This is a genomic window from Photobacterium sanctipauli, assembly GCF_003026495.1.
Lineage (GTDB): Bacteria > Pseudomonadota > Gammaproteobacteria > Enterobacterales > Vibrionaceae > Photobacterium > Photobacterium sanctipauli.
On record NZ_PYMA01000014.1, the window covers coordinates 57,672 to 115,342 of the forward strand.

Consider the following 57,671-nt stretch of genomic DNA (forward strand, 5'->3'; position numbering starts at 1 on the left):
GACTGTCACTCCCCATGCGCCAGCTTCGAGTTGTTGTTCGAAGAAGGCAGGTGTCATGGTGGTTTTACCATGCGGCGATAGTTTTACCTGGTGGTGGTTGGCGAATTGCTGCATCCACTTAAGGTTGTTCTCAAGCGATTGTTGCTTGATCACTGCTGCAGGTAGGCTGATCTCCTCGGTAATTAGGCTGTATTTTCCCTCCGTTTTTTCATCCACCCATACCCCTTTGGTGCCTGCGGGAAATTTTTTGTGATGGATCTCTTGGTATTTACTAACATGCTTTTTATTTGCTTGGGTCATTTATTATTCTCCTAACATAGCCTTCAGGCCTTGTTATTACTGCTTTAGAGCGGTTTGATAATATTACTGGTGTTAGAAAGTATCAAACATTGCTGGTTGTTTTGTGCTGTTTCTCACTGTTTTACCCAAGCCCTGAATTTATTATTTGTCTTGTCGAGAGAAAGGTGAAAGCCGTGACAATCGAAGTTGATATTGTTTCAAGAATTACAGAACGCTTTTCGCAGTTACGCGAGGCAGAAAAGAAAGTCGCCCGACTGGTCATCGATGATCTAGCCGGGGCTTCAGGGGCAAGTATTAGCCAACTTGCTGAAGAAGCGGGTGTGAGTGAAGCCACCATTACCCGATTTGCCAAAGCGGTGGGTTGTAAGAACGTACGCGATTTGAAGTTAAAGCTGGCACAGTCATTGGCGATAGGTCAGCGATTTATACACGAAGCACCAGACCAATCAGGTATTCAAGGTGTCTACGAGTCAATCAAGAACGTTATCAATATCAACCGCAAGATTGTTAACGAGGATGACATCGCGACAGCCGTCGACTTGCTACAAAACGCCCGCCAGATTCTGGCAGTGGGAATGGGAGGCGGCTCGACCATGTTATCCCAAGAGCTTCAGTTCCGTTTGTTTAGGTTGGGTTACCCTGTCACAGCCTATAACGATGGCCTGCTAGCTCGAATGGTTGCCTCAACGGTTGACCCAAACGATGTGATGGTAGTGATTTCTGCCACGGGTTATACCCCTGAGGTTGTGGAGCCTGCTTCGATAGCAAAACAATACGGCGTGAAAGTGATTGCGATTACGCCAAAAGATTCACCACTGGGTGAACTGAGTGATTTAGTTCTGCCTGTAGTGACGAAAGAGACAGATTTTATCTACAAACCATCGGCCTCGCGTTACGCGATGATGGCATTGATAGATGTATTGTCGACAGAGCTTGCCTTGAGCCACAAGCGTCGTACCAGAGACAAGTTACGACGATTAAAACTGGCGCTGGATAGCCACCGAGGTGGTGAAGATAGGCAGCCTCTCGGCGATTAACCGCCACCGAAAGTCATGCATTTCGGGAGCGGTAATGAAGTAGCAGTTAGAGAGAAGGAAGAGTCATGCAGTTCGATACCGTTTTCCGAAATGTACAAGTTGTAGACGGCACAGGTGCCGATCCTTACAACGCAGATGTCGCAATTAGTGGGGATCGTATTGCAGCCATTGGGGATTTAGCGGGTTGCGAAGCATCGCAAATTATTGATGGTGCAGGCAAAGCATTGGCACCAGGCTTTATTGATGTGCACACCCATGACGATACCAATGTGATTCGATTTCCGGAGTGCTTACCGAAGATCAGCCAAGGTGTGACCACCGTTATTGTTGGCAACTGCGGGATCAGCGCTTCACCAGCGGTACTGGCAGGTGATCCGCCGGATCCAATGAACCTGCTTGGTAAGCAGCAAGATTTTAAATACCCGAGCTTTGCTTCTTATGCGCAAGCCGTGACTCAAGCCGAGCCTGCCGTGAATGTGGCAGCTTTGGTGGGCCATACCACCTTGCGTAATAACGAAATGGATGACTTGTTTCGCCCAGCGTCAACAACTGAAGTACAGGCTATGAAGCGCCAGTTGCACGAGGCGATGGAGCAAGGGGCACTGGGATTAAGTTCGGGTTTGGCTTATGCCACTGCCAAACAAGCGCCAACCGAAGAGGTGATGGCGCTGGTGGAAGAGTTGGCTGAGTTCGAAGGGATTTATACCACCCATATGCGCACTGAATTCGAGCAGATTTTGGAAGCAATGGAAGAGGCGTTCAAAACGGGTAAACACGGCAAAGTGCCAGTGGTTATTTCACACCTAAAGTGTGCCGGTGCGGGTAACTGGGGCCGTACCGTAGAAGTACTTGACTTGATGGAAAAGACGGCGCAGCACCAAGATGTGGCTTGCGATTGCTACCCGTACTCTGCCAGCTCTTCAACGCTCGATTTGAAGCAAGTGACGGGTGAGATCGATATTTTCATCACTTGGTCTGAAGCGCATCCTGAGTATGCGGGCAAGATGCTTAAAGATATTGCTGCCGAGATGGCGTTGCCATTGATGGAAGCAGCTAAGCAACTTCAGCCAGCGGGTGCGGTTTACCACTGTATGGATGAGGCCGATGTTGAGCGGGTATTGAAATACCGCTTAACCATGGTGGGTTCAGATGGCTTGCCGAATGACCCGCATCCACACCCAAGATTATGGGGCTCTTTCCCACGCGTTTTGGGTTACTACAGCCGTGAGCGTCAGTTGTTCAGCCTAGGGCAGGCGATTCACAAAATGACGGGTATGTCTGCTAAGCGCTACTGCTTAAAAGACCGCGGAGAGATTAAACAAGGAGCTTACGCTGACATAGTGCTGTTCGACCCGAACACCATTATCGACATCGCAAGCTTTGAAAACCCGATTGCGGCGGCAAAAGGCATCGACGCAGTCATGGTTAACGGTTCTATCAGTTATCAGAAAGGCCAGGTTTCGGAACAACGTTCTGGTCGATTCTTATACCGTCATCAAGCATAGCTTGGTGGCACCCAAATTGATGGCGAATCAACGTGATACGCTGTTATTGAAGTAAAGACTTATTTGATAAGTAACAAGAAGTTGGAGAAAAAATTATGACTATCACACGCTATGGCATCGAAGGCGGTACAGGTACTGGCGGTCAGCACCTTCCATTTGCGCGTGCAACTCAAGCGGGTGGTTTCCTGTATGTTTCAGGCCAGACACCAATGACCGACGGAGAAGTTGTCGAAGGCGGCATTATTGATCAGTCTCGCTTGGCAATTCAGAACTGTGTCGACATCATGGAAGAAGCAGGCTACGGCCTTGAAGACGTAGTACACGTAAAAGTTGTACTGACTGATTCACGCTACTTCCAGTCGTTTAACAAGGTATTTAAAGAGTTCTTCGGCGCCAACCCTCCTGCACGTATCTGCATGGTATGTGATTTGGTTGTAGACGTTAAAGTTGAAGTAGACGTGACTTGCTACCGCGAAGATCGCCGCTAAGACGCTTCATTATCGGTAAGCCTTCTGATGAATAACCGTACCAAAGAGTACTTGAAGGCTTGCTGAAATCGCCTCCAAAAGAAAGCGATAACAAGAAAAAAGGGTTGGCAAAGTACCAACCCTCATAAAGACGTAAAACTGATAACGATCAGTAAGTCCAACCAATGACTGGCTGGCAAAATCATGGGGTAGTGAGTGAGAGTCGCTATCCACAAGCAAATAAAAGCAATGACGGATTATAAGAGGGATGGGATGAACAGTACACTTTTTCTCACCGGATTCGGTGCATATGTGGTTTTTTTAATCTGGTTAGGTTGGTTCGTTTCTCGTAACCAAAAGTCAGGTGAAGATTTCCTACTTGGCGGTCGTGGCCTACCTTTGTTCCTAGTTCTAGGTACAACTGTTGCGACCATGGTAGGTACTGGTTCAAGTATGGGTGCGGTAGGTTTCGGCTATGCAAATGGCTGGGCTGGTGCACTTTACGGTATCGGTGGTGCAATCGGTATATTGTTGTTGGCATACTGGTTTGCCCCAGTACGTAAGCTGAACTTCATGACCATGAGTGAAGAGCTGTCGTACTACGTTGGTGCCAACAAAGTGGTTAAGAATGTTGTTGGTATCTTGATCTTTGTCGCTTCGATTGGTTGGCTTGGTGCGCACATCCTAGGTGGTGGTATGTACCTGGCTTGGATCGCCGACATCGAGCTAAACACAGCGAAACTGATTATTGCAGCAGCATTTACGATTTACGTTGTAATCGGTGGCTACACCGCGGTTGTATGGACAGACACCATTCAAGCAGTGATTCTATTTGCTGGTTTCATCTTGATGGCAGTGCTATCGGTTAACCACATCGGTGGCCTAGATAACCTATATGCTGCAATGGACCCTGCTGCGGTAAGCTTCCTAGGTATTGATAAACTGGGTGTTGTACCTGCGGTATCTTTGGCGATGGTGGTGGGTGTCGGTATCCTAGCAACACCTTCATTCCGTCAGCGTATCTACTCGGGTAAAGACGTGAAAACAATTCGCCGTTCATTCGTGATGTCGGGCGTGCTGTACATGTTCTTCTCAATCATCCCTGCGGTTATCGGTATGTCTGCACATGCGATTAACCCAGAACTGAACAATGCGAACTTTGCTTTCCCATACGTGGCAGCAACAGTACTACCAGTTGGTATCGGTATGATTGTATTGATTGCCGGTCTGTCTGCGACGATGTCGAGTGCGAGTTCGGATGCGATTGCAGGTGTTTCTATCCTACTACGTGACATCTACATCATGTTCACTGGCAAAGTGCCTTCTAAAGATAAGATGGTAACTTACTCGCGTTATGCACTGGTTATCTGTATCGGTCTAGCACTGCTGTTCGCCCTAACGTCAAACGACATCATCGGCTACATCACTAAGATGATTTCGACAGTGATGTCAGGCATGTTCGTGTGCGGTATGTTGGGTCGCTTCTGGGGTCGCTACAACTGGCAGGGTGCGCTAGCAACACTGGCAGGTGCATCAGCAGCGTCTTTCTCTGTCATGCTTAACGCTGACTGGTCAGCATTCTGGGGCAACCCAGTAATCCCATCAGTACTAACAGCGTTGACGGCAGGTGTGGTAGTGAGCCTAATCACACCAGCGAACAAGGTAACGAAAGAAGAAGCGAAAGCGATTCTGGATGCCGAGCGTGCAGCGATGGAGCAAATTGAGCAAGCAACTGTCGACGCTCAACCAGCCACTGCAAAATAATCTTCTAAAACTCGTCAAAATGCAGGCCTTTATGATGATGTAAGGCCTGCATCTTCAATTACGCTTTTAGTACAACATGAACAATTAAAAGGGTGGCAGTGTGAAAATTGCATTTTTCGGTGAATGTATGGTTGAACTGAGCGGTCAGCCACTACAGCGTACTTTTGGTGGTGATACGCTTAATACCGCCTTGTACTTATCTCGATTGGGTGCGTCTCGTAGTATTGCTGTCAGCTACGCAACAGCGTTAGGTGTCGATAAAATCAGCCAAGACATGCTTAGCTCATGGCAGGCAGAGAATATCGATGTGTCTATGGTACGAAAGCTAGAGAACAAACTACCGGGTCTGTACCTTGTAGAAACCGAGCCAAGCGGTGAGCGTCATTTCCATTACTGGCGTAACGACAGCGCGGCTAAATTTTACTTTTCTGTTGATATGACGCCCCTTGAGCGTGCCATTGAACGCCATGAGTTCGATGCGCTTTATATCAGCGGGATCAGCATTGCTATTTTGGCGGAAGACGCCAAGGCAACATTGATTACCTTACTTGAAAAACACAAGGCCAATGGCGGCAAGGTGTTATTCGATAATAACTTCCGACCACAGCTGTGGACAGCGAAGCAAGCCCAATATTGGTATGCACAAGTGCTGCCTTTCGTCGATATTGCACTGATCACCGAAGATGATGACCATCTGGTTTGGGGCGATGATGATATTGTTGAACGTTGCCAGCGTTTGGGTTGTGGTGAAGTCGTGATTAAACGTGGCAGTGAGCCTTGCAAGGTGGTTTGTGGCTTACAGTCTGAGCGGTTAGAAACCTACTATATCGCGGCAAATAAAGTCGAAAAAGTGGTGGATACCTGTGCTGCTGGCGACTCATTTGCAGCAGGCTATTTGGCGGGCCGCTTGAGCGGAAGCTCAGAGACGGCATCAGCAGAACTGGGGCACCAGTTGGCTTCAATAGTTATTCAGTATCCTGGGGCGATTATTCCGTCTCAAGCAATGAATTCGTTAATGTAAAAGGAATAGAAAAAAGATGTCAGCGCAACTTATCGAACAACTGAAAGCCTTTAAAGTTATCCCTGTTATTCAAATCAATAACGTGGAGCAGGCGGTACCTTTGGCTAAAACCTTAGTAGAAAATGGCCTTCCAGTTGCCGAAGTGACATTCCGTACCGAAGCTGCTGCCGAAGCCATTCGTTTAATGCGTGAGGCATACCCTGAGATGTGCATTGGTGCAGGCACTGTGCTTAATGCCGAGCAGGTTGATCGTGCGATTGAAGCTGGCGCTGAATTTATGGTTGCACCGGGTCTTAACCCAAATACGGTTCGTTACTGCCAAGAGAAAAACGTGCCTATGGTACCGGGTGTCAATAACCCAAGCCAGGTTGAGCAGGCGCTAGAACTCGGGCTGACTTTCTTGAAGTTTTTCCCAGCAGAAGCATCTGGTGGTATTAACATGATTAAGTCGCTGTTAGCGCCTTACGGAGACATCAGCTTTATGCCAACGGGCGGTATTGGTAAAGCCAATGTACGTGACTACTTGGCTGTCGATCGCGTGCTATGTTGCGGTGGTACTTGGATGGTATCACCTAAGTTAATTGAAGCGGGCGATTGGGACGAAATTGGTCGCTTGGTACGTGAAGCGGTAGAGTTGGTTAACGACTAATATTAGCGACTGAACGATACCAACCCATCAAAACCTGACTAGATATTTAATGGGGTTAGCCTTAATTGAAAAGCCACTGCATGCGACATGCAGTGGCTTTTTGTTTGCTTCAGAAATCGTAAGGGTGTTACCAAAACGGTTTTGCCAATCCCTACAAAAATCAGCTCAAAAGATGTGTAGCCTTAGTTAAACTGGCATGAATCCACTTTGCCGTCAGCACCAAAGTTAAGGTATAGGTTCTCCCATGTTTGGCTCTGATTATCAAAATAGGCTAGGCATGAGCCATTGTTTATTTCTGTCTTAGCTTTAGAGCCATTACTGATGATGACATCGATGCCTTTCACTGCTGATGCGATTTCTGCTGAGTATTTATCAGCATATTGGCTAAGTAAGACAATTTTATTGATACCCTGGGTATAGAGACGATCGACAGAATGGGCGAGGAGCGCCATGTCTTCAGCTTCAGGCTGGGTGTCGCTATACAGGCTCTGGTTAATAAGGGAAAGATAGGCGATGCGCTCAGCACCCACGGTTTGAATAAATGCATCGGCGCGAGATTTCTCTCGGTTATAAGCGAAAACATGGGCACCATATTGCTTTAAACCGAAATGAATATTGCTGGCGATGATTGCTTGGTGGGCGCCATAGGTAGATGTCGAACTAGACTCTGGGTCACTAAATAATGCGTTGGGGTTCAGCACTAATGCGGTGACATAGGAAAAAGCTGGCGTTAACAGAGGGACTTGCTTGTTTTGATCGGAGTAGAAACCGATGTGTTGAGCATTATAAATCGCCGCATGGTCGTAGGCTTGTTGCATGTTTTCTTGCAACCAATGGTGAACAGACTCTTCGTGGTAGTAGCCATTAACTAACATGCTCTTAGGTGCTTGGGTAATATAGCTAATGGCGATGTTTGTTTCTTTATGTTGCTTCGGGCTACAGGCTGCCAGTAGCAAAATAGAAAAAAAGATAGGGATGATAAGCAGAGTACGGGTCATGTTCAAAAAGAGCAAAGTGTGAGCTGGGTCGCTATTTTCTAGTAATGTAGGACAAATTACAAGCTGCTAGTATAGCTTTGAACACTGCAATTTTACGCTTAGTTTCTTGCAGATAAGAGGTTTAACATCGGTTGATGGGCGGGAAGTGAACGGAAATAGCCTTTTATTCGATATTTTGTACATATATCAGTCAATTAAATATTTTTTTGAGATTTTTTGTTGACTCAATCTCAGCATTCCGTAGAATGCAACGCATACCAACGACGACGAGTTGTTGAGTATTCAGAGGCGCGTTGGCAGAGTGGCTATGCAGCGGATTGCAAATCCGTGGACCTCGGTTCGACTCCGGGACGCGCCTCCATTCTCTCTTAGAGAATATTAAGCGACACTAGCTCAGCTGGTAGAGCGCAACCTTGCCAAGGTTGAGGTCACGAGTTCGAACCTCGTGTGTCGCTCCAAATTAAAGTCTCATGATGTAATGTGGTGGGATATAGATGGTGTTTAACTTTTCAGTTAGCGCATCGCAATGAATTGCGTGCCCTGGTGGTGGAATTGGTAGACACAAGGGATTTAAAATCCCTCGACGTTCGCGTTGTGCCGGTTCAAGTCCGGCCCGGGGCACCATCTTACAAAGTCTGTTATTCTTAAACTAAGAATTCAGCATGCGACACTAGCTCAGCTGGTAGAGCGCAACCTTGCCAAGGTTGAGGTCACGAGTTCGAACCTCGTGTGTCGCTCCAAACAAAAGAATCCCGACATTTGTCGGGATTTTTTTTGCCTAAAATTCACGAGTTCTCACCTACTTAAAATAATACGCAGCGCCAATATAGTAAGTCCCAAGAAACACATCACTTTCTACATCTTTGAAGCGCCTGTTCTCGACGTTAAAGCCGTCACCCTCATAAGCAATTCTTACAGTCAGATCGTCCAGTTGGCTGACGACATACTCAGCGCCGATGCCAAAGCGAATCGCGACACCGCTATCATCTTCCAAGATAGGTTGGGATTGGCTCAGGTTGAGTGCAGAAAGGCCAACTAAGGCAAAAGGCCTTATGCCATTAGAGAAGCGGTGGCCAAGGTTGGCGGTTAATGCAAGCGCTGTCGGCTCGAACTTATAGCGGTCAATACGCTCGATAGTACCGTATGAGGTGTAGCTCGCTTCGAGCTTCCAGCGAGAGGAAAATTGATACCCAGCTAGGATTTTCCAGCTCTTATCATCCGATCGAATATCATCGGTATCTCCGGTCGTCCAGTCATCTTCTTCATAGCTGGTTTTGCCAAAACCAACACCAAAATAGAGGCCTTTATGGTCGTTCTGTGCTGCTTGGGCCGAAGGTGCCATGCTGACCACGGCGACTGAAGATAAAAAAATAACAAATAACTTATTCATTACTACGTTAGTTGTTGGGGTGAGCACTAATTATAGAAGTTGACTGGTATCGCTAAGTCTCTAATACGAGAGTGGTAGATGTGTATTGCGCGTTGGTTGTAGAGATTTGATTACCATTGGAATTCTCTATACATTTGATATGTTTGATATAGATTAATTAATTGTTAATGGCTCATGGGCAGGGATAGCAATGAAATTAAATTGTGATATGGGTGAGAGTTTCGGCCAGTGGAAGATGGGCAATGATGCTGCGGTGATGCCTTGGGTTGATATGGCAAACATTGCTTGTGGTTTTCATGCGTCAGACCCGGATCATATGTCTGAAACCGTTATGCTTGCGAAAGCGCATCAGGTGGATGTTGGCGCACATCCAGGTTATGACGACAAGGAAGGGTTTGGTCGCCGCTCGATACCGCATTCGCACCAAGCCATAGCTAACTTGGTGGCCTACCAAGTGGGGGCACTTAGCGCAATTTCACAGTATCACGGGGTAGAGGTGAGCTATGTAAAACCTCATGGTGCATTGTATAACGACATGATGGCTGACGAAGGTATCTTTACAGCCATTGTTGAATCGGTTTCTAAACTGAACCTAAATCGCAAAACACCGCTAAAGCTCATGATCCTGGCGCGAGTGGATAACACTGCTTATTCGGCATTGGCAAGCAAGTACCAAGTTGAGCTGTTATTTGAAGCGTTTGCTGATCGTGCTTATGACGAGCAGGGGTTGCTTGTTGCTAGAAGCTTGCCTGGTTCGGTTTACCATGACAGCACCCGTATCAGGCAGCAAGTGGCTGAATTTTCAGCTGGCTATGTCACCACAATATCTGGGACTAAATTAAAGCTGCGTGCAGATTCGATTTGTGTTCATGGTGATAATGACGAGTCGATAGCAGTGGTGAAAACCCTGCATGGGGATCTCCATCCATGATCCGGATAGAACCTGTTTCTGAAACCAATGCCATTATTTATCTGGGTGACGAAATTGATTTGGCGTTAACACCTCAAATTGGTGAATTGACCGTATTTCTTACTAGGTTAAACCCAGAAGCGATAGTGGAAGTGATCCCGTCTTATACTTCGGTGCTGGTGCAGTTTCGGCCGCAGTTGATGACCCATGCAGAACTGAAACAGGCTATTGAGGGATTTAAAGCAAGGCTTTCAATGGCGACTAATTCAACCGGTTCGCCAGTACCCAAGGGCAAACTGATTGAGCTACCCGTGTATTACGATTTGGAAACCGGCCCAGACCTCCAGCTTATTGCGGATGCCAAGGGCATCAGTGTTACACAAGTTATTGAGACCCACAGTAAACAAGACTACACCGTTTGTGCGATTGGCTTTGCGCCAGGTTTTGCCTTTCTGGCTTCCGTTGATGAGGCCATTGCCACACCACGCCACTCGACACCTAGAAAACGATTGCCGGCAGGGAGTGTGGGAATTGCCAACAGTCAAACCGCCGTGTACCCGGCAGATTCACCTGGCGGTTGGCAAATCATCGGCAATTGCCCACTTTCGCTGTTTAATCCCGACAGCACACCGATGTCACCTTTTAATGTTGGCGATACCGTTCGATTTCTCCCGATAAGCCGCGAAAAGTTTATTGAGCAAGGAGGGGAAATATGGCCGGATTGGAAGTAGTTCACGGTGGGATGTTAAGCCTTGTGCAGGATCTGGGTCGCTTAGGTGTGGGCGAACATGGTTTGAGCCAAGGTGGCTCTGTCGATCTACATGCCCATTGCTGGGCAAATTATTTGTTGGGGAATGATCCGTTATCTCCCGTTATTGAAGTCACTTTAGGTAAGGCGCAATTTAGGGCAACAGAGAGTTGCCTTGTTGTGATCACCGGCGCAGAGATGTCGGCTACGGTTGATGGTACTCCCGTGTCTAATTGGCAAAGTTTTATGCTCAACAAAGGGCAGGTATTGTCATTTGGTTTTGCCAGAAAAGGGTTGAGGGCGTACCTTGCAGTCGCTGGTGGGTTTGAAGTAGCAGACACCCTTGGCAGTTGTGCAACGGTGCAACGCAACCAGATGGGTGGGTTAAGCAAGGGCAGCCCCTTAGATAAAGGCGATCTTTTACCTATCTCGCCAAGTGAGGCTTCAGGTAACAGTAATCGAACTGCGGGGCAGTCTTTGGCTTACCATTATATTCCAGAGTACGCTGATACCATTACATTACGAGTAATAGAGTCATACCAGCACGCGCTGTTTTCAAAAGATGAAAAAGCAGCCTTCTATCGCAATGTCTATACTGTCAGCCAAGAAACGGATCGAATGGGATGTCGTCTAGAAGGGCAGGCCGTATCAACATTGGCGGGTGGTATTGTATCTGAGGGGATTGCGTTGGGAGCTATTCAGATCCCGCCGAATGGGCAGCCGATTATATTGCTTAATGACAGGCAAACGCTTGGTGGCTACCCGAAACTTGGCTGTGTAGCCCGTGTTGACCTCTTTAAATTAGCGCAGGCCAAGCCGGGTACATCGGTTCAGTTTGTCAACGCTGACTTTGATGAAGTTGCTCAAGAATGGCTGGCCTATACAAGGTTCTTCGGTTTACCTTTGTAGTTTGTCGAGAGAAAAATTATTCATCTAGTTTTAGGAGCACAATGTATATATTTGGTTACGGTAGTTTAATTAACCACCATTCAAGAACACGGACAGGACAAACAAGCGAAGCGTTACCAGTGACTGTTGAAGGTATTGAGCGTCATTGGGGTAAGATTGATAGTCGATACACTATTTCTCCATTGGTTGCCCGGATGGGAGAGGGGGAGTGCAATGGGGTGTTGATGCGAGTCTGTGATGTTGCATTAAAGCAATTTGACCAACGTGAAATGGGCTACCAGCGTATTGAGCTCGCTCCTGAGCAAATAGTCACAAACCATGATTTTGATAAGCGTCAGCCAATATGGGTTTATGTCAGATCTGAACACGAACCACCCTGCGAAGTACAACCTATTATGCAAACCTATGTCGATACAGTTTTAGCCGGCTGTTTGTCTATTTCTGAGTCATTTGCAGAAAAATTTGTCCAAACCACAAAGGGCTGGCATCATCCGTTGGAAAATGACCGTCATCAGCCAAAGTATGGGAATCATGCTGGGGTAGAAGAAAGCCATCTTGATCACATTGATCGTTTGCTGATGAGGGTTAGGCAAACCTGATCTGTATTTTAAGAAAACACCCATGGCTAAACCGAATAAGAAAGGCCCAACGAAAACCGTCGATATATTTTGTGCGGGCTGCAAAGCCCAACTCTATAAGTACCGAAAGGGCGGCAAAGGGGCGCTAGTGAAGTGTTTCAAAGAACGAATTGTCAAAGACTTCACCGTTGAACCTGCTACCTGCCCGCAATGCAATAAGGTATTTGCCCGTGATACCTTGGTACGTGGTGCGCCTGCATATAAGATGATAGGCGGCAAAGTGACAATGAAATAAGCCCAGTAAAGCACTAACAGGATCCAAGCGAACCGGTCGTAGGTGGTTTATGGCGTGATACTGGCTGTTGAATGAATGACTTGTGCTGCTTGAAGCCCGCTCTGTGGACAGCGGATCTTTTGGCTGAACATTACCGCTTTGAGGTTCAGGATTTTACGTTTGTATGTTGCCCTGACTAACTGGTAGTCGATGTCTGGTGAGAACCACAGCACGAGTTTTCTATCGCTCTTGCGGATTTGCTCGACGCGAATCGTGCTTATTTTGCCGAAGTTGCTGTTTATCGTTTCTCGCCCTTTGACTTGAAAGTAATAGTGGTTCACATCATCGGTATCTTGCAGCTTATAGCTGAATGTGGTTTTTCCTTCTATTAATGCCAATCGCATTTGCGTACCCAATGCATCACCATCGAGCAGCGGTAAATCATCGCTACTGAATTTCATGGTTTTGCCGTCACTGGTCACGGACGATTGCTTTGCATCTGCGGTAAAGCTTGCTTCGGTTTTGCCAGCAAGAATACCTGAAACTTCGCGATTAAAGCCCTTCGAAACAAATGAATTATGTACTTCTGACCAGTAAACCTGACTGTATTGCTTAAACTTGGTTTTGGTCATTAACACATCGACATTGCTGTATGAGCGTATTGTCGCCGTTGTGCCTTGCCAGCTTAGGCTCCGACTCAGCTGACCCACTTTAAGGTTATTGAAAAATAAATCATACGCGAATGTTTTCGAGCATTGATGAAAAGCCTGAGGCGGAGGTGCCGCAGAAGCTGGGGGGGAAATAAGGGAGCTGGAAAAGAGTGCAATCGCAAAAATGCTTGGATACACAAGGGAATAAGCCTGCACTCTACCTCCGAAATCTTAGCTTATCGCTTTAATCAAAAATAGCAGTGCAGGCTTTAATGTGCCAATTTCCCTTGGCTCGATAATTGGATAAAGCTTAATTGGATAAAGCTATTTGAGCAGGCGCTTGAGGATTTTGCCTGTCGCGGTCATAGGTAGCTCGGTAACCAGCTGGATATGGCGAGGGTATTTATAATCGGCAAGACGTTCTTTACCCCAGTTCATCAGTGCTTTTTCGCACGCTGTTGCACCTTCCTTCAAAATGATGAATGCCTTTGCTTCCTCACCATAAGTTTTATGGGGAATACCGATGACCGCGACCATATGAACGTCAGGGTGAGTCATGAAGGTCTCTTCGATATCTCGAGGGTAGATATTAAAGCCGCCCCTGATAATGACTTCTTTTAGTCGATCGACCACGTATACGTACCCTTCGTCATCCATTCGAACAATATCGCCAGTATGTAGCCAACCATCGATAACAGTTTTTGCGGTTTCTTCCGGCTTCTTGTAATAGCCTTTCATGACATTATGGCCGCGTACTAATAGCTCGCCTTCTTTACCTCGAGGGACCTCGTTGCCTTTATCATCAACCACTTTCATGGTGACACCAGGAAGGGGTTGCCCGATGCTGCCAGGCTTACGCTTGTATTCCAGATGGTTGAACGCCGCCACAGGAGAAGATTCAGACAGCCCATAGCCCTCGATAACTGGGACGTTGAGCTTGGCTTCAAATTGCTTGAGAATTTCCACTGGCATCGATGAGCCGCCAGAGATAGCGACTTTTAGGGTGCTAGCCACTTCGGCAATTTCATCCCCTCCATGTCTTTCAGCATAAGTCAGCAGACCGATGAACATGGTCGGTACACCGGCGATGTGGGTTACCTTATGCTCTAGCATCAGTTGGATGACTGTTTTAGGGACAAAACGCGGTACCAGTACCAAGGCGCTGCCTGCGAGAATCGATGTGTTCATGATGAGCGACTGACCAAAGGTATGGAACAGCGGCAATATGGCCATGCTGACGTCTGTGCCTTTTTGGTTGGTGAGCGCTTGGCACGCCTGTGCGTTGCATAGCATGTTACTTTGGCTTAGCTCGGCACCTTTGGCTCGGCCTGTTGTACCAGAGGTATAAAGGATCACACATGAGTCTTCGGCGTGACGGTAAATGGCATCGAAATCATCAAGCTCAGATGCCAACCATTGGTTAAAGCTGTGTGCACCCTCTGGTAGCGGAGTACCCGCGCCTGATTCAATGGAAACGAAGTGTTGGCAACTTGGGGTTTGTTGGAAACCCTCAAAGCAGTATTCGCCGCTTGGTAGGGCACTATTGCCCTCAAAGCTGATCAGTGCGACAGCGTCTGAATCGTCAAGGTGGTAAGCAACTTCGGCACCTTTTAGCATGATATTCAGTGGTACAGTTACCGCCCCCACCTTTTGAATCGCATAGTAGCCAATCACAAATGCAGGCGTATTTGGACAAGAAATGGCGACTTTATCATCAGGTTGGATGCCGAGCTGAACAAGGTGATTAGCCACCTTGTTGACCATGGTGTTTAGCGTTTTGTAATTGATTTTTTGTTCGCCAAAGATGAGCGCAGTGTCATTGGCACGGAAGTTGGCGTTGCGTTCTAGGTTCGTCGCTAAATTATACATAGTGTATTGAGATGTTATGAATGACGAGGACCATTTTAATATAAAAAAGGTGGAACTTGCTGATAACTTGCGAATATGTCTCTTTTTTTAAGGCAGGACGAATTTTTTATGACAATAGATATTCAAGGTATTCAATGAGTTATTGCTAGCTTATATGTTACCCCTCTCTGTAATAAGTACGGCTTATTCTTAACTTGCTGATTATATGTGACTAATTTTGAAATCGGCACAGACTAATTCAATGAAACTTTGATGTCGTTTATTTGACGATCTTGATCTAGGCTTCTATTTTTAGTTGGGTTTAACTGACAGAGGTGTGGAAGATGAAGAAAATGAACTCGGCCTATCGCTTGCAAATCATCAAAGAAGTCGCGACTCGTAAACAGTTAATAGCAGATGGTGATCCGATGGCTTGCCACATATCTCAGTTATTAAACTCCAAGCATGAAAAGACGGAAGTGGTTGAAAAGCATTTCAATGGCTGCCATTACGATGATGCCGTTGGCGGTTGGGTGAGTAACCTATGGGATGCGAAAAAATAATAGCAGCAATACCAAATGAGTGACGAGTCACTTAACCAATCGATCACCTATGGCGACAACAGCGTAAAGCGAAGATTGCCATAGGTTTAAGTGCCTTACACACCTTCAATATTCTCCTTTCAAAGAAACATAGCGCCCCGACTGGATAAATGTAATTGACTCAGGTACATTCCCTGCGTCTGTAACTTTTAGGTCGATGCATGAATTACGTAGAGTTAGATAGCTATACCCGTAAGTGGATTTTCACCCACGCTTCTATGCCTGTGGCAGAGGATGACTTAGCTTTGATTAAGCCGTTCACTCAGGCCCGTTCAGCGCAAATTTGGCGTGAGCACATCAGTGCGCAAAGCCCTGACGCTGATCACTTTGAAAAGGGCGATTGGGCGCATAATGATAAGATTTGGTCAGAAGCACATGACTGGCAAGATGCATGGGATAGCGACGAGCCTGAGTTACCTGAAGAACTACTTGCGTTCCTTGACTGGGAAGACAACACAACGGTCTTTTTCTGTTATGAAAAATACAATGTGATTGAAACCAAGTGGAATGTATTCAAGCGCAACTGGAAGAACTTCCTGTTTTTCGATGATGGCCCAATACTGATTGGACGTAAGAAAAAACAAGCGATATGGTTCAGTTCCAAAGGCACATTCAAGTGTGCGCTGCGTAGCGATTAAACCTAACGGTATTGACAGTACAGCCTCTAGAAAGAGGCTGTATTTATACCAACCTCAGCAAAAAAACTGACCAGTTCCTTATTGGGGGGGTATTATATCAGCCGCTATTATTTCCATACATTGAGTTGTACTCAATGACTTGCCCCTTGCCCAAGATTTTCGCTTCGTACATCGCCTTGTCGGCCCGTCGCAAAATATCATCACCGTTTTGCTTTTCATTGGGTAATACATAGTAACAACCAATGCTGGCGCTAATGGAAAGCGCCTTGCTACCAAGTTGTATGGGTTCATCGATTCTATCAAACAGGCGCTGGCAAGTACGGCGGACACCGTCTTCACTTTCAATAGGGCTCAGTAAGATAACGAATTCGTCCCCGGCTAAGCGCGAGACAAGATCGGTTTTGCGTACCGTTCCCTTCAGCTTTTCAGCGATGATCTTGAGTACCTGATCGCCGGCCTCATGGCCGTAGCTATCGTTCACATCTTTAAAGCCGTCGAGGTCAATAAACAGTACGGCAAACACTTGCTGGCTGGTATGTTGCTGAATTAAGTATCGGCGTAGGGATTGGTGCAACTTGGCGCGATTTGGCAAGTTGGTTAGTGGATCATGATTAGCAAGGTGTTCAAGTCGTTGTACTTCTTTCATTGATCGCAGATCGGACGCTATCACCACGGTCTGAGGCTCTTTGCTATGGGAGTCTTGTATTTGATTGACTCGAACAAAGAGAGGCAGAGATTCGTTATTCATGGTGCGGGTATTGATCTCGCCCTGCCATTGGTTTGCGATATTGAGGCTGTACAAAATGGTGGCTTGAAGGCGTTGGTATTCATCGTCGTCGACCAGCTGCCTAAACGGCTTGCCGAGAATATCTGCCTCACTGTAGCCCGTCATGGATTCGAATGCCGTGTTGACCATAGAGATATTGCCATTTTTATCGAATAGCAATATCGCATCTTGGCTGTTTTCGAAAATATTGGCAGCAAGCTTTTGCTGTTTTTCTGCCTGGTAGCGATCGGTAATATCTTCAATCGCAAATAAGGTTTGGTGGCGCTGGTTTAATGGGCGGCTAAATACAAGGTAAACCTTCTCTTCACCTGAGCTGGAACGGGTTTGAATCGTGAGTTGATCAATCACAGCCCCTTTGCATAAGGCTTTTCTAACGATGGGTATCACCGGGTTATCGTGGTCGGAGGCAATAATATCAATGAAATATTTGCCAGATAACTGAGTCAGCGGAATATCGAAGACATGCTGGCAAGCCTGGTTCACCAGGGTGATGTAACCGTGATGGTTCACAACAATCAAGGCGTGTTGAACTGTTTCAATCACATCTTCAGCAAACGCTTTTTCTTCAGCAAGCTCAGCCATGGCTTCTCGTATTTTACTGTCACGCAGGCTGATTTTATCCACCATTTGGTTAAAGCCACTAACGAGGGAGCTGAGCTCATCATTGGTGTATCGACTTTGGGTCAACGGCTTGTGTTCATCCCCTTTAATTAACCGAATAATGGCCTTGTTGAGTTGGGTGATGGGGTTAGTCACCCAAAGTTGCATTCGATTAATAATGTACGCCCCAACACCAAATAACAGCAGCAACAAGAAGAGGCTAATTTTGAGGTGTGTGATGCGCAGTGCCTGCAATTTATGAAGTGAAACCGCAATGTGCATATGAGCAATATTTTCGCCATCGAGCAAGATGGGCACGATGATATACAGCATTTCGGTGCCAAAATGATGGCCATTTTGTACGATTAAGTGCTGTTGCTTGGGTGTAGGGGGAGTAAACTTAATGCTGTCATCGATATAGTGCGCGAAAAGGCTGTGATCAGGTCGTTCGAGTCGCACTCTTGCTATCAATGTGTCTGCCTTAAATGCAGATAAAATATCATGGGCTGCGACGACATCGTTAAATAGCACCGGGGCGGTTAAATTAAGCCCGACACCATTGGCTAATATGTTGGTGCGTGTAACCAGATTGCTTTTTTCTAGATTCAGGTAGCGCTGATAGCTGAACACTTGAAATGCCATAAACACGATAACGATAAAACTGATAATCGGAAGCGACAGCCGCTGATTCAATGTCAGCTTTTCTATCCATTTATTCATGACTTCCCCCACTCATTTTATTACCGAGCTGATGGTCATGGATAATGGCAATACGAAGTAATTGCGAGCTAGCAGAAAGGTTGGCGCGTTGAAGGTGAGTCAGCGACAGGGCCGGTTTGATTTTTTTATTATGAGTTTGCAGCTCAATCATACCTCCTCGCTCAAGAAAGCGTGGACTATCGCTTATTGTTAGCAATTCAGGATACTGAGGTATAGCTTGTAAGATATTGAGTTTTTGTTCAGTAATATACAACACCTCACATTGTTCACTGGCGGCTGTCAGATCATCCATTTTAGTTAGTTTAGTGTTTACTGCAGCACTGGCAAAAAACTTGTCGAGGGTAATGGTGATACTGTCTCGGCCGAGTACGCAGTAACGAATGGGATCGGCGTTAGGCCAGCGAATAAAATTGGCGAGGCGATACACATAAACGGTTTTAATTTTGTGGGCGGAATAGCTTTGAGAGGGGGAACTGGCTTTTGCGGTAACACTCAGTACTAGCAATGCAAACGACATTGCTAGCCAGAGTTGATACCGACACAATATTGTTCTTCCTGTCATGCTTACCAGTTCCATGATGCCCGTAAAAATGCACTTTCTTCTATCTTGGCTTTATAAGGTAAATCTTCATAGGCCGATTTACCGAATGCATCAACAATCAATTCAACTTGTGGCCAACTTGGTTTTTGTTGCCATGCAAGGCGAATATCAAGTGTACTGACTGAAGGCGCTTTATATGCCTCTAGCTGTGAGGATACAGCACTTTTGTGTTTGTACCATAAATCGAGTTGCCAAGCCGGAGTTATATCCCATAAAGTCTGAATAGAAACTAAATGTGCAGGTTGGTTGTTGTATTTTGTTTTATACCCAGTTTCATTGCTTTTGGGGCATTGTTCACTGGTATCGCAAGCGGCCTCTGTATGGATATAGCTGTAACTGGTATTTACCGTGAATGAAGATATTGGTGTCCAGCGGATTGCTGTTTCAAAACCATAGCTGTCTGCTTCTAAATCGTCGGAATAGGTTTCGGATAAAATAAACATCTCATAGGGCAGGGAGGAGCCATCGGCACAATGACCGAAAGTACAGTGCCATTGACTATTGCCTTCCATTCTTAGGTTTTTGTGTTGGCTATAAAATAACGTGCTATCAATATCTAAGTGGTTAGCCAAGGTGTAGCGATGCCCCATGTCGAGGGTGACAACTGTTTCGTTATCTAGGTCTTCATTGGCGGCAGTGTAGATGATAACAGGCCGGGTATTACCGCATTGCTCATCAAGGCAAACCGTCCCTGAAAAATAGGCATCGGTTTTGGTCGCAACAAATGAAGGGGTGACAGTAGCTCGGCCTGCACCAGCCCAAAAGCGATGACTGTCGTTGTGTTTATAGAGTACTCGTACCTGAGGTTGTATTTCTGTTGAGTCATTCAATGAATAATGCTCGACTTTTGTCCCTAGCGTCATGCTCACTTTTTCAGTGAGTTGCGATTCAAGTTGGGCATAGGCATTGAAAATGGTGTCAGTCTCTTTCGGATCGAGGCTATACCGTCCCCATGGTTCGACATGCTGATAGGTTACGTCGGGGTAGGGCTCTGTTTGACGGTGAATGGCCCGAACACCGCCACCCAAAGTGAGCTCAGTGTTATCGTTGAGTAGGCGATGGGTGAGCAAGTCGAGATCAAAGGTATAAAATTCACCTTTGGCAGAAGGTTCGTTGGTGGAGTTGGCATCAAGCCAAGTATGCAGTTCATAGTTGGCATCTTCTTGTTGTTCGTACCAATCGAAACTAATGTAGCCACCGCGAGAGTAGACATTGAGCTCAGTTTCGGTAAACACACTCGCGGGATCATTTTCAAAGTTGGCATAAAACCAGTCATGGCTTGATTTTGTTTGGAATCCGCCGGCTTGAACCGTGATTTGACGATTTCCGCCATCGTAATCGGCTCTCATGCCACCAGAAAGATTGCGCCAAGTGTCATCGTTTTCGAGGTAGTAATCACCTTGGGTGCCTTTGACATAAAAACGGGCGGTAAGATTGTCAGAAAAAGAAGTGCCATAGCGGTAATTGAGGTTTTTATATTGCCGTTCACCGACGGCAACTTCACCGTAGTGACCTAAAGTGTCCAGACTGTTTTTGGTGATGATGTTCACTATACCGTTGGCGGCGTTGCCTCCCCATAGGGTGCCGGCTGTTCCTCGAATCACTTCTATGCGATCAATGTCTTCGAACATGCTGTCGATGGTGTGCCAGAACGTCCCTGACATCAATGGGCTGTAAACACTGCGCCCGTCAACCATAACGAGTAGCTTGTTATACAGCACTTCGTTAAGTCCGCGTAACGACACTTGCCAGTTATACTCGGATATTTTAGTGACTTGCACGCCGGGGGCCAGGGCGAGTGCCTCGGCCACCGACCTAACACCACTACGTTTAATTTGCTCACTACTGATGACATAAACGGCGGCTGGGATGTCATCGATAACTTGGTTCTTTTTGGCGGCAGAGGTCACTTTAATTTCAGCTGAAGCGAGTTCCTCAAGACTCATTGCCAGTAACATATCGAGCTCACTAGCATGAGCTGACAAGGGTATGACGGCAATGGATGAAATTAGTGCGAAAGATACCGGTTTAATCGTTACTGTTTTCTGCTGCAAAAAAGAGAGTGCCATATCGAATATAAACCCATAGTGAACTAATGGGATATATAGTATCAAAGTGGCAATAAAATCATTAATATTCAGCGGGTTATGCTGGTATAAAGGTTTTGGGTTTTATGCTTTGGGGGAATTAAATGGCCCATTAATACATAATCACTAATATGTTAAGTGAATAGTGGGGAGCGAAATTTTGACTCTAATGATTAGATACCCGTATGTTGACGAGAAAAGCATTCACATAGGGTGTTTTTGAGTCGTTAGTGACCCGTATCTGCTGTTTATAGCCTTCGGCAGCGTCAAAAAAATGGATAGCAAAAACTGTGATCATAATCACTACATCTTTATATTTTGAACTAAGATCACTTTCTTGTCGCGAGTAGGGTACCGATATTTTGGGTCGCTTTTGACAGATTATCGGGCGTTGAATGAACCGATTGGGATGAGGCATAGAACGGCTGCCCTAATGGTTGCCCCAATACAACGAATAACCGTGCAGCCACTTGCCCTGTTCGAATTTCAATCGGAAGTGAAGATTTATGCAGTGTCGCCATTTGATGGTGGTGCAACTGGCTGCCGCTGACATAGACACTGCCTGAGCGAATGTAGACAAAGCCCGTCGTTTGATGCTCCTGTGGCACGAAGTGCCAGATCCCATAGGGAGAAATCATGATATCGAGGTAGGTGATAGGAATGCTGTAGTTGGCAGGACTGGTGACACCTTTGTAGCTGCCAATAATCACCTTGGTGGTTGAATCGTCTTCTTCAACGAGAGGCAGTTGGTCGGCGTTAATGTTACAACTTGACGCTGCTGCCATTTCAGTATCACCAGCGGGTAGGGCTGTCCATAAGCTAAATGATTCAACGCGACCATTTTGAGGGGTCATGGTGTCTTTGTGAATGATCCCGTTACCGGATGTCATGATGTGCACATCACCACTGGCAAGGGTGACATGGCTGCCTGCAGAGTCATGATGCTTGAGCGCACCTGTTACCGGGTAGCTAACGGCGTCGATCCCTGAATGGCCGTGATAATCAAGCCCGGTAGACTTCACTACGGCTTTGGCTTCGAAGTGATCCCACAGCACAAACGGGTCCAGCGTTTCAAATTCTTGGTTATCGATAAACGCGGTTAATAGGCCTGATTTTTTTCCGAAGCGGATTTTTTGGACTTGTCTTATTTTTCTCATGATAAGCCACCAATAATCATGATCAGGATATTGCTAGAATTATCTAATAGTTGAATTAAATCTTAGACCTAAGAAGGGAAATTCACCATTGAGAATGATGAGAAAAGGGAATAAAAAAGCAGAAGCCGTTAATCTAATAACGGACTTCTGCCTATTATGCTGTTTACAACAGATTTATGCGGTTAACTTAGAACGAACGGCTGTACTGAAGGCCGATAAGCACTGCGTTAGCGCGTGTTGTAGCATCCGTAATTGAGATTAAATCAGAGCCAGGAATTAGCTGCTCATCAAAGGTGACGTCTTGACCAAGTAGGTAGGTAAAGCCAAAGTCAACGTCCTCGTCTTTATTGATGTTGTAGGTAAAGCCAGCTGATAGCCAATGACGGTTTGAGTCAGGAATTGAAATTGACTTCAATTCGTCAGTTGCTGCGATGTCGTACATGTAACCGGCACGAAGCGTCCAGTCATTGTTGAGGTAGTAAGTACCACCTACAGAGATATGACCTGCGTCTTTCCATTCATATGCTTTGTCGATAGATGGGCCGATTTCACTTTGTAGTGTAATGCTGTCAAATGCACTCCACTGTACCCACTGAAGGCTATAGTGAGCAGCAAACTTATCGCTTAGGCGGTGGTAACCAGAGAATTCAGCCATATCTGGTAGCGGCAGATCGATATCATCAGTCGACTTATCACCTTCGGCTTCAATTGTTGGGCTGTAGCGGTAGCTAAGGCCAAAGCGGTGGTCTTCGTTTACTTCGTAAACCATACCAACGTTCCAGCCTAGGCCAATGCCCGTAGCATCGATATCAACAACCTTGGTATCAACAACATCACCAACTATGTTGGCATTTCGCTCTAGCTTGCCGATACCGTAAATCACATCAAGGCCCGCACCGAAGCTTAGGTTCTCGTTTAAACGGTATGAAACATTAGCCGCTAAGTTCATGCTTTTAATGCTTGTTGTACCGCCGAAAATTGGCGCAACGAAGTCATCTTCAAACTCAGTGGCAGTACCAAAGTTGGAATAGGCAGATAAGCCCCAAGCCCAGGTTTCATTGATTGGCATTACAAGGTGAAGGTTTGGAACAAAAGAGGTGCCGCCAATGCCGTCAGTTTCTTCAATTGGAGTTGAACTTAAGGTACCGCTTGGTAATTCAACATCATTGAAAGTACCAGACTTCAAGCGCACATCTGTCGCGATAACATTGAAGCCCAGTGAAAAATTCGCTTCCTTGAATAGTGCCATTGCCGCTGGGTTACGTGCTGCAACTGAAGCGTTATCAGCGATAGCAGCATCACCAGCAAATGCACGACCAAGACCGGTAGCAGATTGGCTATTTAATTGGAAACCTGCAGCCAGGGTTGGCGCAGACGCAAAAGACAGTGCTGTAACAACAGCACAGGATAACAAACGCTTCTTGAACATAATTTAGGCTTATAGTTATTTAATTAGACGAACTGAGTGTGTCCCCAGAAATTAAAACAAATTCTAGAGAGAGCCTATATTTAAACAAATTAGACCAGTTGGGCTGAAAATAATTTGTGGGTAACGTGTGTTAACAATGTTTAATTTGATGATTGAAAATTCTCGATATCAATAATGAAATAAACATTATTCACATTAATTATTCGTTATCTGTGAAGCTAAAAAGTTATCAAGACCCGATAGTGTGATATTTAGTTAGATCTGTCAATTTTGAACATGATTTGTCCTTTTGCGGCTGCGATATCAAAAAATATCCAGATGAAATAGTGATGGTTTTCGTGGTTGGAATTGACGGGGTGGTTGCTTTTAACATGTTAGCATCAAAGATTGTGTGTAATTAAAACATCAGACCAGCATGGTTGTACGTTTTATTTAGAGTGTATTTCTTTATAATTACGCCAAAGAAAGTATATCTATAAATATACATTTTATTAATTGATGTGATGCGTTTTATTAGCATTAACAAGAAGCTTAAATAAAAGATATTAATAATGAAAAAATATACACGTAGTTTAATCGCAACAGGTATCGCGTTGGCCTTAGTTGCATGTAACGATGACAGTTCAGTAAATGATGGCAAAGAGTTACCTGCTTCTCAGCCAGTGACGATTGAAGTCAATGGTGCCAAGGTTACTGGTCTAACCGAAAGTAATGAAATTACCGCTTTGAGTGGCAATAAAGAAGTGGTAAGAGTCGAAGCATTTAAGGGCATAAAGTTCGCTGACGGCGAGCGTTTCCAGCATAGTAGCCTAGTGAAAGTTGATGGTAGTACTGACATTGACGCGACAGAATTTGGCTATATCTGTCCTCAGTTGGGTGAAACAGGCGAAGCGCAAGCTGAAGACTGTCTGAACCTGAACATCTGGCGTCCAGCTGGTACAGAAGCCAATGCAGAGCTACCTGTTTATGTTTTTATTCACGGCGGCTCGTTTGAAAGCGGTTCTGGTTCTACAGAGCTAAACCGCGGTGACACGATTGTTGCCCAGAGTATCTCAGACTATGAAGCAGGCGATCGTAGTGAGCCATTTATTGCAGTTTCTGTTAACTACCGTTTAGGTCTTCTAGGTAGCTTGTGGGTTGACGGTAAGGAAAACCCTAAAGGTGGTAACTATGGTATTGGTGACCAGAAGCGTGCTCTAGAGTGGATTAATGATTACATTTCCGAGTTTGGTGGTGATGCTGGCAATGTGACCGTATATGGAGAAAGTGCCGGTGCGATGTCGATTGGCATCTTGCAGGAAGATAAAGACGTTGCAGGTCAAGACTATCAGCGTGCAATAATGCAAAGCAACCCATACGGTATTGCGTATAAAAACTATGCATCAGCTCAATCTATTTGGAATGATGTAAAAGTTGCGGTGACTGGTAGTGAAGATACAGCGGATAAAAATGTTCAGGATCTGCTGGCTGATATGTCGCTAGAAGAGGTAAAAGGGCTTCAGCAAAATCTTAAAGGGAATTTACTTTCTTACCTGATCGAATCTAAGCCATCAACATCAGGTTTCTTGCCATTTGCGCCATATATTGAGAAGAAAGCATTTGGTCCAGCTGGACACCATTTAACGAAACAGCCATTAAGCAATACAGACTTCAATGTAGAAACAGTTATTGGTTTTAATACAGATGAATCAAATCTGTTTACTTCTATGTTTGAGCCGTTGTTATATGCAAACATTAAGAATAAAGATGGTGAATTTGTTCTTGGTGGTGATGTTGTTTTACAAGAAGATTTTATTATAGAAGGTGTTATAGAGTTACCAAAGGGAACAAGTGTTCGAGAATTGCTTGAGCATGAAGCTATTGGTGGCATGTACGGTATTCTTGTTAAAGCTTTCTTTGGTGGAATTCCGAAAGTATCAGAGAGCATTCCTGGTAACTGTGATGTCATTAGTTTTGCTGCTGGACTTTGTAAGGGGCAGCAACTATTCAGTAAAGTCAGTGATTACAAGCCAGAACTTGGCTCTGGCTATAGTTTAGAAATGTCTACTGCTAACATCCGTACTGCCCGCATGCTAGCCAACGATATGTTATTCACTTGTCCATCTCGTAAAGTAGTTCAGAATAACGTGGCTACTAGCACGACAATGTACCATTACGAGCACGAATCACAGTTTAACTTCTGGCCGTTTGACGCAATGCCACTGGCTTCACTGAGCTGTCAAAACTTGGACGGGCTAAAAGGTAAAGCATGCCATGCTGCTGAGCTGCCATTTGTATTTGGCAAAGCAATTAACGGTGCGGGTCAGCCTGTCTTGACCAATGCGAAAGATAACCAAGTGATGGCAGCAATGTCGCGCGAATGGTTTAAAGATACATTGTTTACGGATAATGAATGGGAATCAGGCTCAGATAACTACCTGAAGATTGGCGGCGAAGGTAACATCTTTGAATCAGCTGCGAACTTTGGTGCTGATGATTCTGCTATCGGCGCACGCTGTGATGATTTAGAAGCAAAAGGATTACTTGACTTCTAAGTGATATCTAAGGCGGGACAATCACCCCGCCTTTTCTTTACCTACCGCTCACCAACTCACAAAGCTTCATCCCACGCCACATAAACCACCTCGGCAGGTAGCGCCAGTTGTTGGAAAACCTTGAGCCACCGTATTTGGTTACTTTGCAACTTATCACCAGGGCCTTTAACTTCGATCCAGCGAAATTCGTCTTCTTTAAAGAGAATTAAATCAGGAAAACCGCTGCGGTTGTTTTTCGGGTCAAACAGGATACGGCGGAATATTTTATCTAGTGCTGTTGGTGGAAAATGGTTAGTAGCATGTTTGATTACTTCGGGTGTGATGAGTGGCCAATGTACCCAGTCATTTGAGATCCCCTGCTTTTGTTGATAGACCGTGAGCCATTGCTGCCACTTGCCTGTGGCTATTTCTAAAAGCCGATCATCAATGGCGGTTTGTCGTTGTTGATAAAATGCAGAGCTGAACATGTCTTTTGGCGAGCGCTGGAAAGGGTTGAGAAATGCCCCTTGTATCCCATCATTGAAAATAATGTCCCAGAAGGCCAAGCCAAACAGGCCGCAGATTAAGGTATTTTCCAGATAATATGCATGCCAGCCCTGATGTTCATAATGGTTTGCCACGCAATGCTCCACACGGTCACCATTGTTCGGTAGGGTGAGTGAGTAACTAGAAAACACCGGCTTCTTTGCTGGTGCTGATTTAATTGCGAGCTTACGGGCGAGTTTTCTCACCAATACATCGGCAACATCGGCCTCTTCTTCTGACTTTGGTGCTTGCTGCATAGCCAGTGCGAGCTGATAGGCTTGCTCTACTTGCCCTTGCTTATCAAGGATTCGAGTTCGCCGCTCTCTTGCTGGTGGCAATTCACTTTGCTCGAACAAAGTGAGCGCTTCATCTAACTTATCTTGCTGTGTTTGTCCGATACGCTCAATATCACGGGCGATGAGGTTAACCAGCTGCTGGCGCTTCTTCTCGAGTAACGGCCATTGATAAGGGGAGGGTAAATGACAAGCTAGCTCAGCAATAGCCTCCGCATCTTTTTGTTCTTTCGCTTGCCAGTACTGATCTTTCAGTTGCGCGAGAGACAGCCATTGCTCGATATCATCACGCGAGCTAAACAAACGGTGCTGGCGGTCAATGGTGTACGACTCATAGCATTGAACCCCCAAATCGCTCAGCACAAACTCGGTTAAATCTTGGCGGCTATTGCCAAAAAATAACAGTAGGAAGACGTTTAAATGCGCTGAATACTTAACTTCAATAATACTTTCTTTGAAGTCACCGAGGGTAGGGGAAAGCTGTTGTAGTGCTTCGACAATGATGGCTTTCTTTTGTTGTTTATAGCTTGAGAGCGGTTCAAATAAAGCGAGTAACTCTGGCTTGGTAAATAGCGCCGCTATCAACGCTATCTCTATCGATGCATTGGGCTGGGTACTGTGCTGGGAGTCTGGCCGTGCTAAATGCGCCAAGCCGCATTGGTTAAGCTCATTGGCGGCGGAGTTAAGATCCGCAATCTCACGGTAGCTTAATTTACTAAGCCGAAACAGCGGGCCTTTACGTGTCAGTAGGCGTATATAGAGCTTTTGTGCGTCAGAAGACAGGGAGCGGAAGGTAGCCAGCCAATGCTTTTCATCAGCTGACAGCAAGTCTTCGTACTGACTAGATACGGTATTGATTAGCGTGACAAAGTTAGTCTGGTAGTAGTCGTCACTGAGCTCGGTTGGGGATATCATGTTATTTATAATTTGATGCAATATTACTCACAGATGTGCATTTTTCTATGAATTAGCTCCAAAGAAAGTCGCACTGATAGCGAATGGAATTATTTGTTAATACATTCAATGGCTTGCTGTTGTGTTGGCTGTTATTATCGTTTTATCTTTTCTATTTATAAAGGCTTATAGTGTTTATTAGTGTAACGCCAATGGCTCGTTGGCTGGTTGTTTTTCTCTTATGTTTCTTGAGTCCGTTGCTGAGTGCACAAGAGGCAGCTTCACAACAGTTAGATTTAAAGCCGGAAGCTTCACCGCTGTTGGTAGGCGAAAAAGTGCCGGGTGAAAACGGGCGACACCCAGAAGACATCATTGGTGCGGTTTGCGTTATTCGCCATGGTGATAAATTGGTGATGATGTCTGAGGTCATCACGCGAAAATTGTCTTTGCCCGGTGGCTACATTGATACGGGAGATACACCAGAGCAAGCTGCGAGAAGAGAAGCGCTTGAAGAAACCGGCATAGACGTAACAGTGTCAGATCTCATCCAGTATCGAGGCCGAGCGGCAATATACAGTTGTGTTGCTAAAACACCGATTTTGGTTTCTTCATTCCGTGACTATACCGGACACCTTATTGTTGCATCATGGTTTTCTAAACACTTTGCGACTGAAATCGAGCGGGTGTACCTGATTGATCCGCAAGATGTGTCAGCTAAGGCGTATCGGTACGCAGAAGATGCTGAGTTACTGCCATTATGGTTAGAGAAAACCCCTAATAGCGAAGTGCTGGTTTATTCAGACTTGAGTGATCAGGTCAATTTTCTGCATCAACTTGAATTGGTACTGATCAAAGGGTTTCAGCAGGGGGTATCACAATGGCCACAACCACTCCAAAATATGTTCGAAGGCATGATGTTCTTGATGAATTTGCCGGGTGAACCTTGGTTTGTGGCGGTTCTGTTGGTTGCTATCGCTGGGTTTTTCGGGCCAAAAGCCTTGATCGAGTTTCTATTTGTACTGATTCTAGCTTCCTTTACGTCATCCCTGCTGAAATATGGCATTGCTTCGCCGAGGCCTTCAGTCATTATCCCTGAGCTGCAAAAAATTAATGCTTACGGCTTTGGTTTCCCGAGCGGGCATACCTTGTTGGCGACCTTGCTATGGGGGATCTTCTGGCATGTATTGTTGAGAGTGGTGAAAGCACCTTATAAGTGGCTAATCACGTTTGGTATCTGCATCATGATTGCCGGGCAGGCAGTGGCGCGAGTCTGGTATGGGGTGCATTTCATTAGTGACACCATCATGAGTGTAATGCTGGGGCTTGTGATTGTTGCGCTGGTCATTGTTTGGCGCGGTGATGAGTCGAATCAGTATCATCGACTATTGATGACTAAGTGGTTTTGGCTGTTCATCACCATGGTAGTAGGGATAGTGGCAAGCTTCACCCTTGTGCCGTCACATGCGTACTTGTTTGCTGGCATGTTGGGGGTATTCCTCACTTGTGATTACGTTGCTAAACAGCCCGTTAGGGCAAGAAAAGTTCAGTGCCAGCAAGGCTTTTTGCATAGTGTTGTTATCGCTCTTGGCTTTGCGTTGTTGGCGTGGACGGTAAACTTTGTTGCCTCGCTCTCGACGGTGAGTTTATTGGTACTGGCTATCAAGGGAGTCGGTGCCATGATCGTGACGGTATGGCTGGTAGGCAGTACAACCTACTTGCACTGTAAGTATCAGAAATAGCGCAGTAAGTTTTGGATTCAGGGTTAAATGGTGTTTAGGCACTGTTTAACCTTGTTGCGCAACTCTGTGCTTTTTTTCAACTAAGCGGTGAGGTAAAGTGAATAGATAAGCCAAATATAAAAGAGAGGCCAGTAGTCGTAGGATACGACGTGATACTGGACAAGGAGAGCAATGTTACCTGCACTGACACACCAAGACAGTCTTGAACCGTCTGTACTGTCTTATCTTGAAGCGTTGGATAAAGCCGGGTTTACTGGTGATGTCGAACATACTTATGCAAGCCGCCTCGCTGTTGCCACCGATAACAGCATCTATCAACAGCTGCCCCAGGCCGTTGTTTTTCCCCGAAGTAATGATGATTTAGAGCGATTGGGCAAAGTTGCGCAGTCGGATCAATTCAAAGCGATTACCTTCTCCGCAAGGGGAGGGGGCACTGGGACAAATGGTCAGTCTTTGACGCCAGGTATCGTGGTCGATCTTTCGCGCCATATGAACCAGATTATTGAGGTTAACCCAGAAGAAGGTTGGGTTAAGGTGCAAACCGGTGTCGTTAAAGATCAACTCAATGATGCGCTACGACCTCACGGCTTCTTTTTCTCGCCAGACTTGTCGACCAGTAACCGTGCCACCATTGGCGGAATGATCAATACCGATGCCTCAGGCCAAGGCTCTTTGAAATACGGTAAAACCTCTGATCATGTACTGTCGTTAAAAGCGGTATTGGTCGATGGCTCGGTACTTGATACTGAAGTGCTAGCTGCCGAAGACATTCAAGCCATGCCAGAAGGCACTGATTTAGCAACAAAAGCGCTCAAGCTATCAGAGCAAGTATGCCGGGAAAAGCGCCAGCAGATCTTGGATAAGTTCCCGCCGTTGAACCGCTTCTTGACGGGCTACGACTTACAAAATGTCTTTGATGAGTCGCTAACGCAGTTTGATATTGCCCGCCTGCTTTGCGGTGCCGAGGGCTCTCTGGCCTTTATTACCGAAGCTAAGCTCAATATTACTCCCATCCCGAAATCACGGGTGTTGGTGAATATTAAATACGATAGTTTTGATTCAGCCTTGCGCAATGCACCTATGATGGTTGAAGCTCAGGCGTTGTCGGTTGAAACCGTTGATTCGAGAGTATTAAACCTTGCTAAGCAAGACATTGTTTGGAATACCGTCAGTGATCTAATCAAAGACGTACCCGGCAAGACCATGCTTGGCATTAACATGGTGGAATATGCCAGTAATGATCCGGAAGAAAACCAGCAGTTGGTGGCGCGTTTGTGCCAACGTCTGGATGAGATGCTCGACAAGCAGCAGAGCGGCATCATTGGCTATCAGGTTTGTAATGATCTAGCCAGCATCCAAAAAATCTACGGGATGCGAAAGAAAGCCGTGGGTTTATTGGGTGCGGCAAAAGGTAGGAAAAAACCGCTGCCATTTACCGAAGATACCTGTGTGCCGCCTGAAAACCTGGCCGACTTTATTGCCGAGTTCCGACAGTTGCTAGATGACAAGAATTTAAGTTACGGCATGTTTGGTCACGTGGATGCGGGTGTACTCCATGTTCGCCCAGCACTTGATATGTGCGATCCTGAACAGGAACGCTTGATGAAAGAAATTTCGGATCAAGTGGTGGCATTGGTCGCGAAATACGGCGGCTTGATGTGGGGTGAGCACGGTAAGGGGTATCGCTCGGAATACGGCCCAGAGTTCTTTGGCGAAGAGCTATTTACGGAACTAAGACGCATTAAAACAGCCTTCGATCCTGATAACCGGATGAACCCCGGCAAGATTTGTACACCGCTTGAAAGCGATGCCGAGCTGGTAAAAGTGGATGGCGTGAAGCGTGGTTTCTATGATCGCCAGATCCCAGTAAAAGTCAGAGATAGCTTCAAGCAAGCCATGGAGTGCAACGGTAACGGCCTTTGCTTTAACTATGACACGAGCTCGCCAATGTGTCCTTCCATGAAGATCACCGCTGATCGCCGTCACTCTCCGAAGGGGCGTGCAGGGCTGGTGCGTGAATGGCTTCGCTTGTTGGCCGATCAAGGCGTTGATCCGGTAACCATAGAAAAAGATCTGATGGCCCGTTCGCCATCGGTGAAGCAGATCATCGATAGGTGGCGCAACACCTTCGGATCAAAGCGTAACGAGTACGACTTCTCCCATGAAGTTATGGAAGCGATGAATGGCTGTTTGGCATGTAAGGCGTGTGCTAGCCAGTGTCCAATTAAGGTTGATGTCCCAAGTTTCCGTTCGCGCTTCATGAATCTTTATTACAGCCGTTACCAGCGTCCGGCGAAAGACTACATGGTGGCCTATGTTGAAAACTACCTGCCACTAATGGCGAAAGCGCCAGCCATGATGAATGCGATTATGCGACCGAAATGGTCAAAGGCATTAACCGAAAAGTCGCTGGGGTATGTTGATATGCCGCCGTTGTCGGTACCGACATTGCTGGAGGGGCTTGATGGGCACCATGCTACTCGCTTCGATCTTCAATGGTTACAGGCATTATCAGAGCAAGAACGTGAACGCTATGTGTTAATTGTCCAAGATCCGTTCACCAGTTTCTATGATGCTGAAGTGGTCAAAGATTTTGTCGAGTTGTGCGAGAAATTGGGTAAGAAACCGATGCTGGTGCCATTTAAGCCCAATGGCAAGGCACAGCATGTGAAAGGCTTCTTGCGCAAGTTCGCCAAAACAGCCGCCAATACCGCCGAGTTCCTCAACCAGCTGGCTGAGCTGAATATCCCAATGGTGGGTGTCGATCCTGCGTTGGTGCTTTGTTACCGCGATGAATATAACGAAGTACTGGCTGATAAGCGTGGTGACTTCCAGGTACTGACTGCACATGAGTGGTTGCTACCACTACTGCCATCATTACCGGATTACCCGAATCGTGAAGGAGATAATTGGTATTTGTTTGCACACTGCACCGAAAAGACCAAGATGCCAAATGCCGAAAAAGAGTGGGGTGAGATTTTCAGCCACTTTGGCACAACGTTGATGTCAATCGCGGTGGGTTGCTGTGGTATGGCAGGTACATTTGGCCATGAGAAGGATAAACTTGAGACTTCTCGCGGGGTTTATAACTTGAGTTGGCAACCAAACCTAGAGCAGCTCGATCCTGAGCGCTGTATGGCAACGGGATATTCTTGCCGCAGTCAGGTGAAGCGTTTTGAACATATCAAAATGAAGCACCCTGTTCAGGTATTGCTTCAGGTCGTGAAAGCGGCATAACCAGCCAAACGCACGCAATTGTAGAAGCTTTTACAACAGCACTTATTAAGCGGGAGAGGCAAGTTAGCCTCTCCCGTTTTTTATGCGATTTTATGTGCGGTTTTGGTTTATTAGATGGATAACTTGATAGCTAATCGTCATCGGGGCTTAGCCAGCGATAAACTATGCCAGCAACGAAAGCACCGAGTAGCGGCGCTAACCAGAATAACCAGAGTTGAGCCAATGCCCAATCACCCACAAGTACAGCTGGGCCTGTACTTCGAGCAGGATTCACAGATGTGTTGGTAACGGGAATACTGATCAAGTGGATCAATACCAGCGCAAGACCAATGGCTAGCCCTGCCATTGAAGGGGTGGCCAATTTATGAGTTGCCCCCAGGATCACAATTAGGAACATAAAGGTCATCACGAATTCGGTAATAAAGCCCGACACCATGGTGTAGCCTCCGGGTGAATGTTCCCCGTAGCCGTTCGAGGCTAACCCGCCTGCCAAATCAAAACCGGCTTGCCCGCTGGCGATAATATACAGAACATAAGCGCCCGCGATGCCGCCAAGGACCTGAGAAAGAATATAGGGTAATACTTCACTAATAGGAAAACGGCCACCCGACCATAATCCGATAGTGACGGCGGGATTGAGGTGGCAACCAGAAATATGGCCAACGGCATAAGCCATGGTGACCACGGTCAGACCAAACGCCAGTGATACGCCTAATAGCCCGATGCCAACATCAGGAAAAGCAGCGGCTAAAACGGCGCTACCACAACCTCCGAGTACCAGCCAAAATGTACCGATAAACTCTGCGACCAGTTTCTTCATCATAATCATGAGTTCCTTGCTTCACCCAAAGAAATACTCCGCAAAACAAAGCGGTGCTAGGGACTAAAGCTACAGTATAGGTACTCTACTTATGTGGTAGCTGGCTCATTCGTGAAACAGCATGCATCCTTACAGGCTAAAAAAGGGCAAATGACCAAATAGTCATAGGTTGGCTGATCGTGCCTGATAGGTTTTAGGTTGTACTGTGTTTTTGTAGGTAACGCTCAAGTTGCTCAGAAAGCCAATAAGTTAATGCGCCCTGTTGGCTGTTTCGGCTATGGATAACCCCATAAGGTTGCCAGCGCATGGCTTGGTAGTGGTTTAGTACCTTAACACTGCCGCTACGAAGCGAAGGGTTGATAAGCACGGACGGAACAACCGACCAGCCATTCCCGTCTAATACCGCATCGCGTAAGTGTTCATAAAAAGGCAGGGCGATATAGTTACTTGATGCTGGTGATAAGGCTTTAACACCCGTTTCATCGTCATAAACAGAAAGGGCAAATTCCGTGTAGCGTTCTAAATCTGAGCTTACAACCTTACTCAATTGCGATAAAGGGTGATTGGCATGGGCGACGGACATCATGCGAATTTGACCAAGCTTTAGATAATGGTTTTTTGACAGGCTATCAGCCTGAGGAAGCAAGCAAAAAGCCACATCGACTTTGCTATCTTCAACCATCTCATCAAGCTCCGGCGGGGGCGCAACATAAACAGACACACTGGTGTTGGGAAACTCCAAGCTCATTTTATGTACCAGCTTGCGCCAGAATGCTTCGGGTAGGGCATCATCGCGGGCAATCCTCAATACCGATTCAAAGCCACCAAGGTGCTGTTGGCATTTGGCACTGATGTCGCCAGCAATCATCAGAATGCGTTCGCAATCATTCTTGATAGCCTCGCCAATGGGGGTGAGTTCTACGTGATTACCCGAGCGCTTGAACAGCTCGACACCCAACCCGTCTTCGAGTGCGCTAATGCTTGAACTCACTGTTGTGCGGCTTTTACCGAGCTTTCTCGCTGCTTCCGAGATCGAATGCGAAATACTGGCTTCAAGGAACATTTCAATTTGGCTGATTTTCATTCTACTGGGCCTGCAAAGTAGGAGTTGTCTAACCGAATAATACGTACTGTTAATATTCCCAATGACTTTAGCGACGAAAATTACGTCGCTGAGTGATTATCATCATCCGAAATATCGCCGTAGAATGCAACTTATAGAGTTAATGAAAGAGGGCGCAGACGAAAAATCTGTCGGTTTAAAATGAAAATGCATACAGATGTATCCTTAGAGCGAAAATTATTACAGTTCTCAACAGTTGCGGCCTTGTTCTTTGCCCTGCTGGGCATAGGGCTGGGCTTATGGATGGGCTCTTTGGTGATTGTGTTTGACGGTGCATACTCTTTTGTGAGTTTGTCTCTTACCGTTATCTCCTTACTGGCTGCATCCTACATTCATTCACCGAAAAGAAAGGATAGTAAACAGGCAGCTGCGATCATTGAGCCATCGGTGATTGCCTTTAAAGGCTTGGTGATCACCATGATGTGTATGGTGTCATTTTATTCTGCGGTGACTGCCATTATGAATGGTGGCCGAGATGTTGATGCCGGTTTGGCACTGATGTTCGGTGTGGTCAATGTTGTTGGTTGTTTAGCCACATTTCTTGTATTGAAGAAATACGGTAAGCAGTCAGGTTCAGCCTTGGTGGATGCAGAATCAAAGCAATGGATGATGGATACCGTGATCAGCGGGGCGGTAATGGCTGGTTTTATTGTTGCGTCAATTCTGGTGTTTATTGGACAAGCACAATACGCCGCTTTTGCGGACCCATTAATGGTTGTGGTGGCGTCGATTTATTTTGTCATCGTACCGGTGAAGATGATGGCGGGGGCGATTAAAGATCTTAAAGTGGAAATGGCTTATCGCCAGCGTACCTAGATGTAATTAGGGTCAACAGACCCTAGCTTGGCTTTGCGGATAAGTGAAGCCGGACGTTGAATAACCAAAAGGGATAAGCTTATTGCTTATCCCTTTTTATACGTTTGGAATAGGTTCGAACTAGCGGCGTGGTTGCCCTAGCAAAAGAGTGTTTTCAATTTCGCGGAAAAAGTGTGCGGTGTTGATCAGCGACGCAGCCGTGAGCCCCGGCACACCATAAATTTCCACATCTTTACCGTATTTGGTTTGAACCTTATCAACCAACAGGTCAAAGTCACCATCGCCAGATAATAGAATCACTCTATCGACTTCAGGCGCATGCTCTATCACATCCAGGGTAATACCGACATCCCAATCACCTTTTGCTGAGCCATCACTACGTTGGATAAACGGCTTTAGTTTTACTTCAAAGCCAATACCACGGAGGATATTTTGAAATTGGCGCTGCTTTTCGTCGCCACGATGAATGGCGTAGGCATAAGCGGCAACGACCTCTCTTCCCTGGGTCGCTTCAGCCCAAAATGCATTGTAATCAAAGTTACAGCCATAGGTGTCTTTAACGGTGTAGTAGATGTTCTGAACATCGACGAAAATAGCGACTTTTTCCACAGTAAACCTGAATTGGTGAGTGACATCAGTATTATACACATATATACCCAAGTGACTTCAAGGTATTAAGTTTTAGAGGGGGATACGCTAAAAATGAACCTTGAAGTAGCTTGGGTATATATTCCTCATTTTTAGTTTTCTATAAGCACTATGCATAGATGTTAATATTTTGAAACATCAAAGTGGTGGTTTCAGTTTGTTTCTTGTGAAATCAACACGATATATGCTAGCTCTGTGCTTGTTGTGAGGAGAAAAAAATGTGAAAGTAGGGCAACAAAAACAACAATGACAAGATTTTGGCTATGAAAAGCAAACTGATTTTAATTCCTTTCCTATTGGTATCTGCAGGGGTGACTGCGAAGACTTGTCCGGTTAACGTACCGAATGAAATTCATGTTGGTGAAAAGCAAGTCTCTGTTTATCAGGATGGGGCAGCGAAGCTTTTGATTGATGAGCAATACCAGTTATTTATTAATGGTGACAAAGTTGAGCTTTCTGCCATCCAGCAGCAAGCGATAGAAGCTTACAGTAACAATGTTCAACACTATCTTCCCCAAATGGCTGATATAGCTGATGATGGCGCGGAAGTCGCGAATGGTATTCTGAAGGAAATCAGTGCGAGTTTTGACTCATCGGCGTCTTTCGACAACATAGAGGCCTTGATTCAGGAGTACAGTGACAAAGCGCGAGATAAGTTTTATCAAGGCGACGAATTTGTTCTACCCGCAAATGTTTTCGATACGGCCGAAACCGACTGGAAACAAGAGTTCGATGATGCTCTACAACATATCAGTGTTGAGTCTGTTGCCAGCTTATTTGCTGCATTGACGGAAGAGATGAAAAACGGGGAAATTAACTTTTCCGAACTGCAAACCAAATTTGCAGAATTGAAGGTGAAACTTCAAGAATACATTAGCGAACACTCAGGCGATGTTGCTATTAAAGCCAATGATCTTTGTGACTCTATCAAAGGGTTAGCTGAAGATGAGAAAGAGCTACAAACTATCGTACCAGAGCTAGCACCATACCCAATGTTTGAAATCTAACGTTATTCTTAGCAATGCGTTATTGGAGCTTAGAGTTTAACACCCTGCTTGGGTGTTAACTTTGCTTTAGTGAATGGATGACAAAAGTCAGCAGGGACATAGCGTGTATTTAGAAGAGCATTACTATTCTATTTCTATCGTCACTAAGTTTATCCAAGATATTGGTGTTGTAATTATTGAAAAAACACATTGTGAGCCAGTGACAGGCAGCCAATGCTGGATATATAAAGGGCGACTTTATTTCTATAACCAATCTCAGAAAGAAATAAGAGCGGGTGAGTTGTTGTTTATGGCAGGGATTATTGCAACGACGCCTGCCGCTGATCGCTTTAAGCTTCATTGCCGTATTGTTGATGAAGAGTATCAAAATATGATGGTGCTGGCATGGTGCTGGGCCGCCATTCATAACCTCGGCTTAAACATAGACACCTTGCTTTATTCGTTTTCCGATGAGTCTTATTACCAGTCATTCGAACGTTGGACGGAATGCCGATTTCTTGGCGTACCGCTTTTACAGAATGCGGGAATGACCCTTGAGCCGACGCGCCAAAACACGGGAGATGCCGCCGTTTTTCCCAATATGCGTTGTTGGCTAAGGCGCTAAGAGGTAAGTGCCCGATGTCTCGGTTTCATTTCGTTACCAATTGGTTGACCTTGGTAACGCTCTGATGCCGGAAGCTATGTTATTGTAAACCAGTAACTTGAGTATCTTTATTCAGTATGGTTGGGGCAACTATGTTAAAACTAGGCGTTATCATCGTGCTGTTATTACTTGGCGGACTAGCGACCAAATACCTCGATGAAAACTCGCAAAAGAAAGTACTGATAGGGTTTGGGGGTTTAATCTTAGCTGCCGTTGTGTTTTTTATGGCTACTGAGCTTATCCGTTAAATGTGGCAGTACAGTTAGCTAAACGCTATTGGGTGCGGATTCTGCACGAGTACCTTGAACGATTGACAACAATTAAAAAAGGCCGAGAGCGGCCTTTTTTAGTTGCTATTGATTCAAATTAGTCCAATTGAATTTGCCATCTTTCGAGCGGCGTTTCTGGGCTGATCCCTCTTCCCCAGCGATTTATCGGTTCAATCCTGAGTACATTTGCACCTTTAGGCAATAATGCGAGCAACTGTCGATTCGCCGTACGGGTCGTTAAAAACCATACGTCAGGCTCTTCTTTTACGACTTCCTTAATCGCTTGTTGGTCATTTTCATTCCAATCAAGATTGGGCTTGAATTGGCGATCTAGTACAAATAGGTCATTAGCAACCGCAAAATCTTCAAGCGCTTCATCAAGTAAGATAACAGCATCGACACCGGCATTAATGAGTGATGCTTGCTGGTTTGTTGCAAGTGCCATCATTTGATTGCGCAGTGCACCGTAGTTGTTATGAATTTGCTTTTCGTGCTGTGGCCATAGGCGTTTCAGATCCGTGGTGACAATTTCAGCCATTAGCAAAAGATTGGCATTGCTGAGCCAAACATAAGGTGAAATACCCTGCTTAAGCTGTAATGTTGCAACACTTTGCCCATTGGGCAGTAATGCTTGGCCGGCATCGATATTGATTATTTTGATATTATGTTCACGAGCGTGGAGGAACAGTGGGTCTGCAGGCCATACAGAGCCCAGTGTAACCACCGCAGTCGCTTCTGTGGTACAAGCTTCTACCTCGTCTGCCCCTTGATTTGAAAACCACCCAGGTAGGCGTTCAATACCGTAGCGGGTGGGGGCGAGGTTTTTGACAACCAGCCCGGTGTCTAAGGTGAGTTGCTGAGCCAGCATAAATGTCGCTGGTAGCGTCGTGAGAATATCGGCCTTGCGTTCGTTAGCTGAGACTAACGACGGAATGAATAAAAGCAGTATGAGCAGTTGGCGCATAGTAAATGTTCCTGATAAAGGCGTGGGTGACACAGAGTTAGGCTTTTATGCGAATACGGTATAATGTCGCGAGCAAAAAGAAGCTGGCACACAATAAAATAATTGCTGCACCAGAAGGGACAGCCCAACCCATTTCCATTGGAATTAAGGTTCCCAACACACAAGAGACTGTAGAAATGCCTGCTGCACGGCGAACAAACGTGCCCATGTCGTGGCTGATCATTCTGGCAGTGGCACCTGGAATTAATAGCAGCGCACCAACGAGAACGGCGCCGATGATCTTCACCGCAGCAATCGTGATCAGGGTGATCATAATGACAAAAAGGTAGTCATAAAGTGTGGTGCGGTAGCCTCGAACCCTTGCCAAATCGGGACTGATGCAAGTGAGTAGCATTCTGTTAAATGTCGGCAAAAAGAAAATCAAAATTAAAATGGTGGATAGGCCCAACAAATAGATATCAGCATCTTTGACGGTGAGTATTGAGCCAAACAACACGTTTTCAAGTAGGTGTACATTGATTTGGCGCGCAACATACATCAATAAGGCTGCACCGCCCGCTAAAGCAACCGCAAGGAAAACCCCAACCAAGGTGTCGTAAGGCACTTGGGTCCGGTTCCGGACATAATGGAGAAGTAGGGCGAAAACCATGGCAAAGCAGAATAAGCTGACAACTGGGTTGTCTGTCGGCTCCCCTAACAGGATACCAATGGCTATGCCCGTCATTGCAGCGTGACCTACCGCCTCGGAAAAGAAGGCAAGTCGTTTAGCAATAACCAGCGTACCCAAGCCACCAAGCAAGGGACCAATGAGTAACGAAGCCAAAAGGGCGTTAACAACAAACCCGTATGCAAAGCTTTCTGATAAGAAGCCAGCTTGCGAAGCATCATAAGCTAGATGGCGTAGCCATTCCATTAGGCCACCTCCTGTTTCGGGGATTGGGTGTAGTGCTGGAATAACGTCGCAAGGTTAGATGCTTCAAGCAGTTCTGATGCCGGGCCTGATTGTAAGATCCGACGATTGACAACATGTACTAAAGGGGTTGGCAAACGCTGGACCGCAGATGCATCATGGTGAACAGCAAGTAATGTTCTCTGTTCTGATAGTAACTCTTGAACCAAAGCATCTAAGTATTTGACACCTTGTTCATCCATACCTGTTGTTGGTTCATCAAGGACAATAAACTCAGGGTCATCAAGTAGTGCTTGCGCAAATAACACCCTTTGTTGCTCGCCTCCCGAAAGTTGTCCCATCCTACGGTTGGCTCTTTCGGCCATACCAAGCCTTGCCAGTTGGTCCATTGCGCGTTTTTTATGGCGGCTGTTTTGACGCCAAAAAAGTGGATGTCGGGTTTGGTTCAGCAAAATAAAGTCTGTCACCGTTAACGGCAAACTAGACTCGAAAGTGGCTTTTTGTGGGACGTAGCCAATTTTGGCAGCACCATTATGCCAATTAATTAAGATCTCCCCCTCGAAAGGGGTCAAACCGAGAATAGAACGAAGCAGTGATGTTTTTCCGCCACCGTTTGGCCCCATAAGGACATGGCAGCGACCGGCTTCGAACTCATGACTTATTGGCTCGAGAACCTGATTGGCTCCGTAGCTCAGACTGACATCCGATAAAGTGATTTTTGGACCCATTAGCTAAGCTCCGAAGAGAAGCGGATTGCTTCGATTAAGGTTTCAAGGTTTTGCTGAGTTTCTATTTCCACTTTATCGGCGTCGAATGGACCATGGGTCATGTGTGAGAATCGAAATAAACGCACACCGGTTTCTTTTTCGATGGTTTCAACAAAGCGGTTTGGCATATCCAACTCGTAGAACAAAATACTGATACCTGAGTCACGGATATTGGTGATGGTTTCTTGCAGTTGGCTAGCGCTTGGTTCAACCCCATGGGCCGGCTCGATAACGGCATCAACACCAATACCGAACTCTTGCAGAAGGTAGTTATAGGCATTGTGGGTGGTGGCGACTTGCATTCCTCGAGTGTCAAGCCCTGCGATGGCTTGCATGGTTTGGTGTTTTAGCTGGCGAAACTTAGTGGCATAGGTACGTGCGTTTCTGCGGTACTCTCGCGCATTTTCTGGGTCTAGCTTGCCCAGCTCTTCCGCAATGGTATAGACCTTCTGAATGGTGGTTGTAATGCCAATAAAGGTATGAGGGTTGACAGCATCAGAGCCAACGCTTGCCCCCATAGCCGGTAGCAGCGGAACAGAATGGTTGGCGTTGATAACGTTGAGATCAGCCCGATTCGCAGCCCTGATTACCTCGACTGCAAAATCGTCGTGACCGATACCGTTAATCACGATCGCATCCATTTTCGCTAGCCTCAGCATATCTTGCGGCTGAGCTTGGTAGTTATGGGCATTGAAACCGGCATCAACTAAAGGAAGCACTTCAGCTTTGTCGCCGACTACCGCTTTAACATAGCTATAGTAGGGGTGAAGCGTTGTCCCGATCACCATTTTTGCATGGCTTGAAAAAGGAAGAGCAAGTGCCAGTATCAAAAACCAGCATTGTTTAATCTTAGACATTTTCATTTTCGCTCTGATTTAGTGGAGGTGAACTTGGCGTGGGCTTTTAACGAACACCACTTGTTGCCAACCTTGCTGTGGAAGATCATCATCGGCTGTGGTTTGGGCTAGGGTATGAAGCCAAATCTGTGCTTCATTTTCAGCGCGGCTATCCAGTAATACGGCAGCAAACTGCTGGCTGGAAAGCGGGCTGGTACCAAGATAGAAGCCATTGTCCAACGAGCGCCATGCAAGCTCGCCTTTACTTTGCCAGTTGAGGTCTTTCACGAAGGGGGCTAAAAACAGCGATTCTAATTCCGGCACGTCAGGCCAAAATTCACCGTCTGTTTCTTCATATAGATCAATTACTTCCTCGTGAGCTAACTTAAGCTGAGATAGCAGCATTTGTTTTTCAGGGTTAAGTTGATCGACACGTATTTGATAATCGCTAAGTTCAACATGATTAACGGGCCGCTGGTTGAATGGCAGGGCAATAACCCCGCCAATCAACAACAGTGCAATCCCAAGAAGTAGATAGCGCCCTTCTTGAGAGCCATTATCTGATCTAACTTTTTGAGTGAATGCCATTATTTTTCCTTGATCTCAACCACATCAACTTCAGCTGGTGCTTCATGGCCAGGATCGAAGATTAGATAGAACTCGTCTTCCGGCGTTTCAAAGCGAACTTGAGACTTTGCATCGGTGCGAGCACGAGCCAACAAGTTATCGTCATAATCAAATAGCTCAATGTCGTAATTTGAAGCATCGGTACCGTCACTCCAGCCAGCTTGGCAAACCACTGCTGCTTTTTCGTCGGCAAACCAGCACTCCAGCATGCCGTAATGGGCTTGAGCAAATGGTGACAGCAAGCTTAGCCCCAAGATCGCGTATTTCATATTTAGCCCCTTAGTTAAGCTGTACTTCGAACGTGACAGATAGCATGGTGCCATCCATATCCGCCATTGGGTCGTTATCAATAGGTTGGCGGGTGTAGGTTTGCAGTACATAGCGCCCAGCTTGATCTGGGGTAAATGTCACTTTACCGTCGCTACCAGATACCACTGTGATTTCTTCTTGGGCTGCGCGATAGAAGGTGCCATCTCGGGTAATCGTCGCTTCTACAGCTTCAACGGGTTGACCATTGAAAAGAAATTGGAAGGTGGTTTCTTCTTGCTCGATGATATCGGCTGGGTGCGTGATCGGCAGCAATTCTAAGCCTTGACCTTTAGGCTCAAGGGCTGTTGTGGATGGCGCCATTACAGTGACATAGCTTTCGGATTTACGCACCATGCGGGTAGTTGTCACGTCACGAGCTTGTTCTGGCACTTGTAACTCACGCTCAGCTTTGCTTGCACGAATTCGGCGTTCAGTGTCTCGGTTGCCGATCTTGTATGTTGTCATATAAGACGGCTCAAACTGGTTCACAATCTTATGGGTGCCAGGCTCAACAAAAAAGAAATCGAAAACAGAACGACGTTTGCCGCGCATGACATGATCCGGGCGTTGCTCTGAACCGTCAGGCATGATTACGCGTGCATTGTGGGCACTTGCTGGTTTATCAGCAATAAAGGTGCCGTGAGAGGCTGTTACATCGACAGTTACCCAGTCGCCTTCCTGTTTAGAAACAGAGAAATGCGAAGGTAATAGCCAGAGTGGGTGAGCAGCTGCGATGGCGGGGGCAAGGATAGCTGCAGCCAGCAGGCTACGTTTAATCAATTTCATTACGTTATTTCCTTAGTGTTTAATTAACTTGGTAATTTAGTTCTATTGCACCGATTTCAGCTTTTGGCTCTGTGGTTATTTGAAAGCCTTCTTCACCAAGCACAATGGCTTTTCGTACTAAGTCTCGCCCACCGTGCTCACGAACAACCTCCGTGAAAAGGGTGTAATTTCCTTGTTGTACCCGCTCACCGTTATCATCGAGGCCGTCCCAATTAATTCGGTATTGACCCGAACCTCGAGTTGCCGATGAAATCCCATCGATGTTCTCTGAGTTATATCGGCCAAACTTACGCCACCAACTGCGGATATCTTTTAGCCATTCAGTATGATTGCCCGTCCATAACACGATATTGCGGACAACTTGCCTGTCACTATCTTCTAGCCAAATCGCGACGTAAGGTCTGGCGTACATGGGAACATCCAGTTCGGGCAATTCGAGCTTAATTTGCATATTTGCCTGCTCTGGCAATGGGTTGGCAGATACTGGAAAAATCGCTGTAGCAGCAGCCAGTATGAGTGGTATAAAAACTTTCATGGTTTGATCCGTCTTTTAAATAAAACTTAGGTAATAGCAAGAAATTGTGATTGCAGTGCCAGCGCCCATCCATTTAATTGCTGTAGCAAAAGTCTTCTTTTTGGGAAGCAATAAAATGGCACCAGTGAGAATAAATAACACCATGACGATGGAAACCACATCGATGAATATATGCCAGATAGCGCCAGTATTTCGTCCTTTATGAAGGTCGTTTAACCAAGCAATTGTTCCGTGGTTAGTTATTCTAATTTCAGCCTCAGATATGTTCATGTCAATGAAAACACTAGCATCATAGCCAGGTCCCTTAAAGTCGACTTCAACTTCACCTTCAACTAATTCACCATCTTCAATAACTGTGTAAATATTTAATGGTGATGGAATTCCTTTGAGGTTTCCTTCAGTTTTTAGGAAGTTAACAAGATTATCTTTCTTGGGTTGAAAAGTTTGGTTTTCTGCTCCTAATAGCGTTTTAGGGATATCAATAATGAACTCATCAATATTTGGCTTACCAACAAATAATTCAGGCCGGTTGAGGGTTAATCCTGTAATAGCAAAAAACACCATGGCAATCAGTAGCACCATGGAGCTATAAATATGAAGGCGGCGAGACCATGTCTGTACCGACTTCTGGCGTAAGACCTTGAACATAATGGGATTGTTTTTTACGGAATGACATAGATATAACGCTAAATTTATCAGAACTATTAAAATAATAAACATTAATGATATTAATTCTCATTGCGTCAGTTGTTTTTTTTGATCTAGATAAAGTAATAAGAATTCTTACAAATATTCATTATGTTATTCATCGCGCTTTAATGTATTCGCGTGACGCGCGCGTAAGCAGGGTGATTTTTTACTTGTACTTTATGTTTCTTGCTTTAACTAATTTAAATAAGTTTTCTGTTTTTGTTGTTAGTAATTTAGTGCTGTTTTAATTATGCGCTTTCCTATTCTTGATAGTAAATTTTCTCATTGAAATACAAGTAATTCGTGCTTATTTTTATCGTGACTTCAATTTTTAATTTGTGGTTTTTATATTTTTAAAGAGTACCTGTAGCTGTAATTAATTACTTTTAAATTTATGTATTTTTAAAAAAAGTGTGAATGGAAACAAATTGAAACGCTGTGAATTTATATTTTACATCTGATTTATATTAGTTACATAACTCAACTGGGAGTCTCAATGATAACTATTATCATTTAGTTTCTTGGTTTTTTCGCTAAGACGTTCATTAGAAGAATTCAATTTATACACAATTAGGAACTTAAATGGATCTTAGAAAATCAGCAGTCTGTAGTGCGGTTGTGCTTGCACTTACATCGACGCATGCATTGGCAGATGATAATGCAATAAGCGATGTTGACGAGACAATGGTTGTTCACGCGCAAAGCTTTGATGACTATAAAGTTGATAGCTCATCAAGTGCGATGCGTATGGACATGAATATGTTGGAAACACCGCAGTCAGTGACGGTTATTCCTGAAATTATCCTTGATGAGCAACTCGCCACCACGCTTGGTGAAGCGTTGCGTAATGATGCGAGTATCAGCCAAGGAACTAAAAAATGGAATCGTGAAGTATTCAGCTTACGTGGCTTTGAGCTTGAGTCTGGAAACGGATACCTCATTGATGGGCACCCTCAGTTTGCACACTATATGTTGCCAATCGAGACTGTTGAGCAAGTTGAAGTATTGAAAGGCCCATCTAGCCTGCTATACGGACAGTCTGGCCCTGGTGGTTTGGTTAACATGGTGACTAAAAAGCCAACAGCCGAGAGCCGTGTGAACCTTGGTACTGACATTGATGATGAAGGTAGTACGCGTTACCACATCGATGCTTCTGGCGCCTTGAATGAGTCTGGCTCTGTACGTGGTCGTACGGTAATGGTTAAGCAAGATACTGAAGAACGACGTCAGTATGCCAATGGTGAAAACCGCGAGCGCGATCGCTTCCTTGGCTATGGGGTAATCGAAGCGGATTTGTCTGATTGGGGCTTGCTATCGGTTCATTATCAGCGTACCCAAGATAAAGCCAATATTGATTCTGGTGCTTGGCTAGATGAAAGCGGTAATGATCTGCTGGGTCGAGATAACATTTGGGACATGCCATGGACATTTACTGAAAATGATGTCGAAAACATGGGTGCGAACCTGTCTGTGTACGTGAATGAAGACTGGACAGTCAGGGCTGGTTATAACCATCAGCAAATGCGTCGCCACCGTCGTGATTCATCTGCATCACCAACTGACAGCACGCTGGTTGATGGTTCATACCAAATTTCACCATTCGATCGTTATGATGACTGGCAGTACCATTCTTACTTTGTTGATACCGTAGGTTATTTCAATGCCTTGGGTATGGAGCACCAAACTCTGATTGGTATGAGCGGTATCCACCAGACTTACCGTCAAAAAATTGAAAGAACAGGTCGAGGCGATGAGATTACTGTCACACCTGGAGACCCACTACCGGGCTTCCCTGATCTTGATTACAACCGTTTTGATGCCACTAAGAGTGGTGACGACTTCTATGGTTTCTACATTCAAGATCTGATGACAATCAATGATTACTGGCAGGTGTTGGTTGGTGGCCGCTTTGATATGTACCGCCAAGATACAACTGACTCAAGCGGTAACAACATTGATAACGATAGCAACTCATTTGTACCTAAGGTTGGTGTGATTTATCACCCTGCTCACAATGGTTCGATTTACGTCAACTACTCTGAAGGCTTCAACCCTAACTCGGTTAAGAAAGAAGGGCAAAATACTGGCCAAGATACGTTTGTTCTTGATCCGGAAGAAAGCCGAATTTACGAGCTAGGTACCAAGTGGGAGCTGATGGACAATAGTCTTCTGGTGACTGGTGCAATTTTTGATATTGAAAAAGAGAATGTTGCATACTCATACAGTGACTCTTCAAATGATACTATTTGGGGAACAGTAGGCGCTCAGCGTCATCGTGGTGCTGAAGCTGCAGTACAAGGCCAAGTGTCTGATCAGCTATTCATGATGGCGACGGCAATGTACCTTGATGCTGAGTATAGAAAGCATAGTAGCGGTAACAACAACTACACAGGTAACCGCCCTGCGAACGTGCCAGAGTGGTCTGGCTCTGCATGGGCTCGTTATGCGATGACGCCAGAGTTGGCATTTAACCTAGGTATGTTCTATCAAGGTGACCGCTATGCTGATCACGCCAATACACTAACTCTAGATGCTTACACCCGTGTTGATGTTGGCGCTTCTTATAAGCTGAAGAGTGGTGATATTACTTGGGACTTCCGTGCAAATGTTGAGAACCTGTTTGACGAAGATTACTTCGTTGGTTCAGGCGGTTCATACAGCAACGGTATTATCAGAGATGTTCACTATGGCGACGAGCGCAAGTTCAAATTCTCGGTCAATGCTTCTTTCTAATCAAGCAAGGTGAATAATAGATCCCCATGTTCTGGCGGGCATATTATGTTCGTAAGGGGATAAAACAGTAAAGGTGCCATAGGGCACCTTTACTTTTATTCATCACAAGCTTAATGATTAACGCGCTCTCGCGCGGGTCGGCTTACCGCCTTGGCGTTGGCCTTGTGAACCGTTGCGGTTCGGGCGCGATCCGTTAGGTGACTTGCGTTGTCCTTGCCCTTGCCCTTGTCCTTGCCCTTGCCCTTGTCCTTGTTCACCACGGCGTAGCGATGGCTTACCGGCACCATTCTTATTCGAACCGCCATTTTTACCAGCACCAGGCTTACTGCCAGAAACCGGTTTTCTGCCGTTCGAGTTGCCATTTCCGTTGTGAGACTTACCGCCTCGTTTACCGTCTTTACGGATATCCGGCTGGTTAGGGTGCTTGGTGGCGAATCGTTTTGAACCGTGACGGCCTGAGCCTCGGCGTTGTGCCGGTGTCATTTCTGCTTCGCTGCCTTCTTCAGGTACCAGGCAGTTCGGGCGATCACCAATTAAGTACTTTTTACCCATGCTAACCAATGCTTCACGGATCAACGGCCAGTTGGCTGGATCATGGTAGCGAAGTAAGGCTTTGTGCAATCGGCGCTGGCGTTCACCTTTGGCAACGAACAGATCTTCACGCTTCTTGTACTTAACACGCTTAAGCGGGTTGGTTTCCGAGTGATACATCGCCGTTGCATTACACATAGGTGATGGGTAGAAGTTTTGTACCTGATCACATTGGAAATCGTTTTTCTTAAGCCAAAGCGCCAAGTTCAACATGTCTTCATCAGTCGAGCCTGGGTGAGCAGAAATGAAGTAAGGGATCAGGTATTGCTTCTTACCTGCTTCTTTACTGTATTTTTCAAATAGCTCTTTAAAGCGGTCGTAAGTACCCATGCCCGGCTTCATCATCAGATCAAGCGTGCCTTTCTCTGTGTGTTCCGGGGCGATTTTCAGGTAGCCGCCAACATGGTGCGTCACAAGCTCGCGGATATACTCCGGTGATTCAATCGCCAGATCGTAACGAACACCCGAGGCAATCATGATCTTCTTAATACCATCGACTTTACGTGCCTTGCGGTAGAGATCGATAGTGTGTTTATGATCGGTATCCAGCTTCTTACAGATTTCAGGGAAGATACACGATGGACGGCGACAGTTTTTCTCGGCACGCGGATCGGAACAACCTAAACGGTACATGTTTGCCGTCGGGCCACCCAGATCAGAAATAGTGCCGGTGAAGCCCGGTACCTTATCGCGAATATCTTCTAGCTCGCTGAGAATCGACTCGTGAGAGCGGTTCTGAATAATACGACCTTCGTGTTCGGTGATAGAACAGAATGAACAACCACCAAAACAACCACGCATGATATTCACACTGGTTTTGATCATATCGTAAGCTGGGATCTTCGCTTTACCATAGGCAGGGTGAGGTACACGTGCGTAGGGTAGACCAAATACAAAGTCCATTTCTTCGGTGCTTAGCGGGATTGGCGGACGGTTAATCCACAATTCACGATCACCATGGCGCTGGATAAGTGCGCGCGCAGAGTAGGGGTTAGTCTCAAGGTGCATGACGCGGCTGGCATGCGCATACAAGATACGGTCATTACGCAGTTTTTCAAACGAAGGCAAGCGGATAGCCGTTGTTGCAGCATCATGGCGAGATGGCTGGATTTGTACCGGCTTAGCCGCAGGTTCTTCTTGCTTCGCAGCTTTATTAGTTTCGCAATTTTCTTCAGTCGCATAAGGATTTGGCATTACCATAGCTTTGCCAGGTTTTTCGATGCGGCTGGAGTCGATTTCTTTATAGCCTTCAGGTAGCTCTTTTCTGATCACCGCCGTACCCGCGATGTTGGTCAGGTTCGCGATGTCCTCACCTTCAGACAAGCGATGCGCCACTTCCACCAGAGCACGCTCAGCATTACCAAAGAGTAGGATGTCGCCTTTGGCATCCAACAGCACTGAACGACGAACTTTGTCTGACCAGTAATCATAGTGAGCAAGGCGACGCAGGCTGGCCTCGATACCACCTAATACAATCGGGGTTTCTTTATAGGCTTCACGACAGCGCTGTGAATAAACAAGTACCGCGCGGTCAGGGCGCTTACCGCCTTCGTTATTTGGGGTGTAGGCATCGTCATGGCGAAGCTTGCGGTCAGCCGTATAACGGTTGATCATCGAGTCCATGTTGCCGGCAGTAATACCAAAGAATAGGTTTGGTTTGCCCAACGACATAAAGGCGTCTTTATTGTTCCACTCAGGCTGGGCAATGATGCCAACACGGAAGCCCTGTGACTCAAGTAGGCGGCCAATTACAGCCATACCGAAACTTGGATGGTCAACATACGCATCACCGGTAACGATAATAATGTCGCAGCTATCCCAGCCAAGAGCATCCATCTCTGCTCGTGTTGTCGGCAGAAACGGTGCGGTACCGTAACACTCTGCCCAGTACTTTGGATACTCGTTAATTTTGTTTGAAATCATTTGCTTACAGTTTACTTCTCAAAAATAGGGCATAAATGGGACAAATACGAATGCCCCGATTTTTTGATAATGTATGTACTGCCCAATACCGAAAGATAATAGCACTGTTGCCTATAGCCAGCACGCAAGAAAAGTATAGGGCGTAAAAAGGGGGGCATTTTACCATGTTCTCGGGGTATTACACCTTTTTTGCAATATTGATTACATTAGAGATGAAGAAAGCTGGTTTAGGCGAATAGCCACTCATTTATTGTGGAATGAGAAAGAAGATAGAATGAGAAATCTCACATGCTCTATGTGATGGCATGTTCTTATACCATAAGATTGCATCCATTCTTAAGAGACAGCTTTGATTCTAACTTGAGATAACCACTGTATTAAGAAGCATACATCCAATGAGATATTTAATAATTTCGTTAGAAAGTGACATGCGTAAGTAATCAGTTTAATTAGAATGGTATTAAATTATTTGTGGTGTTTATTTGCCTGGTAAAATATAAAATTGTAATGCAAAGTGTATTTTTATACCAAATTAATACTTAGGTGGTACAATGACTTAGAGTAATAAAATGATCTTTGTGGATGTATTTAAATATAAGCAATTGAATTAAACGGTAAGATGAATGACCATTCTCAATAATGGGATACATATTTATTCTGTATTTTTTGCATGTTCATTTAATTATGCCTATAAATATATCCGTGACTAATGGATTAGACATATGGATACAGGAGTAACCTTATAATTGATAATTAGGATACTATTCCGATGAATATAAAGTTAGTTGGCCTATGCGCTGCCTTAGCACTGGCAGTGGCTTCATCAGGTGCCCACGCGTATAGCAGTAAATCCTATTACAAACACGATTATAAACCTTACTACAAACACGATTACAAACCTAAGTACGAACACCGTAAGAAAAAGTCCAGAAGCTGTAAGTCTTATAGCTACTCAAGTAAAAAATACTATGGCTATAAAGGCAAGAAGCATAGCTATTACAAGAGTAAGAAGAGCTGCGATTACTATTATGGCTAGTTGATGAATCTAGGGTAGCGGGAGCGATATGGCTTCCGCTACCTAATTTATGGCATAACAAAAAAGATAATAGAAAAAGGTAGTCTATTGGGGGAGCGATAAAGTCAATGCATTCAATTTTTTATCGACGTATTTTAATGGTATTTAGCTTAACACTTCTTACTGCATGCAATGACACCGATTATGGCGTGCAATCCACTCAATCTTCTGCTCTAGCACAATATGAAGACCCGAATATTAGCAGTGGGTTTGATCATCTAGTTGTCGCTTCCGGTACGTTGAAACCCGTGGGAGAGGTGGAAGTCGGTTCTGAAGTATCAGGCAGGATCACCGAGTTACTGGTTGATTTTAATGACGTTGTTCATAAGAACCAAATTATTGCCCGTATTGACCCTAAGTTTTTTGAAGCTCAAATCCGCCAAGCCGAAGCGGCGTTGTTAAATGCAAAAGCCATTGTTGAAATGAAAAAGGCATCTTATCGTCAGGCGACCCGTTCATTGAAGCGTATAAAAACGCTCAATAAACGAAACGCAGCTTCTGCAAATAAATTAGAAGAGGCAGAAACGGAAGTATGGGTGACGAGTGCAGAACTCGACCAAGCAAAAGCGGTGGTAATAAGCCACGAGGCTGAATTAGAAGAGGCAAGGGTAACGTTATCGCGCACAGAAATATTCGCTCCCATCGATGGTGTGGTTATTTCTCGAGAAGTCATGAGCGGGCAAACTGTTGCTGCTAGCCTTGAAGCGCCAAAGCTTTTTAAGATTGCCCATACTTTAGAAGAAATGGAAATACACGCAAGAATTGATGAAGCAGACATTGGCCAAATCCGAATTGGTCAAGAAGCGATATTTACCGTTCCTGCCTATGGGGAACGTCAATTTGTCGCTAGCGTGGAGCAGATCCGGGTCGCGCCGATAATTGTCGATAACGTTGTAACGTATACCGTTGTTTTATTAGCTGAAAACAGTGGGGAATCATTATTACCGGGCATGACTGCCGTGGTTGAAATTGAGACTGATGAGAAAATTACAGATGAGACGGTAGGGAGTGAAAATGAAAGTTACACTTCACTCATTGAGGAGAAAATAACACCGGAAGTGAATGAGCAAAGTGGAATTTAAGGCTTCATCACGATGAGTTATTGGCTGTATTTTACCAACGCGTTGAGGATTATTTATCGTCACCGCCTGCGTAGCTTTTTGACAATTTTGGGCATCATGATTGGTGTTACCGCAGTGGTGACTGTAATTGGCGTAGGGGCCGGTAGCCAGCATCAGATACTTGAGCGGGTTGAAAGCTTGGGAGCTGATTTGTTGTTTATAGAGCCTGATGCTATGGAAAATGGCGGGGTTCAACTTGAAGGGCGGTCTTCCACGCTCACCGTTAAAGATATCACCGCTATTCGTAATTTAGTGCCCAATATACAGGCTGTCTCACCCTCGGTTTATGCTGAAGCTCGGGTATTGTTTGGGTCAAAAAACTGGATCAGCCGAATTCAAGGCACTACCCGCGATTACCTATCATTAAGAAAGTGGGATTTGGCACAAGGCCGGATGTTTACCGAGCAGGAAGAAGTACGTGCAAAGAAAGTGGCTGTACTGGGCCATAGTGTTGTTAAGGCGTTATTTGGCAAGCAGACGCCTATTGGTCAAACAATCCGCATTGGTAAAACACCATTTAAAGTGATTGGTGTTTTAAAGCGAAAGGGGCAGGCACCAGGTGGTATGGATCAAGACGATAGAGTACTCGTGCCGCTTTCCACTGCAAAACTTCGTATTATCGGTTTGAGCAAGACACGCCCTGGCAGTATTCACTACGCCCATTTGCGGATAGATGATAAAACCAAAATAAATGAAAGTATTTATCAGATCCAAGATGTACTCCGACGCCAACACCAATTGCCTGACCATCAACCCGATGACTTTATTATCAACGATTTAACCGAGATCCAAGAAAGCATGACAGAAGCGACACGGTCGTTAACCTTCTGGTTAGCATCTGTTGCGGCGATATCATTGGTAGTGGGTGGGATCAGTATTATGAACGTGATGCTGGTGGCGGTTCGAGAAAGAACGGAAGAGATAGGCTTGCGCCGGGCAGTAGGGGCAACGCATAAAGATATTCGCAATCAGTTCATCATTGAAGCCACCTGCTTGACCACGATAGGCGGGCTATCTGGTTTGATTTTAGGATCTTTGCTCGTCATCACTGTTGCAAATATACGGGGTTTTCCTGTGATGATCACACCGAGTGCCCTCATTCTCGCTTTAGGCTCGGCGGCTGTGGTGGGCATTATTTCTGGGTTGTATCCGGCTTTATTGGCGTCAAGGCTTGACCCTATTCGGGCTCTAAAACGGGAGTAGCGATACGTATGGGTGAAATAGCCAGTGCTTTAGTGCAGTTAGATACTGTCAGTAAAATCTATGAGATGGGACGTTCAGATGTGGTTGCACTCGATGGTGTGTCCCTAAAAATTAATACTGGGGAGTATATTGCTATTACGGGTACATCAGGTTCTGGTAAGTCGACGTTATTGCAGATTATCGGGTGCTTGGATACGCCCAATATAGGGAGTTATTTTCTAAACGGGACTCGCGTGGATGAGTTGTCAGATACCGCACTTTCCTGCGTTCGCAACCAGCAAATTGGGTTTGTTTTCCAAGCATTTCACCTGATGCCGCAGCTAAATGTGTGTGAGAATATTGAGCTGCCTTTGCTGTATCGTAAATTGTCGGGTCAGCAACGTGATTTAAAAGTGAAAGAAGCGTTGGCCAAAGTAGGATTAAGTAAGCGGGCGCTCCATAAACCCCATGAACTGTCAGGTGGCGAACGTCAAAGAGTGGCGATTGCTAGGGCGCTGGTTGGATCGCCGTCATTACTCTTGGCTGATGAGCCAACGGGTAACCTTGACCATAAAACCGGTGACGAAATTATGAAGACCATAGAATCCCTCAACAAAGAGGGGGTTACTGTAGTAATGGTCACGCATGATTTGGAAAAGGCGAAGCGAGCGGGCCGCCTGATCGAAATGAAAGATGGAAAAATGCGTTAGGGTGATAACCCGTTACCTGCTCAACAGTCTGCTAAACCAAACTTAAGAGAAGCCTTCTGCCTTCTCAAGCAAGAAATCTATCAGTACCCGAACGCGTTTCGCTTTCTGGCTATTTTTATGGAAGTAGACATAGAGCCCAGAATAGGGGAACCAGTAATCTTCCAATACAGGGATCAGTTTGTTGTGACTAAAATGGCTAGCAACCATAGGTTCAACAATTCGCCCGATCCCCAGTCCTTTTAGCGCGGCATCTACCATGAGGTCTGTATCATTCACCACCAAGGACAACGGCATATCAACTGGCAGGGTCGTACCGTTATCATCAAGGTTCAAAGGCGCCAGTTGATTTGATGAAATAAATCGGTACTGCACCAACTTATGCTGTTTAAGATCTTCAGGCTTTGTCGGTAGGCCAAACTGCTCGATATATGCAGGTGAGGCAAATAGCGCTTCCTTCATCGGTTGAGTTAACTGGCGAGCGATCATGCCTTCTTCTACTTTGTCGCCGAATCGAATCCCTATATCAAACCCTGCGGCAATGATATCTATGGTGGCATCAGAAACAGACACCTCAAGTTGGATGTTGGGGTAGCGTTGACAAAATTCTGCATAAATTGGCTTGAGCAAAAACTGGTAGATAAACCGAGGGACGGTAATCCTTACTTTGCCCGAAGGGTTTTTACTTAAGTCGCTGACGCTTTCTAAGGCAATGTTTAACTCTGAAATGGAGAAGCGTGTTCGTTCAAAGAGTAGTTGACCGGCCTCGGTCAGCTCCATACGGCGAGTCGTTCGGCTAAAAAGCGGTAGCCCCAACTGCTCTTCAAGGTTTTTCAGCGCCTGGCTGACAGACGGCGGCGCAATTTCAAGCTTGCGTGCAGCTTTGGTGATACTGCCTTCATTAACAATCGTATGGAACATCGTAAGTTGATTATAGGTGGCGCCATTCATTGCTTTACCTTTCGCTTAGCCGTTATCTTATATTTAATTATTAGTTTCTACCTAATAATCATTTAAGTAAAGTGCGTCTAAAAATTATCAATCTTACAACGTATGATTTGCACATCGGTTAAGGCAAGTATTGAAGAGGAACCACCATGAGCAAAGTTGTTATTATTTCAGGTCACCCAAACTTAGAAGAGTCTTTCACCAACACAGTGATCCTAAATGAGATGGAAGCTGGCCTTGAAGATGTGGCTATTCGTCGCCTTGACACGCTTTACCCTAACTATCAAATTGACATTGAAGCTGAGCAGCAAGCCTTACTGGAAGCGGATGTGATCGTGCTGCAATTCCCGTTTTACTGGTACTCGGTACCTGCATTGATGAAAAAGTGGATTGACGATGTATTTAGCTATAACTTTGCCTTTGGCTCTAAAGGCGACAAGCTTAAAGGCAAAGATTTCATCTTATCGTTTACCATTGGCGGGCCTGAAGAATCTTATGATCCGCTAGGTTATAACCACTTTTCAATTGAAGAGCTAATGCGCCCGTTACAGCAAACCGCGTACTTGGCAGGCATGAACTACCATAAGCCGGTTTACACCCATCGCATGGTGTATATCCCTAATGTTTATAACGAGTTGGATGAAGTACAAGGTCGTGCCAAAGATCATGCAGACCGCTTAACCGCACAGATTGAATCAATAACCCATTCAGCTCAGGGGCGTATTAATAAGTTTGTCGCTGAGTGGTTTGCCAAGTTTGACGTCTTGCCTGAAGAGTCGGATTATTTTACCCAGTACCTGGCAAAGGATATTCGCTTGGCGATGCCGGAAGGGGAGTTTCATGGTCATGAGGGCTTCCGGGATTGGTATTCGATGGCCCGTGGCGTGTTTAAGCCAGCTTGCGAGCACCTAGTAGAACAAGTGGAAGTCAAGTCTTCTTCAACTGATACATACCAGGTTGAACTTCGCATTAGGCTAAAAGCGGAAACCTATGCCGAGTCAGCGCTAAAAGGCGAACCTGTAGATATGTTGGTTAATGAAACTTGGCAGGTATCTTTTGATGAGCAAGGTAAAGTGGTTATCCACGACTACAGCGTAGTACCTGTGCTTGGCTAAGGCACAGCACTGATTATTAAATGAAAGAGCTTGTTGGCGAGAGGCCAGCAAGCTCTTTTAGTTCATTCTGCGCTCACGAGGATCAACTAGATTTGGTAGTTGAATTCAATGCGGTGGTCACCATCTTTAAAGTCGGTGTATTCTGTCCAGTTGGCAAAATAACGTACATTAAATCGCGGATTGAATTGGTATGAAGCGGCAAATTCATGGGCAAGAATATTGGCATTGTTCTCACCGTAGGCGTTGTTTTTGTAGCTATCTGAACCCGAGAGCGTCGTCATCCACATCGGGTTGTAGTTAAGCCAAATCTTGTCGTTAATCGTGAACTTACCATAGGTACCGATCACTGCGAATGTGCCAGGCATTGAATAACCACTGATTGTCTCTCCATCATCCCCTGTCACATTATTTCCGAAGGCTGCACCGACGCCACCAAGCGGGAAGAGTTGTATTGGACCAAAGGCTGGTAGGGCTTGAATGAAACTGTATGAGATGCTGCCTGCTTCAGTGTTGAAGTCATAGTTCACATCAATTTGGTTACCACGGCCGTTGGTTAAATCTACCCCGAAGTTGCGAAAACGAATGCTATCAATACTGTCATTGGCCTCGTCGCGCCAGCCCAAGGTGTCACCCATCGCGCCTTTCAGTTCTAATACATTCATTCCTGCGGTGGTTGGGTTGCCTGTATCGTAGGTTTGTCCCAACTTAATGTTCAGGCCTTTGTCGGTATAACCAGCACCTACTTGGGTAAATACCGCCAGTGGATCAGACATATCTTGTATGTCGTCATCGGCAAACGCATTGAAGCTAACTGCAGAAAATACGGCTACAGTGAGAAGTGTTTTTTTCATGGTTTCTTTCTTCTGGATTCGACATTGAATTCGAGAGGAATTTACCATTGGTGAAATTCATGCGTTGCACTGGCAGTGCATGTTGACGCTATGGTTTGTAATATTGTGTTTTTTTCAATGAGGTATGAGAAATATCATAATGTTTGATTGATTGATTGAATACATAAAAATGGTTTATGTATGACATAAATAAGGGTGACTAGAAGCTTATATTCCCTTTATTTAAAATAGCGATGTTTTAAAAATATAAATTAACATGTAAAAACAGCTATATATCGGAGGCCATAATGGATCCTTTTCTCTGCTTGAAGCATACTTATCAAGTAGATGATGGGTTAGCCAAACTCATCCTTGAGAAAGGTAAAGTGAAGAGCGTAAAAAAAGGAAGCTTTCTTTATTATCAGGATGAATGGTCGGATTTTATTGCTATGCCAATCAGCGGGATTTTTGGCATTTTTCCAACTAGCAATAATAGCCACTTTACTTTTTATAACTTGATTACACCCGGTATTATTGTTAACGAAGTTCAGTATTTACTTGAAGGTGGCAGCCATACCGATGTTAAAGCGATTACCGATTCAATGGTGATCATACTGCCATTTTTCGTGGTCAAGCAACTCATAGAATTAGCGCCTGATTTTCTTTTGATGTTGAGTAAGTCATTGGCTAAGAAGCAACGATTTTCACATACCTTGTTTCACCTTCGTGCAGAAAAAGATGCCTATCTCAAAGTAACAGGTGCGTTGAAAGCAATAAGTGATGTAACAGAGGATGGTCATATCCC

53 protein-coding genes and 4 tRNA genes (2 of these 57 cut by a window edge) are annotated in these 57,671 nt (G+C 45.5%); 31 read left to right on the forward strand and 26 right to left on the reverse strand.

The features are described from left to right. On the reverse strand, positions 1 to 300 hold the 5' end (the start) of the coding sequence (locus tag C9I98_RS18955; RefSeq protein WP_036817042.1) for an amino acid deaminase. 975 nt of this gene lie to the left of the window's left edge; only the first 300 of its 1,275 coding nucleotides appear in the window; it begins with the start codon at positions 298 to 300; the stop codon falls past the left edge of the window. A gap of 173 nt (positions 301 to 473) precedes the next feature. Between C9I98_RS18955 and C9I98_RS18960 the strand changes: the two genes are divergently transcribed. The 6 genes from C9I98_RS18960 to C9I98_RS18985 all read left to right on the forward strand — a co-directional run bounded on the left by C9I98_RS18960 (position 474) and on the right by C9I98_RS18985 (position 6,743). Then, positions 474 to 1,337 carry a MurR/RpiR family transcriptional regulator gene (locus tag C9I98_RS18960; protein WP_036817044.1) on the forward strand — a complete coding sequence of 288 codons (864 nt, stop codon included), beginning with the start codon at positions 474 to 476 and terminating at the stop codon, positions 1,335 to 1,337. A gap of 65 nt (positions 1,338 to 1,402) precedes the next feature. Continuing rightward, positions 1,403 to 2,842 (forward strand): N-acyl-D-amino-acid deacylase family protein, encoded by a 1,440-nt coding sequence (locus C9I98_RS18965; RefSeq protein ID WP_036817046.1) that lies wholly within the window; start codon positions 1,403 to 1,405, stop codon positions 2,840 to 2,842. Between the two features lie 95 nt (positions 2,843 to 2,937). Then, a complete protein-coding gene (locus C9I98_RS18970; RefSeq protein ID WP_036817048.1) occupies positions 2,938 to 3,330 on the forward strand; it encodes a RidA family protein in 393 nt (130 codons plus the stop codon). A gap of 252 nt (positions 3,331 to 3,582) precedes the next feature. Beyond that, on the forward strand, positions 3,583 to 5,073 hold the full coding sequence (locus C9I98_RS18975) for a sodium:solute symporter family protein (RefSeq protein ID WP_036817051.1): 1,491 nt from the start codon (positions 3,583 to 3,585) through the stop codon (positions 5,071 to 5,073). Positions 5,074 to 5,200: 127 nt separating this feature from the next. Further along, the gene (locus C9I98_RS18980) at positions 5,201 to 6,094 is read left to right on the forward strand and encodes a sugar kinase (protein ID WP_173424661.1); all 894 of its coding nucleotides are present in this window, start codon (positions 5,201 to 5,203) and stop codon (positions 6,092 to 6,094) included. 16 nt (positions 6,095 to 6,110) lie between these two features. After that, positions 6,111 to 6,743, forward strand: coding sequence for a bifunctional 4-hydroxy-2-oxoglutarate aldolase/2-dehydro-3-deoxy-phosphogluconate aldolase (locus C9I98_RS18985; protein ID WP_036817055.1), 633 nt, complete (start codon positions 6,111 to 6,113; stop codon positions 6,741 to 6,743). A 182-nt stretch (positions 6,744 to 6,925) separates the two neighbouring features. On the opposite strand, the gene C9I98_RS18990 is transcribed toward C9I98_RS18985, so the two are convergent. Beyond that, positions 6,926 to 7,741, reverse strand: coding sequence for a bifunctional UDP-sugar hydrolase/5'-nucleotidase (locus C9I98_RS18990; RefSeq protein WP_036817057.1), 816 nt, complete (start codon positions 7,739 to 7,741; stop codon positions 6,926 to 6,928). Positions 7,742 to 8,028: 287 nt separating this feature from the next. Between C9I98_RS18990 and C9I98_RS18995 the strand changes: the two genes are divergently transcribed. The 4 genes from C9I98_RS18995 to C9I98_RS19010 all read left to right on the forward strand — a co-directional run bounded on the left by C9I98_RS18995 (position 8,029) and on the right by C9I98_RS19010 (position 8,481). Next, positions 8,029 to 8,102 (forward strand) — tRNA-Cys (locus tag C9I98_RS18995). A 21-nt stretch (positions 8,103 to 8,123) separates the two neighbouring features. After that, positions 8,124 to 8,199 (forward strand) — tRNA-Gly (locus C9I98_RS19000). Positions 8,200 to 8,278: 79 nt separating this feature from the next. After that, positions 8,279 to 8,365 (forward strand) — tRNA-Leu (locus C9I98_RS19005). 40 nt (positions 8,366 to 8,405) lie between these two features. After that, positions 8,406 to 8,481: transfer RNA gene (locus C9I98_RS19010), tRNA-Gly, on the forward strand. Between the two features lie 59 nt (positions 8,482 to 8,540). On the opposite strand, the gene C9I98_RS19015 is transcribed toward C9I98_RS19010, so the two are convergent. After that, positions 8,541 to 9,131 (reverse strand): porin family protein, encoded by a 591-nt coding sequence (locus C9I98_RS19015; protein ID WP_051902581.1) that lies wholly within the window; start codon positions 9,129 to 9,131, stop codon positions 8,541 to 8,543. 190 nt (positions 9,132 to 9,321) lie between these two features. Between C9I98_RS19015 and C9I98_RS19020 the strand changes: the two genes are divergently transcribed. From C9I98_RS19020 to C9I98_RS19040, 5 genes are read left to right on the forward strand one after another with little or no spacing between them, the layout of a single operon-like run. Beyond that, entirely contained in the window at positions 9,322 to 10,062 is a 741-nt protein-coding gene (locus C9I98_RS19020; protein WP_036826349.1) for a 5-oxoprolinase subunit PxpA, read from the forward strand. Beyond that, positions 10,059 to 10,772 carry a 5-oxoprolinase subunit PxpB gene (gene pxpB / locus C9I98_RS19025; RefSeq protein WP_036826346.1) on the forward strand — a complete coding sequence of 238 codons (714 nt, stop codon included), beginning with the start codon at positions 10,059 to 10,061 and terminating at the stop codon, positions 10,770 to 10,772. Before C9I98_RS19020 ends, pxpB begins: the two co-directional genes overlap by 4 nt. Then, the gene (locus tag C9I98_RS19030; protein ID WP_036826343.1) at positions 10,754 to 11,698 is read left to right on the forward strand and encodes a 5-oxoprolinase subunit C family protein; all 945 of its coding nucleotides are present in this window, start codon (positions 10,754 to 10,756) and stop codon (positions 11,696 to 11,698) included. The genes pxpB and C9I98_RS19030 overlap by 19 nt, the downstream gene beginning before the upstream one ends. 41 nt (positions 11,699 to 11,739) lie before the next feature. Next, the gene (locus C9I98_RS19035) at positions 11,740 to 12,297 is read left to right on the forward strand and encodes a gamma-glutamylcyclotransferase family protein (protein WP_036826340.1); all 558 of its coding nucleotides are present in this window, start codon (positions 11,740 to 11,742) and stop codon (positions 12,295 to 12,297) included. A 22-nt stretch (positions 12,298 to 12,319) separates the two neighbouring features. Further along, positions 12,320 to 12,571: a hypothetical protein gene (locus C9I98_RS19040; protein ID WP_036826337.1), complete on the forward strand. Its 252-nt coding sequence runs from the start codon at positions 12,320 to 12,322 to the stop codon at positions 12,569 to 12,571. Between the two features lie 47 nt (positions 12,572 to 12,618). On the opposite strand, the gene C9I98_RS19045 is transcribed toward C9I98_RS19040, so the two are convergent. Continuing rightward, positions 12,619 to 13,416, reverse strand: a complete 798-nt coding sequence (locus C9I98_RS19045; protein WP_342749928.1) for a DUF3108 domain-containing protein — start codon at positions 13,414 to 13,416, stop codon at positions 12,619 to 12,621. Positions 13,417 to 13,524: 108 nt separating this feature from the next. Then, the gene (locus C9I98_RS19050) at positions 13,525 to 15,069 is read right to left on the reverse strand and encodes a long-chain-fatty-acid--CoA ligase (RefSeq protein ID WP_107272348.1); all 1,545 of its coding nucleotides are present in this window, start codon (positions 15,067 to 15,069) and stop codon (positions 13,525 to 13,527) included. Positions 15,070 to 15,392: 323 nt separating this feature from the next. On the opposite strand from C9I98_RS19050, the gene C9I98_RS19055 reads away from it, so the two are divergent. Both C9I98_RS19055 and C9I98_RS19060 read left to right on the forward strand, forming a co-directional pair. Further along, positions 15,393 to 15,611 (forward strand): hypothetical protein, encoded by a 219-nt coding sequence (locus C9I98_RS19055; RefSeq protein WP_036816110.1) that lies wholly within the window; start codon positions 15,393 to 15,395, stop codon positions 15,609 to 15,611. A gap of 200 nt (positions 15,612 to 15,811) precedes the next feature. Further along, positions 15,812 to 16,288, forward strand: coding sequence for a DUF2947 domain-containing protein (locus tag C9I98_RS19060; protein WP_036816112.1), 477 nt, complete (start codon positions 15,812 to 15,814; stop codon positions 16,286 to 16,288). A 97-nt stretch (positions 16,289 to 16,385) separates the two neighbouring features. On the opposite strand, the gene C9I98_RS19065 is transcribed toward C9I98_RS19060, so the two are convergent. From C9I98_RS19065 to C9I98_RS19085, 5 genes are all read right to left on the reverse strand, one after another. Then, positions 16,386 to 18,395: a sensor domain-containing diguanylate cyclase gene (locus tag C9I98_RS19065; protein WP_036816115.1), complete on the reverse strand. Its 2,010-nt coding sequence runs from the start codon at positions 18,393 to 18,395 to the stop codon at positions 16,386 to 16,388. Continuing rightward, positions 18,388 to 18,972: a YfiR family protein gene (locus tag C9I98_RS19070; RefSeq protein WP_081878805.1), complete on the reverse strand. Its 585-nt coding sequence runs from the start codon at positions 18,970 to 18,972 to the stop codon at positions 18,388 to 18,390. Before C9I98_RS19070 ends, C9I98_RS19065 begins: the two co-directional genes overlap by 8 nt. Next, on the reverse strand, positions 18,960 to 21,065 hold the full coding sequence (locus C9I98_RS19075) for a TonB-dependent receptor plug domain-containing protein (RefSeq protein WP_081878806.1): 2,106 nt from the start codon (positions 21,063 to 21,065) through the stop codon (positions 18,960 to 18,962). Before C9I98_RS19075 ends, C9I98_RS19070 begins: the two co-directional genes overlap by 13 nt. Before the next feature lie 347 nt (positions 21,066 to 21,412). Further along, a complete protein-coding gene (locus tag C9I98_RS19080) occupies positions 21,413 to 22,240 on the reverse strand; it encodes a pirin family protein (protein ID WP_051901783.1) in 828 nt (275 codons plus the stop codon). Between the two features lie 187 nt (positions 22,241 to 22,427). Then, positions 22,428 to 23,669: an outer membrane protein transport protein gene (locus C9I98_RS19085; protein ID WP_036816119.1), complete on the reverse strand. Its 1,242-nt coding sequence runs from the start codon at positions 23,667 to 23,669 to the stop codon at positions 22,428 to 22,430. 551 nt (positions 23,670 to 24,220) lie between these two features. Between C9I98_RS19085 and C9I98_RS19090 the strand changes: the two genes are divergently transcribed. Continuing rightward, positions 24,221 to 26,203, forward strand: a complete 1,983-nt coding sequence (locus tag C9I98_RS19090) for a carboxylesterase family protein (protein ID WP_107272349.1) — start codon at positions 24,221 to 24,223, stop codon at positions 26,201 to 26,203. 56 nt (positions 26,204 to 26,259) lie between these two features. Here C9I98_RS19090 and C9I98_RS19095 read toward each other — a convergent pair whose 3' ends face one another. Further along, on the reverse strand, positions 26,260 to 27,936 hold the full coding sequence (locus C9I98_RS19095) for a VRR-NUC domain-containing protein (protein WP_107272350.1): 1,677 nt from the start codon (positions 27,934 to 27,936) through the stop codon (positions 26,260 to 26,262). Between the two features lie 191 nt (positions 27,937 to 28,127). On the opposite strand from C9I98_RS19095, the gene C9I98_RS19100 reads away from it, so the two are divergent. Together C9I98_RS19100 and ydiJ are read left to right on the forward strand one after the other, a co-directional pair. Beyond that, entirely contained in the window at positions 28,128 to 29,654 is a 1,527-nt protein-coding gene (locus C9I98_RS19100; protein ID WP_051902126.1) for a bifunctional NUDIX hydrolase/phosphatase PAP2 family protein, read from the forward strand. Between the two features lie 171 nt (positions 29,655 to 29,825). Next, positions 29,826 to 32,891: a D-2-hydroxyglutarate dehydrogenase YdiJ gene (gene ydiJ / locus C9I98_RS19105; protein WP_036821134.1), complete on the forward strand. Its 3,066-nt coding sequence runs from the start codon at positions 29,826 to 29,828 to the stop codon at positions 32,889 to 32,891. A 130-nt stretch (positions 32,892 to 33,021) separates the two neighbouring features. Here ydiJ and aqpZ read toward each other — a convergent pair whose 3' ends face one another. Then, complete coding sequence (aqpZ, locus tag C9I98_RS19110; RefSeq protein WP_211318338.1) at positions 33,022 to 33,711, reverse strand: aquaporin Z; 690 nt, start codon at positions 33,709 to 33,711, stop codon at positions 33,022 to 33,024. A 193-nt stretch (positions 33,712 to 33,904) separates the two neighbouring features. Further along, a complete protein-coding gene (locus C9I98_RS19115; RefSeq protein WP_107272351.1) occupies positions 33,905 to 34,795 on the reverse strand; it encodes a LysR family transcriptional regulator in 891 nt (296 codons plus the stop codon). A gap of 186 nt (positions 34,796 to 34,981) precedes the next feature. Here C9I98_RS19115 and C9I98_RS19120 point away from each other — a divergent pair, with 186 nt between their 5' ends. Next, a complete protein-coding gene (locus C9I98_RS19120) occupies positions 34,982 to 35,650 on the forward strand; it encodes a cation efflux transmembrane domain-containing protein (RefSeq protein ID WP_107272369.1) in 669 nt (222 codons plus the stop codon). A 120-nt stretch (positions 35,651 to 35,770) separates the two neighbouring features. On the opposite strand, the gene C9I98_RS19125 is transcribed toward C9I98_RS19120, so the two are convergent. Then, entirely contained in the window at positions 35,771 to 36,259 is a 489-nt protein-coding gene (locus C9I98_RS19125; RefSeq protein ID WP_036831186.1) for a LabA-like NYN domain-containing protein, read from the reverse strand. A gap of 302 nt (positions 36,260 to 36,561) precedes the next feature. Between C9I98_RS19125 and C9I98_RS19130 the strand changes: the two genes are divergently transcribed. The 3 genes from C9I98_RS19130 to C9I98_RS26665 all read left to right on the forward strand — a co-directional run bounded on the left by C9I98_RS19130 (position 36,562) and on the right by C9I98_RS26665 (position 38,196). Continuing rightward, positions 36,562 to 37,305, forward strand: a complete 744-nt coding sequence (locus tag C9I98_RS19130) for a DUF2884 family protein (RefSeq protein ID WP_036831184.1) — start codon at positions 36,562 to 36,564, stop codon at positions 37,303 to 37,305. Positions 37,306 to 37,378: 73 nt separating this feature from the next. Continuing rightward, positions 37,379 to 37,909 (forward strand): hypothetical protein, encoded by a 531-nt coding sequence (locus C9I98_RS19135; protein ID WP_036831182.1) that lies wholly within the window; start codon positions 37,379 to 37,381, stop codon positions 37,907 to 37,909. A gap of 131 nt (positions 37,910 to 38,040) precedes the next feature. Then, the gene (locus C9I98_RS26665) at positions 38,041 to 38,196 is read left to right on the forward strand and encodes a hypothetical protein (protein ID WP_036831179.1); all 156 of its coding nucleotides are present in this window, start codon (positions 38,041 to 38,043) and stop codon (positions 38,194 to 38,196) included. Positions 38,197 to 38,314: 118 nt separating this feature from the next. Here C9I98_RS26665 and C9I98_RS19140 read toward each other — a convergent pair whose 3' ends face one another. The 9 genes from C9I98_RS19140 to C9I98_RS19180 all read right to left on the reverse strand — a co-directional run bounded on the left by C9I98_RS19140 (position 38,315) and on the right by C9I98_RS19180 (position 44,599). Then, the gene (locus C9I98_RS19140) at positions 38,315 to 39,181 is read right to left on the reverse strand and encodes a TroA family protein (RefSeq protein WP_051902658.1); all 867 of its coding nucleotides are present in this window, start codon (positions 39,179 to 39,181) and stop codon (positions 38,315 to 38,317) included. Positions 39,182 to 39,218: 37 nt separating this feature from the next. Then, positions 39,219 to 40,094 carry a metal ABC transporter permease gene (locus C9I98_RS19145; protein WP_036831170.1) on the reverse strand — a complete coding sequence of 292 codons (876 nt, stop codon included), beginning with the start codon at positions 40,092 to 40,094 and terminating at the stop codon, positions 39,219 to 39,221. Next, on the reverse strand, positions 40,094 to 40,819 hold the full coding sequence (locus C9I98_RS19150) for a metal ABC transporter ATP-binding protein (RefSeq protein ID WP_107272353.1): 726 nt from the start codon (positions 40,817 to 40,819) through the stop codon (positions 40,094 to 40,096). Before C9I98_RS19150 ends, C9I98_RS19145 begins: the two co-directional genes overlap by 1 nt. Then, entirely contained in the window at positions 40,819 to 41,646 is an 828-nt protein-coding gene (locus C9I98_RS19155) for a metal ABC transporter solute-binding protein, Zn/Mn family (RefSeq protein WP_420848110.1), read from the reverse strand. Before C9I98_RS19155 ends, C9I98_RS19150 begins: the two co-directional genes overlap by 1 nt. Positions 41,647 to 41,733: 87 nt before the next feature. After that, on the reverse strand, positions 41,734 to 42,282 hold the full coding sequence (locus tag C9I98_RS19160) for a DUF6162 family protein (protein ID WP_107272354.1): 549 nt from the start codon (positions 42,280 to 42,282) through the stop codon (positions 41,734 to 41,736). Further along, positions 42,282 to 42,590, reverse strand: coding sequence for a hypothetical protein (locus tag C9I98_RS19165; RefSeq protein WP_036823471.1), 309 nt, complete (start codon positions 42,588 to 42,590; stop codon positions 42,282 to 42,284). The genes C9I98_RS19160 and C9I98_RS19165 overlap by 1 nt, the downstream gene beginning before the upstream one ends. A gap of 10 nt (positions 42,591 to 42,600) precedes the next feature. Continuing rightward, the gene (locus C9I98_RS19170; protein WP_036823473.1) at positions 42,601 to 43,416 is read right to left on the reverse strand and encodes a DUF4198 domain-containing protein; all 816 of its coding nucleotides are present in this window, start codon (positions 43,414 to 43,416) and stop codon (positions 42,601 to 42,603) included. A 19-nt stretch (positions 43,417 to 43,435) separates the two neighbouring features. Next, on the reverse strand, positions 43,436 to 43,951 hold the full coding sequence (locus C9I98_RS19175) for a DUF2271 domain-containing protein (protein ID WP_036823475.1): 516 nt from the start codon (positions 43,949 to 43,951) through the stop codon (positions 43,436 to 43,438). 15 nt (positions 43,952 to 43,966) lie between these two features. Beyond that, positions 43,967 to 44,599 carry a PepSY-associated TM helix domain-containing protein gene (locus C9I98_RS19180; protein WP_036823478.1) on the reverse strand — a complete coding sequence of 211 codons (633 nt, stop codon included), beginning with the start codon at positions 44,597 to 44,599 and terminating at the stop codon, positions 43,967 to 43,969. A gap of 624 nt (positions 44,600 to 45,223) precedes the next feature. Here C9I98_RS19180 and C9I98_RS19185 point away from each other — a divergent pair. Further along, complete coding sequence (locus C9I98_RS19185; RefSeq protein WP_036826124.1) at positions 45,224 to 47,374, forward strand: TonB-dependent siderophore receptor; 2,151 nt, start codon at positions 45,224 to 45,226, stop codon at positions 47,372 to 47,374. Positions 47,375 to 47,491: 117 nt separating this feature from the next. On the opposite strand, the gene C9I98_RS19190 is transcribed toward C9I98_RS19185, so the two are convergent. Next, positions 47,492 to 49,888: a YgiQ family radical SAM protein gene (locus C9I98_RS19190; protein WP_036826121.1), complete on the reverse strand. Its 2,397-nt coding sequence runs from the start codon at positions 49,886 to 49,888 to the stop codon at positions 47,492 to 47,494. Between the two features lie 769 nt (positions 49,889 to 50,657). On the opposite strand from C9I98_RS19190, the gene C9I98_RS26575 reads away from it, so the two are divergent. From C9I98_RS26575 to C9I98_RS19210, 4 genes are all read left to right on the forward strand, one after another. Then, positions 50,658 to 50,924 carry a hypothetical protein gene (locus C9I98_RS26575; protein ID WP_107272355.1) on the forward strand — a complete coding sequence of 89 codons (267 nt, stop codon included), beginning with the start codon at positions 50,658 to 50,660 and terminating at the stop codon, positions 50,922 to 50,924. A gap of 107 nt (positions 50,925 to 51,031) precedes the next feature. Beyond that, entirely contained in the window at positions 51,032 to 52,045 is a 1,014-nt protein-coding gene (locus C9I98_RS19200; RefSeq protein ID WP_051902189.1) for an efflux RND transporter periplasmic adaptor subunit, read from the forward strand. A 12-nt stretch (positions 52,046 to 52,057) separates the two neighbouring features. Continuing rightward, positions 52,058 to 53,287, forward strand: coding sequence for an ABC transporter permease (locus C9I98_RS19205; RefSeq protein WP_036822452.1), 1,230 nt, complete (start codon positions 52,058 to 52,060; stop codon positions 53,285 to 53,287). Between the two features lie 8 nt (positions 53,288 to 53,295). Beyond that, entirely contained in the window at positions 53,296 to 53,976 is a 681-nt protein-coding gene (locus C9I98_RS19210; protein ID WP_036822455.1) for an ABC transporter ATP-binding protein, read from the forward strand. Positions 53,977 to 54,018: 42 nt separating this feature from the next. Here C9I98_RS19210 and C9I98_RS19215 read toward each other — a convergent pair whose 3' ends face one another. Next, a complete protein-coding gene (locus C9I98_RS19215; protein ID WP_107272356.1) occupies positions 54,019 to 54,924 on the reverse strand; it encodes a LysR family transcriptional regulator in 906 nt (301 codons plus the stop codon). A gap of 146 nt (positions 54,925 to 55,070) precedes the next feature. Here C9I98_RS19215 and C9I98_RS19220 point away from each other — a divergent pair, with 146 nt between their 5' ends. Next, complete coding sequence (locus tag C9I98_RS19220; protein WP_036825630.1) at positions 55,071 to 56,036, forward strand: NAD(P)H-dependent oxidoreductase; 966 nt, start codon at positions 55,071 to 55,073, stop codon at positions 56,034 to 56,036. Positions 56,037 to 56,122: 86 nt separating this feature from the next. Here the strand turns inward: C9I98_RS19220 and C9I98_RS19225 are convergent, their stop codons facing one another. Continuing rightward, positions 56,123 to 56,887 carry a hypothetical protein gene (locus C9I98_RS19225; protein ID WP_036825627.1) on the reverse strand — a complete coding sequence of 255 codons (765 nt, stop codon included), beginning with the start codon at positions 56,885 to 56,887 and terminating at the stop codon, positions 56,123 to 56,125. A gap of 287 nt (positions 56,888 to 57,174) precedes the next feature. On the opposite strand from C9I98_RS19225, the gene C9I98_RS19230 reads away from it, so the two are divergent. Beyond that, positions 57,175 to 57,671 carry the 5' portion of a Crp/Fnr family transcriptional regulator gene (locus tag C9I98_RS19230; RefSeq protein ID WP_036828670.1) on the forward strand. Its footprint extends 136 nt past the window's final position, so the window shows 497 of its 633 coding nt (coding positions 1–497); it begins with the start codon at positions 57,175 to 57,177; its stop codon lies off the right edge, out of view.

Bases quoted from the DNA above. Each gene is read 5' to 3' on its own strand.
- C9I98_RS19180 (WP_036823478.1), bottom strand. From the start codon at position 44,599: ATGTTCAAGGTCTTACGCCAGAAGTCGGTACAGACATGGTCTCGCCGC.
- C9I98_RS19080 (WP_051901783.1), bottom strand. From the start codon at position 22,240: ATGAGAAAAATAAGACAAGTCCAAAAAATCCGCTTCGGAAAAAAATCA.
- C9I98_RS19210 (WP_036822455.1), top strand. From the start codon at position 53,296: ATGGGTGAAATAGCCAGTGCTTTAGTGCAGTTAGATACTGTCAGTAAA.
- C9I98_RS18975 (WP_036817051.1), top strand. From the start codon at position 3,583: ATGAACAGTACACTTTTTCTCACCGGATTCGGTGCATATGTGGTTTTT.
- C9I98_RS19175 (WP_036823475.1), bottom strand. From the start codon at position 43,951: ATGAAAGTTTTTATACCACTCATACTGGCTGCTGCTACAGCGATTTTT.
- C9I98_RS19030 (WP_036826343.1), top strand. From the start codon at position 10,754: ATGGCCGGATTGGAAGTAGTTCACGGTGGGATGTTAAGCCTTGTGCAG.
- C9I98_RS19095 (WP_107272350.1), bottom strand. From the start codon at position 27,936: ATGATATCCCCAACCGAGCTCAGTGACGACTACTACCAGACTAACTTT.
- C9I98_RS19150 (WP_107272353.1), bottom strand. From the start codon at position 40,819: ATGGGTCCAAAAATCACTTTATCGGATGTCAGTCTGAGCTACGGAGCC.
- C9I98_RS19190 (WP_036826121.1), bottom strand. From the start codon at position 49,888: ATGATTTCAAACAAAATTAACGAGTATCCAAAGTACTGGGCAGAGTGT.
- C9I98_RS19225 (WP_036825627.1), bottom strand. From the start codon at position 56,887: ATGAAAAAAACACTTCTCACTGTAGCCGTATTTTCTGCAGTTAGCTTC.
- C9I98_RS19170 (WP_036823473.1), bottom strand. From the start codon at position 43,416: ATGAAATTGATTAAACGTAGCCTGCTGGCTGCAGCTATCCTTGCCCCC.
- C9I98_RS19200 (WP_051902189.1), top strand. From the start codon at position 51,032: ATGCATTCAATTTTTTATCGACGTATTTTAATGGTATTTAGCTTAACA.
- C9I98_RS19160 (WP_107272354.1), bottom strand. From the start codon at position 42,282: ATGGCATTCACTCAAAAAGTTAGATCAGATAATGGCTCTCAAGAAGGG.
- C9I98_RS18990 (WP_036817057.1), bottom strand. From the start codon at position 7,741: ATGACCCGTACTCTGCTTATCATCCCTATCTTTTTTTCTATTTTGCTA.
- C9I98_RS19100 (WP_051902126.1), top strand. From the start codon at position 28,128: ATGGCTCGTTGGCTGGTTGTTTTTCTCTTATGTTTCTTGAGTCCGTTG.
- C9I98_RS18970 (WP_036817048.1), top strand. From the start codon at position 2,938: ATGACTATCACACGCTATGGCATCGAAGGCGGTACAGGTACTGGCGGT.
- C9I98_RS19035 (WP_036826340.1), top strand. From the start codon at position 11,740: ATGTATATATTTGGTTACGGTAGTTTAATTAACCACCATTCAAGAACA.
- C9I98_RS19120 (WP_107272369.1), top strand. From the start codon at position 34,982: ATGCATACAGATGTATCCTTAGAGCGAAAATTATTACAGTTCTCAACA.
- C9I98_RS19215 (WP_107272356.1), bottom strand. From the start codon at position 54,924: ATGAATGGCGCCACCTATAATCAACTTACGATGTTCCATACGATTGTT.
- C9I98_RS18985 (WP_036817055.1), top strand. From the start codon at position 6,111: ATGTCAGCGCAACTTATCGAACAACTGAAAGCCTTTAAAGTTATCCCT.
- C9I98_RS18980 (WP_173424661.1), top strand. From the start codon at position 5,201: ATGGTTGAACTGAGCGGTCAGCCACTACAGCGTACTTTTGGTGGTGAT.
- C9I98_RS19075 (WP_081878806.1), bottom strand. From the start codon at position 21,065: ATGGCACTCTCTTTTTTGCAGCAGAAAACAGTAACGATTAAACCGGTA.
- pxpB (WP_036826346.1), top strand. From the start codon at position 10,059: ATGATCCGGATAGAACCTGTTTCTGAAACCAATGCCATTATTTATCTG.
- C9I98_RS26665 (WP_036831179.1), top strand. From the start codon at position 38,041: ATGTTAAAACTAGGCGTTATCATCGTGCTGTTATTACTTGGCGGACTA.
- C9I98_RS18965 (WP_036817046.1), top strand. From the start codon at position 1,403: ATGCAGTTCGATACCGTTTTCCGAAATGTACAAGTTGTAGACGGCACA.
- C9I98_RS19040 (WP_036826337.1), top strand. From the start codon at position 12,320: ATGGCTAAACCGAATAAGAAAGGCCCAACGAAAACCGTCGATATATTT.
- ydiJ (WP_036821134.1), top strand. From the start codon at position 29,826: ATGTTACCTGCACTGACACACCAAGACAGTCTTGAACCGTCTGTACTG.
- C9I98_RS19165 (WP_036823471.1), bottom strand. From the start codon at position 42,590: ATGAAATACGCGATCTTGGGGCTAAGCTTGCTGTCACCATTTGCTCAA.
- C9I98_RS19070 (WP_081878805.1), bottom strand. From the start codon at position 18,972: ATGGAACTGGTAAGCATGACAGGAAGAACAATATTGTGTCGGTATCAA.
- C9I98_RS19065 (WP_036816115.1), bottom strand. From the start codon at position 18,395: ATGAATAAATGGATAGAAAAGCTGACATTGAATCAGCGGCTGTCGCTT.
- C9I98_RS19145 (WP_036831170.1), bottom strand. From the start codon at position 40,094: ATGGAATGGCTACGCCATCTAGCTTATGATGCTTCGCAAGCTGGCTTC.
- C9I98_RS19055 (WP_036816110.1), top strand. From the start codon at position 15,393: ATGAAGAAAATGAACTCGGCCTATCGCTTGCAAATCATCAAAGAAGTC.
- C9I98_RS19090 (WP_107272349.1), top strand. From the start codon at position 24,221: ATGAAAAAATATACACGTAGTTTAATCGCAACAGGTATCGCGTTGGCC.
- C9I98_RS19130 (WP_036831184.1), top strand. From the start codon at position 36,562: ATGAAAAGCAAACTGATTTTAATTCCTTTCCTATTGGTATCTGCAGGG.
- C9I98_RS19155 (WP_420848110.1), bottom strand. From the start codon at position 41,646: ATGGTGATCGGGACAACGCTTCACCCCTACTATAGCTATGTTAAAGCG.
- C9I98_RS19185 (WP_036826124.1), top strand. From the start codon at position 45,224: ATGGATCTTAGAAAATCAGCAGTCTGTAGTGCGGTTGTGCTTGCACTT.
- C9I98_RS19205 (WP_036822452.1), top strand. From the start codon at position 52,058: ATGAGTTATTGGCTGTATTTTACCAACGCGTTGAGGATTATTTATCGT.
- C9I98_RS19115 (WP_107272351.1), bottom strand. From the start codon at position 34,795: ATGAAAATCAGCCAAATTGAAATGTTCCTTGAAGCCAGTATTTCGCAT.
- C9I98_RS19220 (WP_036825630.1), top strand. From the start codon at position 55,071: ATGAGCAAAGTTGTTATTATTTCAGGTCACCCAAACTTAGAAGAGTCT.
- C9I98_RS19060 (WP_036816112.1), top strand. From the start codon at position 15,812: ATGAATTACGTAGAGTTAGATAGCTATACCCGTAAGTGGATTTTCACC.
- C9I98_RS19050 (WP_107272348.1), bottom strand. From the start codon at position 15,069: ATGTATAATTTAGCGACGAACCTAGAACGCAACGCCAACTTCCGTGCC.
- C9I98_RS19015 (WP_051902581.1), bottom strand. From the start codon at position 9,131: ATGAATAAGTTATTTGTTATTTTTTTATCTTCAGTCGCCGTGGTCAGC.
- C9I98_RS19135 (WP_036831182.1), top strand. From the start codon at position 37,379: ATGGATGACAAAAGTCAGCAGGGACATAGCGTGTATTTAGAAGAGCAT.
- C9I98_RS19020 (WP_036826349.1), top strand. From the start codon at position 9,322: ATGAAATTAAATTGTGATATGGGTGAGAGTTTCGGCCAGTGGAAGATG.
- C9I98_RS19085 (WP_036816119.1), bottom strand. From the start codon at position 23,669: ATGTTCAAGAAGCGTTTGTTATCCTGTGCTGTTGTTACAGCACTGTCT.
- C9I98_RS19140 (WP_051902658.1), bottom strand. From the start codon at position 39,181: ATGCGCCAACTGCTCATACTGCTTTTATTCATTCCGTCGTTAGTCTCA.
- aqpZ (WP_211318338.1), bottom strand. From the start codon at position 33,711: ATGAAGAAACTGGTCGCAGAGTTTATCGGTACATTTTGGCTGGTACTC.
- C9I98_RS26575 (WP_107272355.1), top strand. From the start codon at position 50,658: ATGAATATAAAGTTAGTTGGCCTATGCGCTGCCTTAGCACTGGCAGTG.